This window comes from Microvirga arsenatis, from assembly GCF_009910705.1.
GTDB classification, from domain to species: Bacteria; Pseudomonadota; Alphaproteobacteria; order Rhizobiales; family Beijerinckiaceae; genus Microvirga; species Microvirga arsenatis.
This window is the reverse complement of record NZ_JAAAXJ010000006.1, coordinates 227,727-278,497: the sequence shown is the minus strand read 5'-3', so window position 1 is coordinate 278,497 and position 50,771 is coordinate 227,727. Positions and strand designations below refer to the sequence as shown.

Below are 50,771 nucleotides of genomic sequence, written 5' to 3'. Positions count from 1 at the left end.
CCCCTGTGATGATGCTGCCATATGGGCACTGGGCAGGAGGCGGCATGCCTACAGGTAAGCGTGGCCTTAGCCCACCGGAAGGGGGTGCTAGGGTGTTTGTGGCAGAAGGCAGGCCGATCAGACGACCGGGTTGGAGCGATCGGTACCGCTGCCGCTGGATTCCAGCAGGCACACCAGGGCAAGGAGGCTGATCACCGCTACCAACTCAGCACTGGTCTGGAGCCAAGAGGGCGGGAACTCCCGCAGCGGGCCCAACGCCACGAGGGAGAGGAGAAAGGCAACAGCTGTAGTCCAGATCAGGATCAGTCACCGCCCGTGCGAACGGATCGCAGCTTTACCCAGCTGAATATGAACATCTGATACATGCTGCCAGAACGGAGCAGAACAACATGGAGGGCCAACTTGATCGCAGCGTCACTCTCGCCTGCCGTCCCGCCATCCGCCAACTCGAGTCCGGACACGCCGAAGCCACGGCATGTGGATCGTTCCAGTTACTCCATCGACAGCGGCTGGAGATCTATTCCGGGGTGTCGCTGCCGTGCTGGCCTGCATCCTGCGGCATGCGGCCGGTGATGCTGCCGGTTGCCTCGGCGTCAGGAGCCTGGCCCGGCACCACCATGGGCCCGTTCATGCCGAATGTGACGGCTCCGCCGCACTCGTCGTGGAGGGCGCCGGTCTGGTGCTCCTGTGGCAGGCAGGGGGCTGGCATGGCCTGAGCAAATCCGGGGATTGAGGATCCCGAGGTGGCAACGCCCAGGACGGCAGCTGCCAATGCGCTAGGGAACGCGCTCTTGAGCATGCCGACCTCCTCTGCATGTCCGATGCCGTGATCCAAGCTTTGAAACAACAGACCGTGTTCTGGGCTCCTGAGGATCGCATGAGGCGGGAGCGCACCCTTACAGACGTAGTCGCCGACCTTGAAGCGAGTGGTCTGACTGTGGTTGTGACCATGAGATGGTCTTCCATTTCCGCGGGAAGCGCCGAATCGGCAAACATCTGCTCGGGTGATTCATGGCCATCGCTCTGACTTGGCCCGTCGGCCAGGCTCATGCCATCGAAGGAGGCGCGCTCGCACGGGCCAACGACCAGCTCGCCCGTGCCACTGTCGCGGTCGGCACCCTCGCCCAGCCGGACGGCTCGTTTCGGTTGGGCCGCTGCTCGGGAGCCCTCATTGCTCCGGATATCGTGCTCACAGCGGCGCACTGCATTAGAGGAAATCCGGTAGGGGCGGTGGTCGCCTTCTATCAGGGGAGCAGGCGGATTGGTTCGGCATCAAGATCATCGACCTCGAAGCACAGATGCATGGCCCCGATCTCGTTGCCGGCATAGCTCGCCTTCTTGGGAGCTGTCTCCTCATACTGCAACAGATCGATGTTGATGTTGTCGGGATGGACGTTGGCGTAGCGGATGAGCACTTTGTCAAGACCCTGAACCGAAGCCATCCGCGGCCCGCCGCTGGCATCCTTGTTGGCGATCTTTGTACCGGTCAGCGCCTCATAAAAGCGTATGGATGCATCCAGGTCAGACACGAGGATACCCACGTGGCTAGCACGTCTGAGCCCAATCGGTTTGGATGGGACCTTTTGCGTCATCGGCTTATCTCCCAGTTGGGTTGGTGAACTGAGTTCGGATGAGGTTGGGATAAGGGACTTCAGGCGGCGACATCCCAACTCGGCGCCAGACCTGCCGGACTGACAATCCGGCCCGTCAGCTTCGCCAGGGCATGGATCGCTGCCATGTCCTCGGCCGAGAGCTCGAAGTCGAAGATGGCCAGGTTCTCTGTTGCGCGCGTCTCGCTGACCGTCTTTGTCAAAGCGGCAATGCCGTCCTGCTGCACCAGCCAGCGCAGCACCACCTGCGCGACTGTTTTGCCGTGGCAGGCACCGATGTCCTTCAGAGTTTCATCCTGGAACACCTTGCCGTCGGCCATGGCGTAATAGGCGGTTACGGCAAGGCCAGCCTTGCGAGCGGCCTCAATCACGACCTTCTGGTCGAGATAGGGATGGTACTCAATCTGGTTGCTCACAAGGGGAGCATCGCTGAGCCGAACCGCTTCGCGCATGAGACCGACTGTGAAGTTGCTGACGCCGATATGGCGCACCTTGCCGGCCCGCCGCACCTCATTCAATGCGCCGATCTGCTCGGCCAGCGGCACGCTGCTGTTTGGCCAGTGCAACAGGAGCAGATCAATATAGTCTGTTCGCAGCTTCGACAGGCTCTCGTCCACCGAGTGGAGGAATGCGTCGTGCCGATAGTTGTCGACCCAGACCTTCGTGGTCAAAAAGACATCGGACCGGGTGATGCCCGAGGCCAAAATCGCGTCACCGACCGCCGCCTCATTGCCGTAGATTTGCGCTGTGTCGATATGGCGGAGCCCGAGCTTCAGGACATGGGGGACCATGCGCAGGACATCGGCGTCTGGCATGCGGAAGGTGCCGAAGCCGAGAGTAGGTATGGCTGCGCCGTTGGCGGTGAGAGTGTGCATTTTATTCTCCTAGTTCGGGTGCAGAATTCGGGGGCTGCAGGATGCGAGGGGTCGAGACCGGCAGAACTGACTTTAACTCGTTGACCAGCCACCGAGCGTGAGCGGGACCTTCAGGCCAGCTGGCAGGCCGCGGTTGCGCCCTGCCGGTCGAGGGTGCTGCTCCACATTGTCAGCAGGAGCGCGACGGCTACCAGGATAGCTCCCACCCAGGGGGTTGCGCCGAGCCCGAGCGGCGATGCGACCACCAGACCGCCCACCCAGGCGCCAAAGGCGATGCCGAGATTGAAGGCGGCAATGTTCAGAGCAGAGGCCACGTCCACGGCACCGGGGCGGTGGCGCTTGGCAAGCTCCACCACGTAGAGCTGCAACCCCGGAACGTTGGCAAAGGACAGGAAGCCGAGGGCGGCGAGCGTCACCAGCGTCCAACCCGGCGAAACGGCCGTGAAGGTGAACAGGAAAAGAACGGCAGCTTGGAGAGCGAAGAGGCCAATGAGCGCTCTGACCGGGTTTTTATCGGCGACGCGCCCTCCAACCAGATTGCCGGCGGCGATGGCCGCTCCGTACAGCACGAGGATCAGGCTGACGCTGGAGGGTGCAAAGCCGGTAACCTGCTCAAGGATTGAGGCCAGGTAGGTGAACGTCACGAAGGTGCCGCCATAACCCAGCGCCGTCATGGCAAAGACCAGGAGCAAGCGGCCGCTGCCGAGCACCCGGATCTGCTCCATCAGACCGGCCGGTTCAGCTCGGGAGAGCTTCGACGGCAATAGCCATGTGATCCCAGCAAAGGCCACCACCCCCAGAGCAGCCACGGCCCAGAACGTTGCTCGCCAGCCAAAGGTCTGGCCGATGAAGGTGCCGAGAGGCACGCCCGTGACGATCGCGACCGTCAAGCCCATGAACATCATGGCGATGGCCGAGGCGCGGCGGTTCTCCGGCACAAGATCTGCCGCGATCGTCGAGCCGACGGAGAAGAACACACCGTGTGCGAAGGCTGAGAGGACCCGGGCGACCAACAGTAGTTCGTAGCTTGGGCTCAGCGCCGCGGCGCTGTTGCCGACCACGAACAGGGCCATGAGTCCGAGCAGCAAAGGCTTGCGTGACACATGCCCGGTCAGGGCCGTGATGATGGGCGCGCCGAACGTGACGCCAAGGGCGTAGACGCTGACGATCAGACCTGCCAGCGGCAGCGTGATGCCGAGATCGCGCGCCACGGTCGGCAGCAGGCCAACAATGACGAACTCGGTCGTGCCGATCGCATAGGCCGCGATCGTCAAGGCAAACAGGGCAAAAGGCATAGCAGCACCTATTCCGACTGACAGTTTCGGTCGTGAGATTCGGACGAGTTGTCTGTCCGAGGGTTGGATTGTTCACGCCGGAATATGAGCTTGGTTGACATCGCTGATTAGCCAAACCAAAGGACAAACGCTTTTGAACCAAATTCAAAACTGGACGGCCGATGGACAATCGCGCTGGGGAAATGGAAGTCTTCGTTCAGGCTGCCGGACTGGGCAGCTTCTCGGCTGCGGGTCGCAAGCTGGGGCTTTCTCCCTCAGCCGTGAGTAAGGCCATCACCCGCATCGAGCAGCGGCTTGGCACCCGCTTGGTCGTCCGCTCGACCCGGGCGCTTCAACTCACCCCTGAGGGCGAAACCTACCTGGAGCGGGCCCAGCGCATCCTGGCAGAGATCGACGAGACGGAACGGATCGTTGCCGGCGGAGCCCAGGCGGAGCCGCGCGGCAGGCTCCGGGTCAGCGCCTCTGTGGGCTTTGGCGTACGGTATCTCGTGCCGCTGGTGCCGGATTTTCTGCGCCGATACCCTCAGGTCGAGCTCGACCTGTCGCTGACCGACGGGGTGATCGATCTGCTAGAAGAGCGGGCCGATGTGGCGATTCGCTCCGGCGCGCTACGGGACTCGAGCCTGAAAGCCCGCAAGATCCTTGAAAGCCGCCGAGTCATCGTTGCGTCACCTGACTATCTCGCTGCACACGGCGCACCTCAGGTGCCTGACGATCTTGATCGGCACAACTGCCTGACGTTCAACTTCCGCAGCGTGAATGCTTGGCCCTTCCGAGACCCTCAAAGCCGGACGGTCTACACGAAGGAGGTCTTCGGCAATGTCCAAGCTAACAACGGTCCGACGGTGCGCCGGCTCTGTCTGGAGGGCCTCGGACTTGCACGGGTGGGGCAGTTTCACGTTCAGCCCGATATCGACGCCGGTCGCCTTGTTCCAGTTCTGGAGCCATTCAACGCGGAGGACATCGAGCTGATCCATGCGGTTTTTGTCGGGCATGAACACCTGGCCACCCGCATCAGGGCCTTCGTCGACTTCCTGGCCGAACGGATTGGACGTCGTGGTTCCTGATACGGGAGTAAGGAGGCCTCCCTACGCGGGGTTCCAAACCTTCTGTTCCTGGAGGGCGAAGCTTGCTAGACCCCTGGGGGGCCGCCCTGTGACGACTTGCACCTCGTTGGTCACTCGATCTTCAGCGCCATGAGCAATGGCAGTGTCCATGGCCGCAAGGGCCCTGGCATAGGCCTCATTCAACCCAAGCGCCTGGTGCCGTTGGGCAAGTTCCTCCTCGCTCAACCGGACGTGCTCGATCCTGCGCCCGATGGTCTGCCCAATGATGGCAGCCGCTTCGTCATAGGAGAGAGCCTGGGGTCCGGTGATAACGATGTCACGGTTGAAGGCCGTGCCGCTGGTCAGGGCTGTCACGGCGACAGCAGCGATATCGTCCGCATCGATGAACGGCACCCGCCCATCCCCAGTGGCCGAATAAATCCTGCCTTCGTCCCGGATCGTCGGCAGATGCTGCTGTTCTGAGAAGTTCTGCATGAACCAAGTCGACCGCAGCACGGCCCATTCGGGCGCGTTTCGTTTCAGATAGGCATGCACCTGGCCCATCATGGGACCATCCTCCTCCAGGGAGGAGGCGCTCAGCAGAACGAACCGGTGCACGCCAGCATTCAATGCCTGATCCAGAAAGGGCTGCATGGCCGGCAAAGGCTCGGCAACGCCCGCAGGCGCCAACAGGTAGACGGCCGAGATTCCGGCCAACGCAGCGGCATGGGTGCTCTCATTGAGCCAATCGAATCGTACTCCTTGGTGTCCGGCGGTTCCCGCTCCCGTAGGAGATGCAATTCGGGCCTTGAGGCCCTTGCCAGCCAGCTGAGCGGCGATGCGTCGACCGGTCTTACCGGTCCCGCCGGTTAACAGGATGGATGGATTGCTCATGAGCGCCCTCCTGTGCCAAGAGCCGCTGTCAGGGCATCCAAGCCACCAATGGCCTCCAAGGCAATCAGCGGGTTCCAGTAGTCGACATACCGGATGATTTTCCCACCTCGGACGGTGATCACGGAAATGTAGCGCTGGTTGTAGGGGCGGCCGGTCTTCACCCCTTGGCCGATGCAGCCGAACTCGAGGATCACGACCTCAGGATTGTCCGTCCGGTGCACCGTAGGCTCAGTCATGCGCTCGATGGTGAGGATGTTGTCGAAGCCGCTGAGGTAAGCCGCCAGCGCCTCCCGGCCCTCGACTCGGGTAACCCCGCCAGGCGGCGCATAGGGAAATTCCATAACACAGTCCGGTGCCATCATGTCGAGGAAACTGGACGCCTCCTGATCCACCAAAGGACCAAGGGCCGCTTTCAACATGTCGGAAAAGCGCGAAAGACCAGCAGGCTTATGTGTCTTAGACATTGACCTTTACTCCTCACGGATGGAACGGTGTCGTTCCGACACATATAGGAGAAACTTGGATGGAACGCAACCGTTCCGACGTCAAGAGAGAACCATCCGTGCGCAAACCGAGCGGTGCCGCCGTGATGCAGGAATCCGTTACCCGAGCCATTGAGGCTGCCCTGTTCCGGGAATGGGCAAGGACAGGCTATGCGGCTCTCAGCGTGGAAGCGGTGGCCAAGCGGGCTGGTGTGGGCAAAGCCGCCATTTACCGTCGCTGGCCGTCCAAGCTGGCCCTGGTTTCTGATGTTTTGACGCGGGTGGGGAGCGATCTGGCGGTGGCGCCGGACACTGGTGACCTGCGCAGTGACATTGAGCTCCTCTTGCGTCAACTTCGGCGCGTCCTGCGCCACCCCTTAGTCGCGCGCATTCTGCCCGATCTTCATGCCGAGATGCCGCGCACGCCTGAACTCGCCAAGGCTATCCGTAGCCGGCTCCAGTCCTACCGGCGTTCGCGGGCGGAGGAGGTGCTTCGTCGAGCCGTGAGCCGTGGTGAACTATCGAACGAGGTTGACCTCGACTTGGCGACAGATCTCCTCGGGAGCATGATCTACTGGCGCATGATCGTGACGCGCCTGCCCGCCGACAGGGCTTATCTTGACCGGCTGACCGATCTAATCGTTGGCGCTCTGAAGACTTATGGCGAAGGTGAGTAAGTAGATTACGAACTAAGAATATAATTTCAGGCCAAGCAGCGAAACCAAGCCTTGGTTAGGCGGTATGGCGATCGGGTCCTAGATAAACCCCGGTATACGATGGACAGGCCGTGGCTCGTCTGCCGTTCCTGGCGAACTATGCATGCCGCCATTCCTCCTTGTCCTCACTGCCCCCTGCCAGGGCAAGCCGCTCCCGAACGAGGATTCAGCTCAAGCCGTCCTTCCGGACAGCCAACGCGGTCAAGGAGCACGAGCAGGCTGATAAGTTTACCGACGCTCTGAAGCGCTCGACAGATAGACTCGATGAGCAGGATCGCGGACGGTATCGCTAGCAGCTGATGGCTGTCGCCAAACTGTCATATAAACTTCACTGTTTCTGAGGTCATGAGGCTGCTAATGAAGCCAGCCTTGACACAATGAAGGTGCACTATGACCAAGAAGTCGAAGATCGTTGGTGATGAACTCATCCTCGTTGCGAAAGCGATCCGTCGTGGCGAGAAGTTAGAGCGAACGCTGACGAAACTTATCGCATTCGGCGAGGTGCAACCTCATGTCGTTTCCCTGCTAAAGGCGGTGCAAAAGGGCCTTGCACACCTCCGGACAGACGAGACATCCTTCAAGGAGAATAGCAAGAATCGCGCGAAACAGGCGAAATCCGACAGAGAACAGAAGTCGAATGACGAGATCCCAGTTGCTGTGGTCGTGAAGCGGGTTCGGAAGAAAACAAATGCTGGCACTACCGCTGCGACTGGCTCAGAAAGAACTTAGGAGCATCGAACCAGCATCTGCTATCCTATAAATTGCTTCCTTGCTGGCTCCGGTTGGCACTGCGATACGGCAGATCGTCCTCAAGACCGATCGAGTCACTGGCCGAAACTCATTCGCATCGGTTAAAGAGCCTAGCTCAACAATCGCATTGAGCAGGACATCGGGCGACAAATGGGCGGTTTAGGCGATGCTTGGGTTTCAGACTGTCAGCAGCCTGCGTGCTGTCGTAGGAGCAGCATCGAGATGATCTTCATACTGCGAAAGGGACAGGCGAAGTATGCTTGCAATCTGCAACCTTCACTTGCCGATCAAGTCGATCCACTCGCTGCCTAACGCATGGTCGTCGGTCCGTCTTTGCTTGCCTCTTCTCGAAATTTGCAACGCAACCAAAGATCCCGTCGCACCCATGCGTTCCGCAGCAGGTAACCCAATCAGCGTGGATCAATGCCGCTTACTATTAGTGCTGTGAGATTTTCGATCGCTTCGACCTTGTCCAACCGTCCCCGGGTCATATCACGCGACAGCGCTTCGGCAGCTCCGACAATTCCGACACATCGCTGTTCAAGTGTGTCGCGGGAGAGCTTTGAGAAGCGCGCTAGGGCGTCCGCGATTATTCGGACACAGCCATCCCGGAGGTCTTGCTGAACGGCCTCCATCTGAGGGTCGCCCATCAGGGCGGCCGAGATAGCATGCCCTTCAGGTCCCGAAGCCGAGTGACACGTCATGTATGCTCGCGCGATGAGGCGTGCAACTTCATCCAGCTCGTGCTGGGCAGTCGCCAGGCAACCAAGAAGTGCTCTGACCTGCTTTTCATCAATCCGCCGGTAAAGCGCGATCAGAAGGCCAGACCGCGTCCCAAAGTGCTCGTAGGCGATCGGCTTACTGACACCGGCTCGTTCGGCCAGATAGCCGAGGGTCAATGCATCAGCCCCATTCTCACGGATGATTTCCAGAGCCGTCTCGATCATCTGTTCGCACCGGTCGGCCTTAGACAGCCGACGTTTCGAGCCGGGTTTTCCCGCCGCTGCCATACACCACCTCGTTAACAATGGCCGCGTGATTAACGCAGCCGCCCGGCCGATACTTACTGCCGGCAAGTTACTTTTGGTTGTATATCTGGGGTCGCCTATGACGGCAATCGCATCACACAGGTATAATAGGCACTCCTCTCAACAGAACTTGCATTCGATATGGAAGGCTCCGGCATCGCTGGCCCCCTAGCCTTCCCTCCCCCACCTCGTTCGGCGCCTGGGAGGCTTCAGCGTCATGGCCTGCAGGGTTTATTCGCCACCGTAGGGGAACGCCTCACCAAAAGATGATCTGACAGTTCAGAGAAGTCGGGGCGCAGCGCCTTGTCGCGCTACGGCTTGCTGAAGACGTGCCGCCCTGCGCTCGCGGCAAGCGCCGGCATTGCTTCGCACTTTCGAATGGTCCGCTTGATACTCGAATAAGAGTGCTCGGAGACCTCGGCACAGACCTTGACGTTAAGAAAAAGAGTTCCCACCTACCATCTGTAGGTTACTGGTCGTAAGTAACCGCCGGCCTTGAACCGGTTGAACGGAGAACACCATGTCCTTGAAATTGCTTGCAGTACTCGCACTTGTCGCTGCCCCAAGCGTCGCGACAGCCTCTGGGAACGGCTCAGATAGGGACCGAGTGAACCGAGAAATTACCGCCATGCAGGCGGACGGCCGCTGGGAGCAGTTGATTGCTGAAGGACGGGCCAATAAGGAGGCCTTTGAGGCTCTTCGCGGGGCGCAACATCGGACGTCGACGTACACGGCAACCCAGGACACCCGCCCCCGCCGGCGGAACTGAAGACCCTCGGACAGGGCCGGTTGTTCATCGGCGACTTCGGCAACCCTGGTTGTCGTGATGGCCCCATCAGCTTCAGCTCAGGCGTGAAAGGATACGGGAACAGGTGACGGATGCGACGAGCCGTCACCCCTATTACCCCCGGCATGGGGAACCAAAGCCGCAGGAAGGACAGAAGCAGATCGGCCTCATTCACCGCTGAATCCCGCACTCGGAGCATGATGGTTAGCGTAGGAGCTCACGGCAACTTGGAGAAGGCGGCAATGAGCCCTGCCACATCGGCGAGCTCGTGGACGGACTGCCGGAGCCGACCGAGATCATGGCTTGCCTCCTCGAAGCCCGTCAGAGCCAGCGGGAGCGCTTCGCCATTCTTCACCGCAAAGTGTTGGCAGCCGTCCGATGCGATGACGTCTGCCAGCGCCTGACGACCGTTGCCGATCTGCGACTTGCGCAAACGGGCCGGGCAGCGAGGCTGCTCCTTGGGCAGCCTCATTCGTCCATGACAATTTGCATCCGCTTTCTGCGCTTCTTGACCATCAAACGGTCACGACAATCTTGCCGAATTGCTGGTTCGACTCGAGAAAGCGGTGCGCTTCCACAATCTGCTCAAACGGAAAGGTCCTGGCAATGATCGGCTTGAGATTCCCCGACTCCAAGCCCTCGAGGATGAACGCCTTGGCGGCCTTCAACCGCGCCGGATCGCCGATGATCTCGTGAACAAGATAGCCGCGCAATGTCAGCGTTTTGCTCAGGATGGTGAACAGCGGGAAGGGTGTCGGTTCAGGGCTCAAGCCGCCATATTCGATGAGAATGCCGCCCCGTGACATCGCAGCCGTGAGGGGCTCGAATATCGGACCGCCAATCGGATCGAAGACGACTCGTACGCCCTTCGGACCGGCAATGTCTATCATTCGTGCTTCCAGGTCTTCTTCCGCTGAAGCAATGACATGCGTAGCGCCGAACTCAAGCAACGCCTGCTTCTTGCCAGACGTCCGCGTGACCGCGATTGGAGTCGCGCCAATCAGATTAGCGATCTGGATCGCGGCCAGTCCGACACTGCTGGACGCCGCAGTGATCACGACAAAGTCGTCCCGGCGGAGTTTGGCGATGTCGATCAGGGCACCGTAGGCGGTGAGGTACTGCACCCAGACCGCGGCCGCTGCTTCCCAGCCGAGCGACGGCGGGTGCTTCACGACGAACTCGGCCGGAAATGTGACAAGCTCGCCATAGGCAGGCCAGCGGACCATCGAGGGCGGTGGTACCACGCTGACGGCGTCACCCGGCACGAAACCGCCCACATCTTCACCGACCGCTTCAACAATCCCTGCTGCCTCCAAGCCAAGACCAGAAGGTAAGGTCGGCGTCTCGATATAAGAGCCGGTGCGGAGCAACACCTCGGCCCGATTCAGGCCTAACGCCTTGACCCGGATCTGAACCTCACCCCGGCTAGGCCCTGGCACATCGATATTCTCGATGCGCAGAACCTCGGGACCACCATGCTGGTGAAAGCGAACCACCCGTGCCATCTGTCACGACTCCAAAATAGTTGAATCGAATAAGCTATGCCGTGAGGCAAAGAGCGGATAAAGAGCGTCACAGGTAGAACAGTCGTAACTGTGAGTTTTTAAAAGATGGATCGCCTGACCAGCATGGCAGTGTTCGTCAAAGTGGTTGACCTGGGCTCGTTTGCGGCTGCCGCGGCCGCGCTCGATCTCTCCGGACCGATGGTCGGCAAACATATTCGGTTTTTGGAAGAACGCCTGGGCGTGCGCCTGATCAACCGGACCACACGCCGCCAAAACCTGACCGACTTCGGCCGCACCTATTATGAGCGCTGCCGGGTGGTCCTCGCCGAAGCTGAGGCTGCGGATGCTCTCGCAGTCGATCACCTGTCCGAACCACGCGGAAAGCTGCGCGTCACCATGCCAGTGCATTTCGGACGGCGCTGCGTTAGCCCCATTCTGCTGGAGCTCGCGCGGCAATATTCTACGCTTGAACTGGAGCTGTCGTTCAGCGACCGCTTCGCCGACCTTGCGGAGGATGGCTACGATCTTGCCATCCGAACTGGCTATCTGGAGAACAAAACTGGGTTGGTCGCCCGCCGCGTCGCCCGCCAGCGCATGATCGTCTGCGCGTCTCCATCTTATATCGAGAGACACGGCAGACCTGAGCAGCTTGAAGATCTGGCCCGGCATCAGGCCATCGTCTACCGCCGGTCGGGCCCTGTTCCGCCCTGGCTGTTTCCGCGCGATGGCCAGCCTCCGGTGGAGATCACGCCAAAGAGCCGGCTGCGGCTCGATGATCTTGATGCAATCGCCGATGTCGTGACCGCCGGGATGGGGCTCGCTTGGCTCCCATTCTGGCTCGTACGGGAGCGGATTCAGGCAGGCGCACTTGTCCCGCTACTGCCAGAGCAACCGAGCTTTCTGTACGACTGCTATGCGCTATGGTTGCAGACCCCTCACATGCCACGGAAGATCCGTCTTGCGGTCGATGCCTTGGCGGCTGCACTGCCCCAGTTCATGGCATGAACTGCTGGCTGCCGTATTCACCTGTCAAGCCGCTGCCGAAAGTATTAGCGGAAGGGCGTTCTGACCGGTGCCCTGTCAGCCCTTGGGTGAGAGGCTATCCCTACCACCCCGCTTGCCGCACTTCGGCTTGATTCCTCAGTCGTCACTCGGTCAGGGTAGCCTTGGCGGCGGCACTCACCGCAGGGGTGCTTCTTCGTTCCGGGATCGACAGATTTGCAATCGCCTCCAACCCGCGCCACAAACTGGCGGCTCGCTCTTCGCCGAGCGCTTTCACAAACTGCGCGTTGACCCGGTCCATGGCTTCGTTGAGAGATTTCTCCAGCTGCGCGCCTTTCTCGGTCAGATAGACTCGGCTCATCCGCCGGTCTCCTCCGGGATCTGCTCGGCGCTCCAACCACCCTCCAGTCTCCATACGATCAATGAGCCCGGCCATGGTTGCGCTGTCAAGCACGAGGCGGGAGCAGAGCTCGGCTCCGTTCAGCCCATCGCGCTCCCACAGCACCTTCAAAATTGCGAATTGAACAGGCGTAACGCCAAATGGCGCCAAGGCCTCACGGGAGGCCTTCGTAACCTGCTGCTGCGCCTTGCCGATGACGAAGCTCAGACAGTCCTCAAGCCGTTCCATCCCGTCCTCCTTCAGGCGATCTCTTCCACCTTCGCAAAGTAGCTTGCATGCAAGGAATATAACTAGTATACGAGATAAATAGCTCGCATGCGAGTAACATACCTGTCTCGAGCAATGCCATGGAGGTCGCTGGGTGACAAGCGATGTGGAACTAACGACCGAGCCCATGCGCTGCGTGGCCGTGATCGATTGCACCCTCCCGGTCGGGAACGCCGCCAATGCCGCTGCGGTGATGGCGCTCACGATGGGCATGCGCCAGCCCCAACTGGCAGGTGAACCTTTGGTCGATGCATCGGGCCACGCTCATCCGGGACTCATCCCCATCGGCATTCCTGTGCTTGGGGCTCCGGCGCACGACCTGGCAGTGGTGCGCGACAAGGCCATAGCGGCAGGCTTAGAGGTCGTGGACTTTCCGGCCCAAGGTCAGCAGACCACCGATTATGCCGAATTCCAGCGGCTGGTGCGCCAGACGGATCCTGCCGAATTACGCTACATCGGGGTCATGATCTACGGTACCAAGAAGAAGGTTTCCCGTATCGTTGGCCGCTACAGCCTCCTGCGCCCCGTCTAGGCGCTCGCGAATAGCACGAACCAGGGTCACGCTCACCACATTCAATCCTGCAAACCTGGATTGTTGCTTCAGCCTCTTTCCATTGGCCTTTGACGTCCTGGAAAAGGACATCCTTGATGAATGAACAAACCGATTCTTCGGGCCGCGCACCCTTCCCGACGAGCATCATTCATCCTGAAGAACTGAGGTGGCTTTGGACGTCGTTGACCTACCCCAGATATGTCGGACAGGAATCTGCCGGAAGTTCAAACATGAGCCAAAATAGAAGTGATCGTTGTTGGTCATGCTGGGCAATGGGTGATCACGTCGTAGCCGGACACCGAATACGTCGATTTAGGTCCTCCCGGCCCGTGTCGCCATGCTTTGAAACAGCCGCATATGCGCGCGTTTAAACGGCTTGTCCTGTCTGGTGGGCCTCCGCCCTGCGGTTCAGGGATCGACCGGCGAGCCAATATTTGCTTACCCGAACCGCTGGCGCATGTTTCGCGCCGGTGCCTGCTGCGCCGGAGCGATCTGCCATCGGCGAGCTATCGGGTCACGCCGGCTTCGAAGCCGCGGCTGCCTTCAACAAGGCGCTCAAACGAGCAACGGGGATCACGCCCGCCGTGTTCAGGCGGGCAAAAACAGTACCAATGGCACAACGAACTCAAATCGCAGGGATGAGAATTTCCGAATTGGATCGCCGCACGGCCTCGCTGCGCCATTGGTCATTGACGACGAGACAAGAGGGATAGGCTAGCCCCCGGCCACAAGAGATAATGCGACCAGTCCTGTTCCCTCACACCGAGGTGAGGGGTTCAGCCTCATATGCCTTGTGAAGCAGGTTCAAGAAAATCGGCGCCTCAGGTAAGTGTACCGAGCCGATCCGGCTCACAGCCACACCAGGGGTCCAGGAGTTCATGACTACGGCACCCGAAAATTCCGCTACATTGGCGAGCGTCACTTTCTCAACGCGCTGAGGCACTCCCATACGTTCCAATTGCCGGCGAAGAATGCCCATTGTGGTGCCGATCAGCATCTTGGCCTCCGGCCATACCACTGCTGAACCGTCCCAAAAGGCTAAATTCCAGATCGACCCCTCACTGAGCCGGCCCTGTTGGTCGATGAATGCGGCGTCATCGAACCCTTGCGCCACCGCATGTCGAAGGAAATACGTTTTGGCGACCTCCCCGACATGCTTGATGGCTGGGAGGACCCGCTCGTGCTCAACCACCGCCAGAGCTAGGGGCCCCACTGGCCCGGAAGAGGGCGGTCCGGTTCGCACTAAAACCTCAGGTGCCACCTCAGCTCCCGCAACCGTAAACTCGCCCGCCGGCGAATAGACGGTGGCCAACAATGACAGATCTGAAGGGCCACCCCGCACGGCCGCCCGTAGGTAGGACCGCACCTGATCGTCCGACAACGCCTGGCCAAACAACTCCATCGAGGCAGCCCGAAGCCGCTCCAGATGGAGGTCAAGGCCTCGAACGCTGCCGCCACGCACCTGGATCGCCGTAAAATGAGCGTAGCCAGCGAAGGCGAGCGGCGTCAAATCCTCGACGGTTGCAGGCTGCCCGTTACGTTGAACAACAAAAGAATGTTTGCGATCTGACATGTGATGACCTCAGAACCAGCACCGGGACGAGAAGATCTCCTGCCCAGTGTCCAACCGTTATCGATGGAAGGGTTGTCTCTCATTGAAGAGGCTCTATGAAGCGAATAGTTCTTGATGGAACATCAAATAAGGCTTGAAGATCTATGAGCCGGATGCTGCCCGGAACCCGGGCATTGAAGATACTTGAAGCCGCTGGGCGGCACCTGAACTTCACCCGTGCAGCAGAGGAAGTTGGGTTGACCCCCGCGGCGGTCAGCCACCAGATCAAGGAAATCGAGGATCAACTCGGCATAGTGTTGTTCGCGCGGACGAGCAGGAGCATTCAGCTTACGCCAGCTGGTGTCGTTTTGCTCGAGGCGGTTACTGATGCTTTGGGCACCCTCAAACGTGCCACTGTCCGTGCCAGCCGGTTGGCTCGCGGGTCGGAACACCTGCGGGTGTCATTGAGCGCAAGGTTTGCATCGAACTGGCTCCTGCCGAGGCTTGCTCAGTTTCGGGCAGAGAATCCATCTTTACAGCTGACGTTCGACATCTCGGACGAGATACGGGAGTTTGACGCTGACGATATTGATGTCGCGATCAGATTTGGCGCTGGCAAGTACGAGCGCGCGCTCTCGGAGCGTCTGTTCGAGCCAGTAATCGTCGCGGTTTGCAGTCCGAAGTTGTTTGAGACTGGTGTCAGACTGGAAGAGCCGCGAGATCTGCTTCACCATACACTTTGCTACGTCGATTGGAAAACTGCCGGTATGGTATGGCCGAACTGGCGCATGTGGATGGCAGCAGCGGGCATTGATGATTTCGATGACAGCCGATGTGTCGGGTTCTCAGACTCAGGTCATGTCGTGCAGGCGGTTACCGAGGGCAACGCCATTGGCCTTGTCGACTTGGATATGATCGGGAGTGAACTCTCTCAGGGACGTCTGATACCGCTATTCGACGTTCAGGTCAGGATAGCGCCGCCTTATGCCTATTATCTTGTCTATCCGGAGAGCCGCAGTCATGATCCTGGCATCGTCGCATTCCGTGAGTGGCTTCTCGATCAGACGCGCCTGACGACCTAGTGAGTGCGCCAGTGTTGCAGCCGATTGAGCCTAGTGTCTGTCATGAACCCGGCATGAGGCCGTCATCGTTGGGCCGAGATGACCTCAACGCACAAACTTTACCCCTCCGATGTCCTCGATGAGGAATGGTCGCTGGTAGCGCCGTACCTGATGGCCATCACAGTCCAGGATGCCCGAGGTTGGTTCTAGCACGCCGGCTATGCCCTACACAGAGAGCGCAGGCGCCTTAGAAGAAGGTCAGCCGCCAACGACCGAAACAAACCTGAAAGCAGAACGCGCTACCCATTCCTCGTATGTGCGGGCTACAGGCGGTCGCACTCCAATTCGCGTGCGAGGGAATCGATGAACATCCGGGTTTTTGCCGGTGTGAGTTTGCTCCCGTGCCATACCGCGTGGATCGGCACGGTTGGCGGTTCAAACGGGACGAGAACGAGTTCCAAGACGCCGCGATCGACAAGATCGCGGATTTGCCAGAGGGGCGTGAAGCCAATCCCAAGTCCCTGGGCCACGGCGGCGTAGGTGCTCGCTGCATCGTCGGCACGAAACCGTCCGTTGACTCTTACGGTCCCCGACTTGCCATCGATGAGAACGGGCCAGGCATCGTCCTGCCGATCCGTGCTTCTGACGACACACTGGTGGCGCCATAAGTCCTGCGGATGCTCGGGGCGTCCGTGCTTGTCGAAATACTCCGGGGAGCCGAAGAACACCCGGCGCAACTCCCCCAACCGACGGGCCTTGAGACTCGAGTCCGGCAGGTGGCCGATGCGCACCGCGAGGTCCAGTCCCTCGTCTGTGAGGTCGACGAAGCGGTCCGAGAGCTCGAGCTCGACCCTGATCTGCGGATGGCGTTCCATGAACCTTGCGATCACGGGGACAAGATAGGCCGGTCCGAACAGAACGGAAGCCCCGATCCGCAATACACCTGAAGTCTCCGAACGCCGGGTTGCCGCCTCGAGCCTGGCCTCGTTCAGCTCCTGAAGGACGGGCTTGATGCGGTGATAGAATGCCCGCCCGGCCTCGGTGGGCTGTGACAGCCGGGTCGTGCGCTGCACCAGCTCAACCCCGATGCCGCGCTCCAGGGTCGCCAAGGATCGGCTGATCGCCTGGAGCGAACGGCCCAGGCGGCGCCCGGCGGCGGTGAGGCTGCCTTCGTCCACAATGGCCAGGAAGGCCTCAAGATCATCGATGCGGTCCATCATTCTCTCGCAAAACGAGAGAGAATATACACGGGATCGAATATTCTCTCCAATATCGGACTTGGCCATGTTCAGCTCCGACACGGACAGCGGCATGTCGGCTCGCCCGTCTGTGTAGAAGGGGAAACCATGCCGAAATCCAATCCAAACGTTCTTGTCATTGGAGCGAGCGGTCGCTTCGCCAGCCTCGTCGTCCCGGAGCTTGTCCGCCGTGGCGCCAGGGTCAGGGCATTCGTGCGTGACCCTGGCAAAGCATCCGTCGTTCGTCGGAATGGTGCTGCCGATGTAGCTGTCGGCGACCTGCGCGACAGGCCGAGCCTTGAACGTGCACTGTAAGGCATCGATGGCGTGTTTCACATCGGGCCGGCATTCGTGGCCGACGAGACCGATCTCGGGATCGGCCTCGTCGAGGCTGCGAGGCGAAGTGGGGTCCACAAGATCGTATTCTCCTCGGTGATCCATCCCACGAATGTCCGGCTTGCCAACCATGCCTCGAAGATCCCCGTCGAGGACGCCATCTTTGCATCCGGGATTGACTACACGATCCTGCACCCTGCGATGTTCTTCCAAAACATTGCCGGAGGCTGGCAATCCGTCATCGAACGCAGGGTATTTGCGGAGCCGTTCCCGATCAGGACGCGCGTCGCTCGCGTGGATTACCGGGATGTGGCGGCGATCGCGTTCACGGAGGACCGCCTGGCCTTCGGCACCTTCGAGCTCTGCGCTGCCATGCCGGATCGGAGCGAGATTGCGGCCGTCATGAGCGATGTCCTTAGTCGGCCTATTGAGCCTGGTGAGGTCCCCTTCGATGAGTGGGCTGCCCATCTCCCTCTGAGCCCTGATCAAAAGGAGTTCCTAGCAAAAGTGTTCGAGACCTATGCGACCTCAGAGTCCGGCGGCAACAGCCTAGTCCTTCGGGCTGTTCTTGGTCGGGAGCCCCGGTCCTTGCGCCAGTACATCGAGGATCTCGCATCCGCCGCGTCGTGAGGGCTCCCAAGCCCGTGAACGACATCGTTCGTATCAGGATTCGTCACATGACCTCTCCCGACACTGCTGCATTCAAGACCAGCAAGAAGCTTCCCGCACGCTATGGCGCTCTTCTCACGCCGCTCCTCATCTCCGTATTGATGTCGTGCGTCGTCTCCGGGGTTTCGACCGTCAAGAGCCTTGGCTTCGTCGAGAGTCTCTTCGCCGTATGGATGGGTGCCTGGATGGCTTCCTGGTTGGTTGCCTTTCCGACGCTGCTGGTCGTCCTGCCCGTTGTCCGCCGGATCGTGGCGGCCCTCGTCCAGCCGGCTTCACGTTGAGAACGGTCGCTCTTGAGGGCGTCTTCTCAGTGCCTGTTTGAGAATGTCGCACGGGGTCGGATTGGGATAGTGTCGCATCCACATGAGGCGGATGTGGACGAAAGACCATCGTGAGCGCCAGAAGGCCTTTGAGCGGCGGCGCTATCCCGCCGACCTGACCGATGAGGAATGGAAGCGGATCGGGCCGATCCTGCCTCAACCCGCCCTGCGTGGCCGCAGGCCCAAGGTGAACCTGTGCGAGATCCTCAATGCCATCGCTATCTCGCCCGCACCGGCTGCGGCTGGCGCATGCTGCCGCATGAGTTCGGAGCATGACAGGCAGTGTACTGGTGGTCCGGCGCTTTGTTCGTCGCCTGCTGTTCCAGACTCTGCACGATGTCGCCCTGATGCTCGGCCGCGAGCAGGCTGGCCGGGAGGTGAGCCCAGCGGCCGGCGTGATCGACAGCGAAACGTCAAAGCTCCTTTCCATTGCCGCGCAGGTGGGGCGTAGAGCGCACATTCGAGTGAAAATGCGCTGGCGCCGATTGGTGCGTGATTACGAGGAGCGCAGTGATGTCTCAGAAGCGGTAATCGGTGTGGCCATGAGCAGCCTCATGCTCCGCCGCATTGCTCACCCGTAACCATTCCTATACGGGCTCTTAGGGACTCTACGTTCCAGCTTTCTCGTTTTGGAGCCCTAGAGAATCAAATAGGAGTGTTTCACCAGACCAATCCCAGGAAGCGTGAGATTCGTATCCGCCACCCCATCACCATTGACGTCAAAGACGAGGCTGTGCGTTGAACGGTCAAACACAACCTGTGCTTTCCCCGACACAGCGAAATCCTGGCCCACCCGGAAATCTAACTTTTGTCGTCCGCCAGTATTTGGATCAGCATCGAATTTCGAAAAATCAAGCCTGTCACCTTCACTGGGGTTGAACTTCACGATCCGATCATGTCGCTCAAACGAGCCAAGGTCAGAAGCTCTGGAAAACACAAACCGGTCGCGACCGGAGCCACCCTGCATGTAGTCGCCGCCTGCACCGCCTTGAAGCGTATCGTTGCCTGCGCCGCCGTAGAGGGTATCGTTTCCGCTTAGCCCTCGGATCGAGTCGTGCCCTCCATTCCCACGAATGATGTTGTTCTCTGCATTCCCTGTTAGCGCATCGCCGAAGCGGGACCCACGCACGTTCTCGAACGTCGAATGATCGCCGAGGTAGACCTGTCCAAGATCAAGAATTGATGCTCTTTTCTGTCCGATCCAATTCCATGACCCATCTTTCAGATTGATTGAAACTTTATCCCTTACCTGTTCGGCGTTGATGGTATCGTTGCCACCCCCGTCCCACAGCAGGCGCTGGCTCCCAAAGATGTGGGTATCGTTTCCAAGCTTCCTCTTGGCTGGCCCGTAGATGCTCTGGAGTGACGCAATCTCAAAGAAGCTGAACTGCGTACTACGAATATCGTAGTCATAGGACATGATTGAGATCGGCATTTCACTAAGGGAAAGGCGAGGTGTACCCTCAAACGGGTGTTTTAGGCCGAGGGCATGGCCGATTTCATGGTGCAGTGCTAAAATGGCTTGTTGACCAGAATTATAGCTCCGATGAAGGAATACATCCATCCTTATCGCGTAGACCCCGTCTCGAAGATATGGTGTTCCCGAAGCATATCCCTCGCGACCCGGGATCTGAAACATTCCAAAGTTTATATCTGCTACCGCGTTGGTGCCAACTTGGTAAAATTCGATATTCACTCGACTAGAAATACTATCGAATATCCGCTTAACATCGCTTTGCTCAGGCTTTGTGAATGGTCTAAAACCGGAAGCAGGGTCTCCGAACCCAACATTAGAACCTTCAGCTGATGGCATGAACCGGTAGCTGACTCTGGCCGGTTCACCATCGGAGCTATTCCAAGCAAAACGACTGGATACTGGGAGCCGAAGCGCAGAGATGAACTTTGCGGGCATGGCGTGCACTCCTCACGGCCAAGTATGCGAAGCGTTCACACCGCGACTCAAGAGATATTTAGGAGATTCAAGGCGAGAGGACGATCTGCTCAACTTGAGACCAAAGTGGTCAAGACCGCATCGCCTGCTTCATGCCCATAGGCGGGCGCGCTGCAATATAGTGATCCTTGGATAGGTTCAGCGGAAACTGGCCAGAACCTGAGCCACTTTCGGCACTCTGTATCATCATTTAAACCGTGGCCTTATGGATCGCCCTGGATGAACTGGCTTCAACTCGCGCCCCAGCTTCAATCATTTCTTCCTATTATAGACATCCAGAGAGACGGCCGCGAGCAGCACCAGACCTTTGATAACCTGTTGATAGTCAATGCCAATTCCTAGGATCGACATCCCGTTGTTCATCACGCCCATCACAAAGGCGCCTATGACCGCCCCCGTAACCTTGCCCACGCCGCCGGTGGCCGAGGCGCCGCCGATGAACACGGCGGCGATCACGTCAAGTTCGAAGCCGAGGCCGGCCTTCGGCGTCGCAGTGTTCAGTCGTGCGGCGAAGATGAGGCCTGCAAGCCCCGCCAGGACGCCCATGTTGACGAAGGTCAAGAAGGTCAGTCGCTCGGTCTTGATGCCCGACAGCTTGGCCGCCTTCTCGTTGCCGCCCAAGGCATAGATGCGTCGACCGATGGTGGTGCGGTTGGTCACGAAGGCATAGAGCGCGATCAGCACTGCCATGATGACGAGAACGTTCGGCAGCCCGCGATAGGTTGCCATGAGGTAGCAGAACGCGATCACGAGCACGGCAAGCAGGCCGTTCTTGAACAGGAAGAGGCCGAAGGGAGCGGTCTCCACCGCATGCTTGAGCTGGTTGGCCCGGCTGCGGAAGCTGAAATAGATCAGCACCGCGACGCTTGCGACGCCGAGGAAGAGGGAGGTGTAGTTGAAGCCCTCGCCTCCGAAGACATCCGGGATGAAGCCCGAGCTCAGCCGCTGGAAAACTACCGGGAACGGACCGACCGACATGCCGCCGAGAAGCGCCAGGGTGAGGCCCTTGAAGACGAGCATGCCGGCGAGCGTGACGATGAAGGACGGTACCTTGAAATAGGCGACCCAGTAGCCTTGAGCGGCACCGATGAGTCCGCCGACGATCAGGCAGGCAATGGTCGTGGTCACGGGGTCGACCCCCCACCGCACCATCATCATCGCTGCCAGACCGCCGACGAAGCCGACGATGGAGCCTACCGACAAGTCGATGTGACCTGCCACGATGACGAGCAGCATCCCCAACGCCATGATGACGATATAGCTGTTCTGCAGCACCAGGTTGGTCAGGTTGAGGGGCCGCAGGAGGGTGCCGTTGGTCACCACCTGGAAGAACAGCATGATGACCAGAAGCGACAGCAGCATGCCGTAATCGCGGAAGTGTGTTTTGACGAATTCCATCCAAGACGTTTTCTGCTGGGGAACGTGAAGCTCGTCGGCAGTTCTCGTGTCCATCTCAGCGCCTCCCCGACTTGACGATAGCGTGCATGATCTTTTCCTGGGATGCCTCGGCAACGTCCAGTTCGGCGATCAAGGAGCCTTCGTTCATCACATAGATCCTGTCGCACATGCCGAGCAGCTCCGGCATCTCCGAGGATATCATGAGAACGCCCTTTCCGGCATCGGCGAGCTTGTTGATGATCGTGTAGATTTCGTATTTCGCCCCCACATCAATGCCGCGGGTCGGCTCGTCCAGAATGAGGATCTCCGGGTCGGAGAACAGCCATTTGCTCAGGACAACCTTCTGCTGGTTGCCGCCCGACAGGTTCACCGTATCCTGAAAGACGCTGGGGCTGCGGATGCGCATCTTGGCCCGGTAGTCGTTGGCGACCGCTAGTTCCCGAATGTCGTCGATAACAAGGTTTTTGGAGACGCCCTCAAGGTTCGCGAGCGTTACGTTCTTGCGGATGTCTTCGGCCAGGACCAATCCATAGGTCTTACGATCCTCGGTGGCATAGGCGATCCTGTTGGCGACGGCCTTCCCCACCGTACTCACGTCGATCTCCCTGCCGTGCAGCAGCACCCGGCCGGAGATGTTCTGGCCGTAGCTGCGGCCGAACAGGCTCATGGCCAGCTCGGTCCGCCCCGCCCCCATCAGTCCGGCGATGCCGACGATCTCGCCCCGCCGGATGTTCAGGCTGACGTTCTTGACCACCTGCACATGATTGTGGATCGGGTGATAGGCGGACCAATTCTCCACCTGGAAGATGACCTCGCCGATCTTCGGCTCGCGCTTCGGATAGCGGTCTTCCATGGTGCGGCCGACCATGCCGCGGATAATCCGATCCTCGCTGATAGCCTCGGCTCGGCAATCGAGGGTCTCGACCGTACCGCCGTCGCGCAGCACGGTAATGGAGTCTGCCACCTTCGAGATCTCGTTGAGCTTGTGGGAGATCAGGATGGACGAGATGCCCTGGGCCTTGAACTGAAGCAGCAGGTTCAACAGAGCATCGCTGTCCGTTTCATTGAGGCTGGCGGTGGGCTCGTCCAGGATCAGAAGCTTTACCTTTTTCGAGAGCGCCTTGGCAATCTCGACGAGCTGCTGCTTGCCGACGCCCAGGTTGGTGACGAGGGTTTCCGGAGACTCGTTGAGGCCGACGATCCTGAGCAGTTCCCTCGTTCGTGCGAAGGCCGACGACCAGTCGATGACGCCGTACCTGGCCTGCTCGTTTCCGAGAAAGATGTTTTCGGCAATGGAGAGGAGCGGCACCAGCGCCAGTTCCTGGTGGATGATGATGATGCCGAGAGCCTCGCTATCGGAGATGCCCGAGAAGCGGCGCTCCTCGCCCTCGTAGATGATCGAGCCGGAGTAGGAGCCGTATGGATAGACGCCGCTAAGCACCTTCATCAGCGTCGACTTGCCGGCACCGTTCTCGCCCACGAGTGCATGGATCTCGCCGGCTTTGACCGTGATGTTGACGTTGTCGAGCGCTTTCACGCCCGGAAACGTCTTGGTGATCCCCCGCATCTCAAGGATTGCGCTCATCGTTTGAACCTCAGGCCGCCCACGGACTCCAGGCGCTCTCGAAACGAGCATGGACCCTGCAAGGGTGTGCAAGGTCCATGCTTCATGAGCCAATTACTTGAACTGGTCTTCCTTGTAGTAGCCGCTGCCGACCAGAACTTCCTTCCAGTTCGAGGCGTCGACGCTCACCGGCTTCAGGAGGTAGGACGGAACCACCTTCACCCCGTTTTCATAGGTCTTGGTGTCGTTCACCTCAGGAGCCTTGCCGGACATCATGGCGTCGACCATGTTGGCCGCAACCTTGGCGAGTTCGCGGGTATCCTTGAACACCGTCTGAGTCTGCTCCTTGGCCAGGATCGACTTGATCGAAGGCACTTCCGCATCCTGGCCGGTGATGATCGGCATCGGCTGCCGCGGGCTGCCATAGCCTACGCCCTTGAGCGAGGAGATGATGCCGATGCTCAGGCCGTCATACGGCGAGAGAACTGCATCGACTCGCTTGTCGGTGTAGAAGGCGGACAGCAGGTTGTCCATGCGAGCCTGGGCAACCGCCCCATCCCAGCGCAGGGTGGAGACCTTGTCCATGCCCATCTGGCCGCTCTGAACCTTAAGCTTACCGTTCTTGATGTAAGGGTCGAGAACGGACATGGCGCCATTGTAGAAGAAATAGGCGTTGTTGTCGTCGGGCGAGCCGCCGAACAGCTCGATGTTGAACGGGCCCTTGCCCTCCTTCAGGCCGAGCGCCTTCTCGATGTAGCCGCCCTGAAGCACGCCAACCTGGAAGTTGTCGAAAGTGGCATAGTAGTCGACGTTCTTGGAATTGCGGATCAGGCGGTCATAGGCAATGACCTTGATCCCCTTGTCGGCTGCCTGCTGAAGCGCATCGGATAGCGTCGTGCCGTCGATGGCCGCAATCACGAGCACCTTGACGCCTTTAGTGATCATGTTCTCGATCTGGGAGAGCTGGTTGGGAATGTCGTCTTCAGCATATTGCAGGTCGACATTATAGCCCTTCTCTTTGAGCGCCTTGACCATATTGTTGCCGTCGTCGATCCAGCGTGCGGACGACTTCGTGGGCATGGCCACGCCGACGGTGCCTTTGTCCTGCGCCTGAGCGGCGCCGAGCAGGCCGAGGGCTCCGAAAGCCACGGCTGCCAAAGTGGTCGTCAATGTCTTCAAGGTCGTTCTCCCTCGTATCTTGTCCAGAATATCGCCCGTAGAAACAGGCATCCTTCGCTCAAGAGCTTTTCGCCAGATTGTGGCTTTGACCCAAGTCGAGCCAGCCGTCCGATCTTGTTGTCGGGTCGATCCGCCCCCTTGGAGCAGCCCTGCCTCTCCATCGCTGGAGAAACGTCACTGCGATCTTCCCAAGAATAAATCATACAATAATATAATTCCTTCTCACAAGCACCTGTAGATCTTACTCCCCTTCGACAAAAGGATCATCCGTTTCGGCTAGTCAGCTTCTGAGAAGGCGTGGATCTGGATTTTGGCCAGTGAGCTCTCCGCATGTTTGATCTGCACCCTTTCCGCCGCCTGCAGGATGAGCGTAGCCATGGCCTCACTCGCAAGGGATGGTTTGCGCTGCTCGATGGCATCGAACACACCCTGGTGCTGCCGCATCACCTCCCGAAAACGATCATCGCTCGATACGGGCGAACTGATCGTGAAGGATGTTGCCAAGGCTGCTCCGATGACGGAGCCGATCGACTGCAGAAAGGGATTGCCTGAAGCCTCAAGAATGGCCTGATGGAAGGCAAGGTCCGCCTTTGTGAACCCCTGCCGGTTGCTCTCGCATCCATACATCGCCTGAAGGGCCTTGCGCATGCGCTCCAGTTGTTCGGGCGTGCGCCGCTGGGCAGCTGTGGCGCAGGCAAGCGGCTCGAGGGTTTGCCTGATTTCGAAGAGCCATCCGAGGAAGCGGGCATCCACGCCCATTTCGAGATGCCATTCCAGGATGTCGGCATCGAACATGTTCCAGTTGTTGCGATCGAGGACCTTGGTGCCGACCTTCGTCTTGGACTCGATCAGGCCCTTTGCGGCCAGGGTCTTCAAGGCCTCGCGAAGGGCCGTCCGCGAAACCCCGAAGAGCTCCATCAGCTCTGCGTCTCCCGGCAGGATACTGCCGATAGGAAAGCGCCCCTGCATTATGCTCTGGCCGATCCCATGGGCAACGAGATCATGAGCCGATCGTGTTCTCGAAGGTCTCTGGACGCCGTTCACCAACACCATGATCCTGCTCTTTGAACTCTACCGCGATCGAAGCGAAGCTGCCGAGAGTCCCCGCTGCAAAACAATAAATGCAAACAAAAGAGCTCCAATGGCAATCTTGGTCCACCAGGAACTCAGGGTCCCCTCGAAGGTGATGTACGTCTGGATCAATCCCTGGATCAGCACACCGATCATCGTGCCGATGATGGTCCCATAACCCCCCGTCAGCAGAGTTCCACCTATGACAACCGCTGCAATCGTGTCGAGCTCGACCCCGGTCGCGGCCAAAGAATAACCTGCGGATGTGTAGAAGGAAAAGACGATTCCGGCCAGGGCCGCCAGGAAGCTCGACAGCATGTAGATCGCGATCGTCGTCTTCCCTACGGGAACACCCATCAGTTCCGCCGAGGTCCTGTTGCCGCCGAGGGCGTAGACATTGGCACCGAACCGGGTGAAATGCGCCAGAACGATCCCCACCGCAAAGGTGACAAGCATCACTATGGCGATAAAGGTAAGCCTTCCCCCGCCAGGGAGGGCAAAGGCGATATCCGTGATCTGGCCATAGGCGGGGGCATTGATCGGGATGGAATCCGTGGTGAGCACGAAGCACAGGCCCCGTGCCAGGAACATGCCGGCCAGCGTCACGATGAAGGCCGGAATTTGGAAGGCATGGATCAGGAAGCCCATTCCCGCTCCGAACAGGGCCGCGATGCCGAGGACGAGGATGAAGGCGAGATAGGGATTGAGCCCGTATCGCTCGATAGCCACCGCGAGGAAGACCCCGGTGAAGGCGATTACCGAGCCGACCGATAGGTCGATCCCGCCGGACAGGATCACGAAGGTCATGCCCACTGCGACGATGCCGAGGAAGGCATTGTCAGTCAGCAGATTGCCGATCACCCGGGTGGAGGCAAAGCTCGGGAACTGCACCAGGCAGAGCAGATATCCGACGACGAAGACAACCAGCGTGATGAGTACGGGAAGATGGCGCCGGATCATGCCTTGCTCCTCCAGACGGCATGAACGGCGCTCAGAACAGGCGACTGCGCCAGGAGCACCGCCATTACGACGATGGCTTTTACGATAAGGTTGTATTCGGGTGGGTAGCCGCTCAGCAGGATGCCGGTGTTCATGGCCTGGATGATGAGCGCGCCGACGACCGAAAGGCCGAGGCTGAAGCGACCGCCGAAGAGAGAGGTGCCGCCGATGACCACAGCGAGGATTGCATCGAGTTCGAGCCAGAGGCCGGCATTGTTGGCATCGGCACCACGGATATCGGCCGTTACGATTAAGCCCGCAATGGCCGCGCAGAGGCTGCACCACATGTATACTGCAATCGTTACGGCCTTGGTGCCGACCCCCGCATAGGCGCTGGAGCGGACATTGGCGCCGACGGCCTCGATGAAAAGGCCGAGCGCGGTGTATCGAACCACGAGATGTGTAATGAAGAGCATCACGAGAGCGATTCCCACCGGCATCGGCAGCATCAGGAAGGAGCCGCCGCCGATAGCGGCGAAGTCCTCGCTCACGAAGGTGATGATCTGCCCCTCCGTGATGAGCTGTGCAAAGCCGCGCCCCGCCACCATCAGGATGAGGGTCGCCACGAAAGGTTGGATCTCGAGAATGGCAACGAGGATGCCGTTCCAGAGACCGCACAGGAGTCCGACGCCAGCCGCAGTCGCAAGTGCCATAGGCAAGGGATAGCCCTGGGCTGTCAATGCCGCTGCCGTCGCGCCTGCAATGGCCATGACTGCGCCCACCGACAGATCGATGCCGCGGGTGGCAATGACGAGCGTCATGCCCAAAGCCAGGATCGCAACCGGCGCACCCCGGTTCAGAACATCGATGAGGCTTCCAAACAGGCGGCCATCCTGAAGGCGCAGGGCGAAGAAGTCACGGAAAACAAGCCAGTTGACGAGAAAGACGATCAAGAGTGCCGCAACCTGCGGAAGTCCTTTGGGGAGAGAGCGCGGGCTGCCGGCTTGTATCATGCTGCTCATTCAGTGGCTCGCAATGGTTGTCATAATGGTATCGGCGCTCACCTCGGCGCCGGAAAGCTCACGGACATGCCGCCGGTCGCGCAGCACGACCACGCGGTCGCTATAGGAGGCAATCTCTTCCAGCTCCGACGAGATGACGAGGAGCGCAAGCCCGTCCTCGCACAGCCGCTCGATGAGACGGATGATCTCGGCATGAGCGCCAACGTCGATGCCGCGCGTCGGCTCGTCGAGAATCAGGAACCGTGGCTCGGTGGCGAGCCAGCGCGCGAGCAGCGCCTTCTGCTGATTTCCGCCCGAAAGGAGCCCAATGGGCTTTTCCGCATCCGGGGTGCGGATGTCGAGAAGCTTGATGAAGCGGCTCGCGATCTCATCCTGCCTGCGGCGGGGGATCTGGTGCAGCCATCCGCGCCGTGCCTGCAGAGCCAGGATGATGTTCTCGCGGATCGAGAGCTCTGCGACGATGCCCTCCGTCTTGCGGTCCTCAGGGGTGAAGCCGAACCGCAGGCGGGCCGCATCGCGCGGCGTTGCGATGCGTACCGGCTTGCCATCGACAAAAGCCTGCCCGTTATCCGCCCGTTCTATCCCGAATATCAGCTTGGCAGTTTCCGTCCGCCCGGAACCGAGTAGGCCAGCCAGTCCCACCACTTCGCCGGGGCGCACAGCCAGGTCAAACGGGTCGACAAAGCGTCTCTTGCCGTAATTCTTGAAAGCCACGAGCGGCTCTCCGGTCACGGCAGGGCGCTGGTTGCGGTGCAAAGCTTCCGCGGCAAGCTCGCGCCCCAGCATCATGGAGACGAGTTCGATGCGCGGCAGCTCGGCAATCGGCTTAGAGCCCACGAGACGCCCATTGCGCAGTACCGTGATCCGGTCGCAGACGGCGTAAACCTGATCGAGAAAATGCGTCACGAACACGATTCCGATGCCACGGCGCCTCAAATCTTTCAGGATGCCGAAGAGGGTCTCTACCTCCTGGGCATCGAGGCTCGCCGTCGGCTCGTCGAGGATGAGCACCTTGGCGGAGAGATCGACTGCACGGGCAATGGCGATGATCTGCTGGACCGCAACGGAATAGCTGCTGAGAGGATTGGCGACATCGATGTCGAGGCCATAGCCTGCAAGCAGTTCCGAGGCTCGGCGGCGCATCTCGCCTGTGCGCACCAACCCGAAGCGATGGGGCTGGCGACCGATGAAAAGGTTTTCCGCCACCGACAGGTTCGGCAGAAGGTTCACCTCCTGATAGACGGTCCCGATCCCGAGCGAGAGCGCATCGGCAGGATCCCGCGCCGTGACCTCCTGCCCATCGAGGCGGATGGTGCCGGCATCGCGCCTGAATACACCTGTCAGCACCTTGATCAAGGTCGACTTGCCGGCGCCGTTCTCTCCCAGCAGGCCGTGGATCTCCCCCGCATGCAGGGTGAAATCCACATGGTCGAGCGCCTGCACGCCTGGAAATCCCTTCGTCAGCCCTCTGATCTCAAGGAGCTGAGGCTGTTCTCTCGATGGCTGCATCCTGCCCTCGCCGCCCGTGCGCATATCCGCCGAGTCCGGCGGAATACCGGAGGCGGCAGGCGAAAGCGCCTGCCGCCGGATGGTTGTGCGAGGTCAGTAGAGATCCTTGCGCTTCTCGTACTCGGCTTTTGCCGTCTCGGGCGTGTAGACCTTGGACTCGGTCTGGATCCACTTCGGCGGCTGCTTGCCGTCCTTCTTGAAGGCGATCAGCGCATCGAGAGCAGGACCCGCCATGTTGGGCGTCAGCTCGACTGTGACGTTGGCCTCGCCGTCGGCCATGGCCTTGAAGATGTCGGGGACGGCATCGATGGAGACGATCTTGATGTCCTTGCCAGGCTTCAGGCCCGCTTCCTTGATGGCCTGAATCGCGCCGATCGCCATGTCGTCGTTGTGCGCATACACGGCGCAGATGTTCTTGCCGCCACCCTCGGCCTTGATGAAGCTCTCCATGACCTCCTTGCCCTTGGTGCGGGTGAAGTCGCCGGATTGCGTGCGGATGATCTTCATGCCGGGATTGGCCGCCACGACCTGGTCGAAGCCCTTCTTGCGGTTGATCGCAGGGCTCGAGCCGACCGTACCCTGCAGTTCGACGACGTTGCACTTGCCGCCGGTTTCCTTGGCCAGCCACTCGCCTGCCACCTTGCCCTCGTACACGGTGTCGGAGGTTACCGCCGTGAGGTAAAGGGAGTCGTCCTTGGTCTCGATGGAGCGGTCGAGGAGAACCACCGGGATCTTGGCGTCCTTGGCCTCCTTCAGCACCGCGTCCCAGCCCGTGGACACGACCGGCGCGATGAAGATCGCGTCGACGCCTTGCGCGATGAAGGACCGGACGGCGCGAATCTGGTTCTCCTGCTTCTGCTGTGCATCGGAGATCTTCAGTTCCACGCCCCGCTTCTCGGCCTCGATTTTCGAGACCTTCGTTTCGGCAGCCCGCCAGCCGGACTCCGAGCCGACCTGCGAGAATCCGATGGTCATTTTGGTCTGGGCATAGGCGGCACCTGAGGACAGCATCAATGCGGCCATGCCAATGGTCGTCAGAAAGTGACGGGCCTTCATGCGTTTTCTCCCTGAATTTCTCGTTGCTCTTCGACTTTAGCAGCCTTAACAGCTGACTATTAGTACTATTATATGAATCAAAGAGAGCGCATATTCAACCAAAGTCGTGCTCTCGGAGCACGTGCGGGGCCGTGACAAAGTTTCGAAGGCGAGAAGGAATGACCAAAGACGAGAAACGCCCGTTGCGCAGTCAGGCTTGGTTCGGGCGCCAGGACAAGATGGGGTTTTATTATCGCTCCTTCCTGAAGAACAGCGGCTTCCCCCAGGACCAGTTCGACGGCCGTCCCGTCATCGGCATCTGCAACACCTGGTCCGAACTCACCCCTTGTAACGCCCATTTTCGCACCATCGCCGAGCACGTGAAGTACGGCGTGCTCGACGCGGGCGGCTTCCCGCTCGAGTTTCCCGTCTCCTCGCTTGGCGAGGTGACCATGCGGCCGACTGCTATGCTGTTCCGTAATCTCGCCGCCATGGATGTGGAAGAGGCGATTCGGGCTCATCCGCTCGATGGCGTCGTGCTGCTCATGGGTTGCGACAAGACCACCCCTGCCCTGCTCATGGGCGCGGCCTCGGCCGATCTGCCCACCATCGGCGTCTCGGGCGGACCGCAGCTGCGCGGCGTCTACCGCGGCAAGTATATCGGATCCGGCACCAACATCATCTCCATGAGCGAGCAGCTGCGCGCCGGGGAGGTGACGCTGCAGGAGTTCCATGAGGCGGAAGCCGGCATGAATCGCTCCGCCGGCCATTGCATGACCATGGGCACCGGCTCCACCATGGCCTCCATGGTCGAGGCGCTCGGCGTCGGTCTACCTGAGAACGCCGCCATCCCTGCCAGCGATGCCCGCCGCAATCAGCTTGCCCGCATGGCTGGACGGCGTATCGTTGAAATGGTGCACGAGGATCTCGTCCTCTCCAGGATCATGACCCGTGAGGCTTTCGAGAACGCCATCCGCACATTGGCGGCCATCGGCGGCTCGACCAACGCAGTGGTACATCTGCTGGCCATCGCAGGGCGTGTCGGGATCGACCTGACCCTGGAAGATTTCGACCGGCTCGGGCGTGACATCCACTGCCTCGTCGACCTCATGCCCTCCGGTCGCTTCCTCATGGAGGATTTCTACTATGCCGGCGGCCTGCCGGTGGTGCTGCGCACCCTGGGCGAGCGCGGCCTGCTGCACAGGGAGGCGCTCACCGTCAACGGCAAGCCGATCTGGGAGAACGTGAAGGACGCGCCGTGCTGGAACCGGGAGGTGATCACCACCTTCGAGGAGCCGTTCAAGCCGCAGGCGGGAATTGCCATCCTCAAGGGCAATCTCGCGCCGAACGGGGCCGTCATCAAACCCTCGGCCGCCTCGCCCGAGCTCATGCAGCATACGGGCCGCGCGGTGGTGTTCGAGACGATCGAGGACCTGCACCACCGCATCGACGACGAGGATCTCGACATCGATGAAACTTGCATCATGGTGCTCAAGAACTGCGGCCCGAAGGGTTATCCGGGTATGGCCGAGGTCGGAAACATGCCCCTGCCGCAGAAGCTGCTCAAGCAAGGCGTCCGCGACATGATCCGCATCTCGGATGCCCGCATGTCCGGCACAGCCTACGGCACCGTGGTGCTGCATGTGGCGCCTGAGGCAGCCGCCGGTGGGCCGCTGGCGCTTGTCGAGAACGGCGACCTGATCACCCTTGATGTGCCGGCGCGCAGCCTGCATCTTCATGTGGATGCCGAAGAGATGGAGCGCCGGCGGGCCGCCTGGGTCCCGCCTGCACCGCACGCAACACGCGGCTGGGCCAAGCTTTATGTCGACCATGTCCTGCAAGCCGACAAAGGGGTCGATCTGGACTTTCTCGTGGGTCGCACGGGCTCGCCCGTGCCGCGGGACAACCACTGAACGGCAGCAGCAAAGATCATGAAGGAAGAGATCATGTCCCAATCCGGCAGGAGTTCCGTGCGTCCTTACCGCGGCGTGTTCCCGGTGGCGCCGACCATCTTCGACGATGAGGGCCGGCTCGATCTGGAGGGGCAGAAGCGCGCCGTCGACTTCATGATCGATGCGGGCTCCGATGGGATCTGCATCCTGGCGAACTTCTCCGAGCAGTTCGTGCTGCGCGACGAGGAGCGCGAAGCGGTCATGACGACGGTGCTCGATCATGTGGCGGGCCGCGTTCCGGTCATCGTCACCACCAGCCACTTCTCGACCGAGATCTGCATCGAGCGCAGCCGGCGGGCCGAAGCCGCGGGCGCCGCGATGGTGATGATCATGCCGCCCTTCTTCGGCGCGACGCTGCGGGTGCCGGAGCCCGGCATCTACGAGTTCTTCCAACGCGTGTCGGATGCCATCAGCATCCCGATCATGATCCAGGATGCGCCCATGTCGGGCACCTCGCTGTCGGCAGCCTTCCTGGCCCGCATGGCCAAGGAGATTCCGAACGTCTCCTACTTCAAGATCGAGGTGGCGGGCACCGCCACGAAGCTGCGTGACCTCATCGCCCTGGGCGGCGAGGCGGTCGAAGGCCCCTGGGATGGCGAGGAGGCGATCACCCTCATGGCTGATCTCGACGCGGGAGCCACAGGGGCCATGACGGGCGGAGCCTATCCCGACGGCATTCGGCAGATCGTCGATCCCTACTTCGCCGGCGAGCGCGAGGCGGCAGCGGCCGCTTACGAGCGCTGGCTGCCCCTGATCAACTACGAGAACCGGCAATGCGGCCTGATTGCCGCCAAGGTTCTCATGAAGGAAGGCGGCGTGATCCGCTCGGACGCCATCCGCCACCCGCTTCAATCCCTCCACCCGGCAACCCGCCAGGGCCTCATCGAGATTGCCCAACGCCTCGACCCGCTCGTCCTCAAATGGGGGCGGTAGGAACGCCGCTGTTTACCCTCCGTGCTCCCCCGAAGAAAGGAGGGCAGGCTCTGAAAAGTGCCAGAAGGAAACTTTAGGTCCACACCTCCCTCAGGACGAGCTGCACTCTTGCAGAGAGGCAATCCCGCGGATGATTCTTTACGGACTGCTTCCAGGATCGGCGGGTAGCACCTCGATCAGGCGCTTGGCGAGAAAAGCACGGCGATGTCCCTGGGGCTGCTCCCCGGGGCCATTTGTCAATGCTCCAAACGGCTCGTACCCGAGCCTGATATAGAAACGCTCGGCTCTTGCACTGGATGTATCGAGCCATGCCCCGTGACAGCCGCGCGACTGGGCAATGATCTCGGCTTCGGCCATGAGCCTTGCTCCGAGGCCCTGCCCCCGAAGCCCCTCTGCAACCCAGAGCATCTTCACAAGAAGCCAACCATAGGACGTCGAGCCGACCAGCCCGCCGATCATGTCCGCCTGCAAGTTCCGTGCGATCAACGTAAGGGGCTTTCCGTCACTGGGCGGCACGTTCTGACGGAGCGCTTCGAGAAGCTTGCATTCAACCTCAACTGCGAGGATCCCACTCGGATCCTCTTCCGTCGTTATGGTGATCGGCTCAAGGTTAGCCATGCCATTCCCTGACCTATGATCTGACTGATATCACTTCCGTAACAGGATAAAAGAATGGCAACGAGGGGGTGGATGTTCTGTCCCCAACACATCTATTCGCGCCTGCCGAGAACAAGATAAGCGGCGGCTGTCCAGGAGAAGGTGTCGCCACCGAGGCCCTCGCCGGTAGTTGGATCGAAGTATTCACAGAAGCCGACGTTCTCAATGGTGCGAACAGTGGACTGTTCGATATGGCGGGCGAGTTCCTCCGCCCCGTTGAGGCGCAGACCATCCGCAATGAGCCAGTTGATGACGGCCCAGACCGGACCACGCCAGTAGCGCTTCGGCTCAAAGGCTGGCGAAAAGGCTGGAGCCGAGGGGATGCCGACGGTCATGCCGTCGAGCCAGCGCCGGATCTCTGCCGTGATGGCGCTTCGCTGGGCGTCGTCCAGTGCCAGCGCGACAAGGGGTATGAAGCCTGCCTGCGTCGGAGCCTCGATATCAGCCCCCGAAATCAGATCGAGGGACACGAAGCGGGAGAGATGGGGGCGCCACCGGCGGGCAAGGCCATTGACGAGCCTGCCTTGCATCTGCGCCAGCTCGGCCCTGTCATTCTCGCTTCCCAGGATTCCGGCCAGATGCATGAGATCGGCTGTGGCCCGCGCGAGAATGGCAGTCATCTGGACATCGGCGACCTTGAAGGGCGCCCTCGCCCATTGCTGCTTCGGGTTCCAGCCGCAATCTCGGTAAACATCGACCAAGTGGATGAAGCGCTGATAATCCTCGTCGCGCGGACGCATAGCCGCGTTCACGTGGCTTGTATCCTTGCGGCGGATGGCGGTTGACGTGGTGGTTGGTGCGCGGGCGAGCGCCTCATCCCAGGCCGGCGAATTGTCGCTGCCGCTCTCCCAGGGGTGCAGGATCGAGACGAGCCCGAGGTCTTCAGGATCACGCGCTGCGAGCCACCAGCGGTGCGAGCGGAGCGCTGCCTGAAACAGCACCTTCGCGCGCGTCTCGGCATCGGCCAAGCCGCTCGCGACGGCTGCCTCATAAACATGGCGTAGCGCCATGCCGAAAACCGGCGGCTGCGTGATCCCGGAGGTCGGCACATGATGCTTCGTGCCCCACACGTCAGGACCGGGAAAATAGGTGTCGCTCGGCGCGTGAAATACGATGTGCGGGATCATTCCATCGTCCCACTGCCCCTCGATCAGGCGCTCGAGTTCGCGAAAGGCCCGATCCACGTCGAAGGTAGCAAATCCCATGGCAACGAAGGCGGAGTCCCAGTTCCACTGGAACGGATAAAGCCTGTCCGTGGGAACCGTGTAGCCGCCGCGGTCATTGCGTGCGAGGACGGCGTGTGCGGCCTCTTCCATGCGAAGCGTGGTCATCTCAAACATCCTTCAAGTCAGGCTCGAGCGACGGCCCGTCCGGTGGCGCTGTCGATCCAGGTCACGCGCGCAGGATCGACATTCAAGCCCACACGCACGCCGGGATTTACCTTAGCGACCGGCGGGGCAACGATGCGAGCCAGCTGCCCATCAATGGAGCCCGTGAGCAGGAGGTGCGATCCCATGGGTTCCACGACACGGACATCGAAGGGAATGCCGGAGCCATTGGCGCTGAGGCTCGCATCCTCGCCACGCAATCCGAGTTCCAGATCCGTGACCGTGGATGGGCATGGCAAGGTCGCATCACCGATCCGTGCTGTTCCTCCATGGCATCTGACCTTGATGAAGTTCATGGGCGGCGCGCCGATGAAGCCGCCGACGAAGCGTGTGGCGGGCGTAGCATAGATCTCAAGCGGCGAGCCGATTTGGTCGATCTTGCCACCATACATCACGGCGATACGGTCAGCGAGACCCATCGCCTCTGTCTGGTCGTGCGTCACATAGATCGTGGTGGTGCCGGCCTGGCGCAGGACCGCCTTCAGCTCCGTGCGCATCTCAAGGCGAAGCAATGCGTCGAGGTTCGAGAGGGGCTCGTCCATCAGCAGCACGGCAGGTTCGACAGCGAGTGCGCGGGCTACCGCGACACGCTGGCGTTGGCCGCCGGAAAGCTTGGCCGGGTAGCGGTCGAGATAGCCTTCGATGTGAAGCAGCGCTGCGGCACGCTCCACCTTGCGTTTCACCTCCGCTTGAGCGGCCTTCTGCATCCGCAAGCCAAAGGCCACGTTCTCGAACACGCTCATATGGGGAAAAATCGCGTAATTCTGGAACACCATCGCGAGACCGCGCTTGCGGGGAGCGAGGTTGCTCACATCCTGCCCCCCAATGACAATGCGTCCGGATGTCTGCGTTTCGAGACCAGCGATGATGCGCAGCAACGTCGTCTTGCCGCATCCAGAAGGGCCGAGGAGAGCCACGAACTCACCGTCGTTCACGGTGAGCGAGATCTCTTGCAGAGCACGGAATGGGCCGAACTCCTTGACGACCCGGTCGATGACGATATCAGCCATGGGGTGATCCGTTACTTACTGGCAATGCCCCACACCGCGAAGAGGTAGCGTCTCACCGCGAAGATGAAGAGCACAGAGGGAATGATGAGAATGAAGCCGCCTGCGAACCGGTAATGCAGCGGACTCTCGGCGAGGATTCGAAGCAGGTAGGCGGTTAGCGTGCGTTCGCGTACGGTGAGGATCGACGCGGCGAAAACCTCATTCCAGGAGATCACGAAGGCGAAGATGGCGGTCGCCGCAAGACCCGGCAGCGCCAGCGGCAGAACCACCCTGATGAAAGCTTGGAACCTCGTGCACCCGAACACCCAGGCGGCCTCTTCGTATTCGCGCGGGATGCCCATGAAAAGGCTTTGCGTGACAAGTGCCGCAAAGGGCAGAGCCAAAACCGTATGGATCAGCGACACGCCGAAGGGAGTATCATAGAGCCCAAGCCGAATGAACGAGACCGTGAGCGGCAGCGCCAAGATGGCAAGCGGAAAGGCGCGGGTCAGGAGGACAAGAAGCCGAAAAGCGTTCTGCCCACGGAAATCGTAGCGTGCGAGCGCATATCCGGCGGGAGCGCCGAGCAGAATGGAAAACACTACCGTCAGCCCGGCGGCGATGAGCGAGTTGACAAGGGCATTGAAGACGCCCTCGATTGCAAGAAACTGGGTCATGGCTGCAAGGGAGAGGTCCGTCGGCCAGATGGATTTTGGCCAGCGGAACACGCCGAGCCGACCACCGAATGCGCCGAGCGCAACGAGATAGATCGGCACCAGAACCCAAGCAAGGAGCACGGCAAGACCTGTCCAGAGCAGCAGGCGTCGGGCGGAGGGAAGAGACATGCTCCGATGTCGAGTCTGCGGGATTTCAGCAGCTTGAGCTGTCATGGGAGCTGCTCCGGACGGGTTCTCAGGATACGAAGGTAAACGGCTGTCGCAGCCAGCGAGATTGCCATGATGAGAACCGCATAGGCCGCGGCGGCGCCATAATTCTGGTTGTCGTTTTGCCAGACGTACGCCTCGCCGGCGAGAACCGGAAAGTTGCGCCCGCCCAGCGCATAGACGACGGCGAAGACCTCGAAGGCAAGGACCGTACGAAGGATCAGCGCCGATTGCAGGCTGGGCTTCAGGAGCGGCAGGGTGATCTTGGTGAACCGCGTCCACGGCTTGGCGCCGAAAATTTCGGCAGCCTCCGAGAATTCCTTCGGGATCAGCTGCAATCCTGCAATCAGGATCACCAGCACGATCGCGGTGGCGCGCCAGAGTTCGGCAAGTACAATGGCGAAGAACAAGGCCCAGGGCGTCTCCTGGGACAACCAGCCCATCGGGCCTTGAATCAGCCCGAGCGCATAAAGAGCGGAATTGAGATAACCCGTGTTCTGGAGCAAGGCGAGCCAAGCAAGACCCGCTGCGAGATCCGAGATGCCGAGTGGAATGGTGAGCACCCACAGCACCAGATCACGGCCTTTGTCGAGCTTCGTCACCATGGTGGCCATGGCGAGCGCCAGCACCACCTGGAGAGGCACCACCACGAGGGTGAGCAGGAAGGTGTTCCGGACGGCAAGCGAGAAGTTCAGATCGCCTGCCATGCGCTGGTAGTTCTCCATCGAGAAACCGTCGCCTACGGAGAACGACAGCCAGATGGTCTGAACGAGCGGCACGAGAAAGAGCGCACCCAGGAAAATCACCGAGGGCGCAATCAGTGCGTAAGGGATCCAGGATGTGCGCGCAGGCATGACAGCCGCTCCCGTCGTGGGAGAACCCGACGGAGCACTCTCCGCCGGGTTCTGGCAGGATTATTGAACGGCACAGGCACCCTGGCTTGGCTTGTCCGGAGCCCAGCACGGCGCGCCTGTATCCTTCATGAGCGCATCGAGAACCTTCGCCTGAGCCTCGAGCACATCCCGGACCGGCTCGTTGCGCAGGACGATGCGCTGGAAGGTGTCCGTGTAGACCTTATTGAACTCGCCGCCCTTTGCGCCGAGACCTACGGGCAGGAGCGAGACGAGAGCATCCCTCGCATTCTGCGTTGCGGCCACCGCTCCGGCGAGGAGCTTGATGCCGGGAGCGAGGTTCGGCGGCAGATCTGCCTTTACGACCGGGAAGAATCCGACCTCGGCGGCAGTGGCAAGCTGCGTCTCGGGCTTGGTCATGTGCTCGATCACCGCCACGCCGCCGGTGCGGTTCGGAGCATCCTTTGGGATCGCAAGACCTGCAATGACCGGCATGTAGCCGCGCCCTTTCGGACCGGCCGGCGCCGGGAAGGCGACGAACTGATCGGGCTGCAGCGTGAGCGCCTCCTTGACACGGGCGATATGATCCCAGGCGATCCACACCTCCCCGGCCAGTAGGGGCTCCTGCATGAAGTTGTAGTTGGTGGAATTGGGGTTCGAGACCGCCCATAACTCCTTAAGGGTATTCCAGCCGGCTTCCGCGTCCGCCGATTTGAAGGTTGTCACCACACCACCCGTAAAGGATGGGTAGAAGTAACCTTGGAAGAAGCGCGGCAGCAGACCGGTCGGACCCGCTGGGAAGCCGAGGCGGCGCTGGCCGGTCTTGTCGACGATGTTCTTGCCCCATTGCTGCAGCTGCGCATAGGTGAGGCTGTTCACATCCGCGCCTGCGGGCAGATATTGCAGCGCCTGCTTGTTGGCGACCATCACATAGGTGGCCTGCATCCACGGGATGTACTGCTGCTGGTTCGTCCCGAGCTTGCCGAGTTCCATCAGGTTCGCCGGAATGACTCGATCCTTCAGCTTCGCAGCGACATCGTCGACGGGCTGGAGATCGGCTGAAACATGGGGCTGCAGCTCGCCGTGCAACGCGCCGACGACACTTGCTGTGCGTTTGCCGGCCTGTGTCTCCGCCTTCATTCGAACGGCGAAGGCGGGAGGCTCATCCACGACATAGGTGGTTTTGCCGGGCAGGCCCTTCAGCAGGACCTCACGAACTTTCGTGGCCTCCTCGATTGGGCGAAGCTGCGTCGAGTAGAAGATGGTTTCCTGTGCCTGTGCCACGCTCAGCCCTCCGAAAAGGGCAGCAGTGGCGGCGATGGCGCGAAGCGGTACCGGATGCGTCATTTCCTTCCTCCATCGGTCCCTTCTTGGTGCGTCTCGACCCGGGGCCGGGAGATCGAGCGCATTGGCCTCAGTTCACAGGTCCATGAGTGGTCCTCGGCACCTGCCGAACAGGCAGAATGGTCTGCAATTCACGGCTGTCGCGCCCGCCCAAGAGCGCAATCAGCATCTCCGCAAGCTGTCGGCCCACATCGGGAGCGGCTATTTCCATGGTCGAGAGCGGCGGATCCGTGAACGCTGCAGCGGGCAGGTTATCGTGGCCGATCAAGGCTATATCACGTCCAGCCACGAGCCCTTCCTCCTTGAGAGCTCTCAAGGCGCCGATCGCCATGCTGTCCGTGGCACATAGAAGGGCTGTGGGAGGGGAACTTTGCTGCAGGAGCCATCGTGCCCCCTCATAGCCCCCAGCTTCATCCGGCCGCGCCGTGTACTCAAGCATTGCCACGCAGCCTGCCTCTTCAAGGGCCTTTCGCCATCCCTCCCGGCGCAGATGAGCGAAGGTCAGCTCCTGGGGAGCTGCAATATGAGCGATCCGCCGATGCCCCGAGGCCAGGAGCAGGCGAGCAGCCGCATGGAAACCCGCCTCGCCATCGCCATCGATGAAGGCATGCTCCTCCGGGCGGGCGGTCCGGCCATGGGTGATGAAGGGAATGCCACGCTCTTTCAGGAAAGCCACCCGCTCGTCCTCAAGCCGGGTCCGCACCACAATCACCGCATCGGTCCGGCCGCCGTCGACCAAGCGACGGTAGGTCTCCATCTCACCGCCTCGGCTCGTGGCCGGGAGCAGCATGAGGTCGAGGCCCTCCTCGGCAAGCCTCTGGCCACAGGCCGCCAGCATATTCAAGAACAAGGGAGGACCGAACCTTCCCGGCTCCAACGGGAGCGTCACCGCCACCGTTTCGGCCCTGCGCCGGCGCAGACTGCGAGCGGCAGAGTTCGGCCGGTAGTTGAGCGCCCGGGCAGCCGCCCGAACGCGCTCGCGGGTTGCCGGCGCCACATCGGAATAGCCGTCGAGAGCCCGCGACACCGTGGTGATCGACAAGCCAAGCGATTGCGCAAGGTGCTTCAGGTTCGACAAGGGCGGCAGGCACTCCGCAGATTGGAAATAGTCTCCCAAAACGTTTTGGAAAGTCAAGCCAGCAGAGGAAGAGCCACACCATGGAACAACTGCAGTTCCGGGGAGAGGCCCCTGGCCAACCGCCTGTATGAGCACCCAGCGGTCTACCGAGCGCTGAAATCGGACCTTGCATTACTTTAGGTCATGGCAGGTTGCAGCGAGGTCTCCACCTCGCGGGATCAGGAATTCCCGCCCTCCACATGGCTTGGACGCTGGCTCTTCAGCGGCTCTTACGCGGTTATCCGGCTTGTTCTGAAAGTTGCCCGTCGCCTGCTCGGACGACCGGCCGATGTCGCAGACTTGATTCAGGAGTTCACGGCAGACCTCCTCAGGCGTATCAATGAGGCCGTCATCCTCATGGGATCCTCCAGAGATCGCCTATGCCTGCAACATGTCGAGCTCCACGCCGCGAGTTTATAACAGCCAGAACCAGCGTAACCGGCATTGTCGCCGTCTTAGCGGAGACGCGGCATGCCTTTCCGCGGCATACTCATGACCAGTTTGGAATTGGTGTCATCGAACGCGGAGCTCACAGATCGCACAGCAATCATGGCATGGTGGAAGCAGGTCCCGGCGATACGATTACTGTCAATCCCGGGGAGGTTCACGACGGCAGCCCGATCGGAGATGCCGCACGGGCGTGGCGGATGATCTATCTGGATCCGGCGCTTGTGGCAGAAACTATTGAAGACGCCACGGAGGGAAAGACTACCCTGGCCGAATTCTCCGCACCAGTGCTAACCGACAAAAACTTAGCCAACCGCTTCAGAGAGTTGTTCGATATCCTGACTACCTCCTGTACTCCGAGAAACGGTACTCGCGAGGAGGAACAGCTGTTGCTGCTGCTTGCAGCCACCATGAATCTGGGCTGCGCATCCGATATGTGGGGAGGTATCCCTCAAAGCATAGCTTATGCACGCAACCGAATCGATGATGATCCTGCAGCATCCTTGACCCTGGCTGAACTGGCCGAGGCATGCGGATTAAGCCGCTTTCAGCTCCTCCGGAGTTTCTCAAGGGCAACAGGACTGACGCCCCATGCCTATCTGGTCCAGCGTCGTCTCCAGCTCGCACGACGCTTGATTGTTGAGGGCGTTCCCCTCGCCGAGGCATCGATCGCGAGCGGGTTTGCCGATCAAAGTCATATGACCAGAACCTTTGTCAGGACCTATGGGATCTCACCCCGCGCCTATCTTGAAGCTGCCCGGTAATCCTTCCGTTCGACACTGCAATTTCATTCAAGACGAGGCACCCAGGCTGTCTTAAACTCCCATCCATCATAGGAACAGGATTGGAATACAGGCCGCAGTTCCGCACCCCAGACTTAATAAAGTTGCAGACGCTTCTGCCGTTAGAACCGACTGCAGAGGGGGCAGCCGCAGACTGGTGTCCAGATCCTCGAATGTGATCGCCGCTATCAGGCCCGCCATTGCGGGAACTGATTTCCTGCTTCTGCCCTCCCTGGCATTCGAGTTTCGAGACTAGCAGGCACCTATATTTGAGAGTTGGAGAGTCCCTTGAGCATCGAATTTCTGATCACGTCGCTGATCATCGCGGCTTCTCCCGGCACAGGAGTCGTCGTGACTCTGGCCGCAGGCCTGTCAAGAGGCGCGCGGGCTGCTGTCGTAGCAGCGCTTGGCTGTACCCTTGGTATTGTCCCTCACATGCTTGCAGCCATTACTGGCTTGGCAGCTATCCTGCACGCAAGTGCAATTGCCTTTCAGATCATCAAGTATGCAGGCGTCGCCTATCTGCTCTATATGGCTTGGATGACGCTGAAAGAGCATGGGACTCTGCGGATCGATCCAGACGATTCTCCGCGCTCCAACGGCCAGGTCATTGCCTCCGCTATACTCGTCAATGTTCTGAATCCGAAGCTTTCCATATTTTTCTTCGCCTTCCTGCCTCAGTTCATCACTGCTGAAGACGCTAACCCCTTAGGCTCGATGGTCGTGTTGTCCCTAGTTTTTATGGCTGTGACATATGCTGTATTCGTCGTTTATGGTGTTTTTGCCGCCTCAGTCCGAAGCCACATCACCTCCAGGCCCTCTATCCTCACCTGGATGCGTAGGGGTTTCGCCGCAGCCTTTGTAGCGCTAGGCGCAAAACTCGCATTGACCGAGCGCTAGCTGGAAATTCCTATGCTGTTCAGACCGTCACACAGATAGGAATGCGTCGCGTCCCAGCACAATCTTTGTCCGAGGCGGCTCGCAACCCGGCAGGGCACCCACTCTCTGCCTACTCACGATAATGGAGATGCTTGCTGTACCGGCCTGCCGAAGAGCAGCTCGCCGACGTGAGGATCAGGCTCCATCCATCTACACCCCTTGAGCTTCACCTTCGGCTTCTGCTTGTCTCCATCCCCGAGATGAACTCAGTTTCAATATGAGTCGCACAACAGCACTCACTGGCAAGGCTCAGAAAAGCCAATGCTGGTATTCCTATCCCAGGTGGTTCGACCTCGGGCAGCGAAAAGGGTTCTCAGCATGACAAGCATTCAACTTCCTGATGTCGGTACCACGATGGCGCTTGTAGCGAGCCTGGAAGCCAATCTGCCGGACTTCGGTCGTATCGTTCACCAATTGGGTCATCCAGCACCTGCCTTACGGCGCCTTGGTCTCATTCACTGGGAGAATGGACGTTTCGAGACAGCAGCTCGAACCTTTGCAGCCGCGCTCTCCCTCACTCCCGACGACCCTGACCTCTGGCGCGATCTGGCGAACGTCCACAGCGCCTTGGATCGTGACGAGCAAGCATTGCTGGCGATACGGAGATCCTTGGAGATTGACTCCTGTAACCCTCACTCATGGCAGACTCTCGCCAGTCTCGCGGACAGGTTGGACGACATCGAGACATCCGAGGATGCCTACCGTCGTACGATCGTCCTCAACCCGGAATCCGCCGCTGCGCATCTTGGGCTTGGACTCTTGCTGTTCAGGAAGAAAAAGTACGAGGAAGCCCTAAGTTCGGTAAAAATTTCCGTTGAACTTGATCCCGTCAATGGCCTTGCCCACTACGCTCTCGGACACCTGTTCTTTATCGCATCAGATTTTACAGGGAGCGTGAGGTCATTCGACGAAGCCGCCCGACTAACATTGCCGCTCGATCTTCTAACCCGGCAGAAGCGGGCACGAGCCCTGACGTTCCAGGCTATGATCGAGGGTCGTGTTCAAGAGGCTCTTCGAGAATATGAGCAGATCGCAGGCGACGATCGAGAGGATCTCGAGATTATCACGAGGGATGCCTTCTCTGTCCTCAGTGCGTGTGGCCATCTTGAAGCCGCAGCTGAACTCGGCCGGATAAGGCTCGCCGAGGATCCCAGCGATCCGGTGCGGCGCTATCTGCTCGATGCCGTTCTTGGGAAAACCATGGTTGCCGCGCCTCATGAATACATCGAACAATACTTCGATTGCTTTGCTCCGCAGTTCGACGGCAAGCTTCTTGATACCCTTCAGTACAACGCTCCGCAACAGATGGCGAACCTCCTGGCAAGGCATCGGACGAACTTCGCGCATATGCTAGATCTGGGCTGCGGTACGGGACTTGCGGCCAAGGAACTGATGCCATTCGGATCAGCTCTGATCGGAGTTGACATCTCCTCTGGCATGCTGGCCGAAGCAGCCAAGCGAAAGGAATACGTCGATCTCGTCAAGTCCGAGGCAGTCGCTTATCTCCAAGGAGCGACAAAACACTTCGATCTAATTTTCGCGGCGGACTCGCTGATCTATTTCGGAGATCTTGAGCCGCTTCTGAGCGCTGCAGCCGGCGCTTTGGTCCGAGGAGGTATTCTCGCCTTGAGCGTCGAGGTTGGAGAAGGACCAGGCTTCAACCTTCAGCCATCCGGACGCTTTGCTCATTCTCTTGAGTACATCAAAAAAGTGTCTGCCGATTTCACTATCCTTGAGACACAGGAAAGCACTATTCGGCTTGAGGCAGCCCGCCCGGTGCCTGGTCTCTATATCATCATGGAGCGACGCTGACAAAGAAGCATCCTACAGCCTCTTCATGAAAGTCGGGCGGCGGTTCAGCCCGTATCAAAGCCTTCCGCAAGCCAGTCGTGACTGCAGACGAACGTCTGCACAGCCTCACTGGTGTGCTGATTATCGGCCATGGCCGCTTAGCAATTTGCGATGATTGGCTGATCTCGTCGCCAATCTCGCAGATACAGAATGGTAGTTCCCCCATAACGGGCGCTATTGGTAAATCTAGTTGCCGATTACCAAACCAGCTTGTCAGCAAGCTCGGGACGGCCGCAGGTCGCCGCCATTGCAGTGATTGCCTGCTTGTATCCCATCAACGAGTAGATGACGCGCCCATCTCGGCCTTTCTCGTCCATTCCGGTCAACTGCATGGATCGCCCGCGTGTAAAGCCGCGAATGCTCTCATTGCTCAGGATCGTACGGCCAGCCGCGTCTTTCTGGGCTGGAACGAGCTTTCCTCCCATCTCTGAAAGGTTGATCGGAAATTGAGACTGGCCGGAACTTATCACGGCTGCGCGAGCAGATGATGGTTTTGCATAGAAGCGTGAGTCATCCAGGAAGTGGATCAGCGGCGAATCCTTGTCGCTGTCAATCGAGAACCAGATGACCGGACGCTGCAGGCGACTGACTGTCGACCCATGTGTGGCCGTTGTATAGGCAAAGCAGACCTTGCGCTCTTGTGCCGTCGAGATCCCAACCGCCCAGTCACCGAAAGTTCTTGTCAGTTCACCCGGCGGCTCGGGTTCCAGCATTGTCGTTGAACTGCGGCTTCTGAGCACGAAACCGGACTCGGTGCTCGCGTCATTTGCAATCAGTAGCACGTAACTGCCCTGTAGATCCGCATACCGCCGCAGGTTCGGCCGGCTAGTTCCTGTAAATGCGGGTGGGATCTCCCGGCCTCCTATGTCGAGCAGCACGATCTTGCGCTTCTCGATCTGCTCAATGTCGAGCTCCAGTATGGAAGCCTCGTTCAGGACGACTGAAAAGGCTTTGGATCCATTGGGATCGATGCGGCCGGACAAACGCTGAAGGGATGGGCCGACAGGCAGAACCGTCGCCTGCTGCGACTTGAGAATTCCGTTGACGGCTCCGGCACTTGGCCCCGAGAGGCTGACACTTTGAAGGCTCTCAGTGGTTCGAGCCGGCAGCATGGCGAGCCGAACCAGTCCGTCTTTTGCAAGAGCCTGCGCGTTGGGGTTGTTCGGTGTCGCCATGACCACTAGCTTGGCCTCTCGTGCCTGCTCGATAAGCTTGAGTTCGACCGTCCAAAGGTTCTCGTTCGGCTCCCCTGCAGGTAACGAATTTCGGCCCTTGCTGACCTGGATCGGGGTTGGATCTGCTCCAATGACAATGGATTTGCTCTTGTGCTCGTTGACCTCTTTAAGGATCACCGACACTGCTTCTTCACTAAGCGGATCAAGCTTCGTATCGCTAGCGACCACCTCCAGCCGGTTCCGGTCGCGCGAAATGCGGTCATAAATTGCTCCGGCAAATTGTCTAAAGATTTCAGCCGGTGAATGGAACGTTTCTCCGATGACTTCCGCTGGAATGCGACGTCGTTCACTTGCAACGCCGCAACTGAATGCAGACTGAAGCCTCCCACCGGGAACCGGATCGGCACTAAGAGCAAAGCGACGCTGATCGCCCTCCGCGGTCACCGTCGGAGTGACAAGTAAATGCGTCTTGCTTTCGACGTTGTCCCTGTGCCGTTTACGCTCTTCCGGCTTGGTCATATTCGCGAGATCACGCTGAAGCGTGAAGGTCGGTGTATAGAGCAATTCGGCGTTTCTGAGCTTCCTAAACGACTCATTGATCTGCAGCATCAGGTTGTGGCTCTGATCAGGTGCAAGACCTTTGATTTCAGTGCCGGAGGCCTGCAGACCGAATCCCAATCGTTCCCCATTCAGCAGATCCTTCGCCTCCGGCAAGCACGATTTGATGATGTGTTCCATCAGGCTGAGAGCAGCCGCTTCGAACTCGGCTTCTATCGGAGGCGCCGCAGCAGTTTCCTGCGCCTGTGCAGGCAGAGCAGTCAGGGTCAGCAGAATGGCACCGGCCAATCGTGCGATGTCAATTGTGCGCTCGGTCATGGAAATCTACTAAAGGGATAAGAGGGATGGCAGGGATGCCCACATAGCGGGCATCCCTGTCCTGTCAAGTTCACTCGATCGTCGGATAGCCGGTCTTGCCGCTTGCGAGTTGCACTTGGCAGACGGTCTCGGTGCCGCCACCGGATTCCGCCTTGCCATCACGTTCGACCTGGGTCGTGACCTGACGGCACTTCCGACCTTGGGAATTCGTGGTCTCCTTCACGTTGGTGGAGACCTTCACTTGCTGCCCTTTGGAATTCTTGAAAGTGCGGTTACCTGAAGAACCAGACTTGAGAGCGGCGTTTGCCGCCGCCTTAGCATTCCTCTTCTCGATATCGTCGATCAGACCCTGAAGGATTGCGCCTGCTGCGATGCCGATGATGGCCCCGGCGATTGCTCCGCCTGCGCCATGCCGAGATCCGACTGCGCCGCCAACCGCACCTCCCAGAACGGAACCGAAATTCGGCATCTGAGCCGCTGCAGGGCTGACTGCCGAGATGGCCATGGCACAGGACAGGGCAAGCCCCACAACCCGCGATGAAGTCTTCTTGGTGATCAGATACATTGTTGTTACCCCCTTTTGCGCGGATCGGCCAATCCTTACCGCGTCAAAACTTTTGTCAGGCTCACGGAATTTCCGGAGAACTGAATTTGAAAATTGACGCCCATAGCGTCTTTCATCCCTTGCAGATTGCGCGCGAGCCGCTGCTGGTCGATACGCGACTCGTACCAATACTCAGTTGTAGAAGCCGACTGGCGGATCGGACGAATCGTCTCGAAGCAACTGAAGGCGCCGATGAAGGCTTCGATCTGCGACACCTCTGCGGCAGCAAAGTTTGCCAGCTTGAATACATAGGCATTGGGTAGGCCTGGGCAGGTCGATGCAGGGACCGCCGCAACCGGAGCGGCCTGCGGGATTGGTGCTGGCAGGTGGGCCGGTGCGGCCGCGAGGACAGGTGCCGGACCTATGAAAGAAGTCAGCTTATCATAAAGCGCGGTGCTGACTTCACCAGCAATCGGCTTGGCCTCATTACCGACATGCTCGAGGATGCAGTCGTAGTTGCATCCTGGCGGGATCGGCGGAAGATCTTGCCCTACAACTTCGAATGAACCGAGGGATTGCCCGCTGCGGACATTCAGCATCCGACCGGAAACGCGGATGTTCAGCTTCATGATGTCGGATACGGGTGACTTGTTCGCAGCGGCATAGATCTGGAAGATGACAAGCACGTCGAGAGGCGGACGGGAAACAGTCCGTGCCACGTCGATCAATTCCGCGTCGCGGCGTCTCACCCGTCCCGGATCGGTTATGGCAAGACTGACAGCAACCTCATCATAGACTTGCAGACCACGAACATTCATCTGCTCCATGATTTCCTGTTGAACCCGGGTAAAGACCCGGTTTGTCCTTGGAACGCTGGACGAATCGGCGTCCTCGCCCATCATGACGACGTTCAGTTTAGGTGCTTGGGCATAAACCGGTTTGGCAGCTGCGAACAGGCAACCAAGGATCAGCAAAGTTCGTGCTATTCTGTTCATGATATTCTCCGCTGGCACAAGGGCTCGACTGCAGGACATCAGCGTCGGCACCGAGAAAGGGCCTGAAAGTCATCTGGATCCTGCTCCTGCCCGGATAGGGGCGTTCCATCAGCGCAGCGGATCACCCAGCGAGAGGTCTTTGCATCCCAATGGGCGACCGCTCCATTCGGAGCCGGTACCGGAGCCCGGGCGTTCGTGACGATCCGCCCGGGTTCGTCGCAGGCTGCCAGAGCAGAGAAGTCGTCCGGAGCTGACAGGCGGGCCGGAGGTATGGCCCCATCCCGACAGATCAGCAGCCACCGCTGGGAGTGGGTGTCCCACGCTACCCGAGCTTGTGCAGCACCTGTGTTGGTTGACGTCGTCACATCGAGCTCGACAAAGACTTGCCCGGCTGCCCGCCAGCCTGGCATAGATCGGCTTGCCTGGGTCAGGAACAGGCTCTCGCTCAATCCGCTGAGCCGGGCCAACTCGTCCCGCACTGCCAACGCACGTCGGAACGCGAGATCTTGATCTGCAGCGAGATCCCCAGTCGGCATCGTGGTGCCGATGACGAGCACCCGCCGCAACGTGCGGGCTGACCTTGCCATCAAGTCAGCGTATTCCTTCAGCCGCTCTCTCGATTGCTGTGTCAGCTTCAGCGTCTTGTCTTCGAACAGAATGACGGTCCGCTCAGACTGTTTGGACGTGAGCAGGTACAGATCTCTGGTGGGGACGGGGGTATCCTGTGAGGAGGCGCCACACGTCAGGGCGAAGAATGACAAACTGACCACCGACAGACCGACTGCAAAGAATGAGAGCGGATGACGGGTCAAAGCGCCTCTCCGATCACGAGTGCAATCTCGACGCGCCGGTTACCCGGATGACGTGGAGCATGAGGAAACTTCAAACGGTCTGCACCAAAACCGTACATATCGATCTTTTCAGGAGCCAAACCGAAGTTTCGTATAAGGTGGTCGCGAACGGCGACTGCTCGGCGGAACGACAGCTCCCGATTTGCAAGGTCGCTTCCGACCGAGTTCGTGTGGCCAGAAATCAAAAACCGCGCATTTCCCAGGGAGGGGGACTGCAGAGCCATACCAAGGGCGAGAAGCTGCTCTCGCGCAACATCACTTAACTTGCTGCTGTTATTGCCAAAATAGACATCCTGATCGAACGAGGCATGAAGGTCGAGAGCTATGGTTCGCGATGTCCGTTTGTCGTAGATGACAACGAAGCGAGTCCCTGGCCCGAACGCGACACCCGTTGCTCTGTCGATGACAACGGCAACCCGCCTCGAGGATCGCTCGACCAGTGCAATCTGCGACTGCGCCACGACAATCCCGTAGAATGGGGCTTGCGACCAGGCAGCTGCAAGCGGAGCAGGGATCCCGAGGATCTCAACTGAAATGGGGAGGATTTCGTCCGGCTGCAGCCGGATGGATGACGCCGGCGACCAGTGACGCACATGATCGACAAGCGTCACCAGGAAAGTTCCTGATGCCAAAGCCACGATCACTGGAGGCGGAGCCTCCCTAGGGCTTAGCGCGCGGATCACCGCGTTGATGCTGCCCTCACCTTGTACCTCTGCCCGGCTCTTTGGGACAGGCACAGCAGATCTCACCCTGTCTGTCTCGACTGGAACCGAACGAGATACACCCGCGCTACCAGGCATCGGCGCCGGCGATTGAATAATGTGATTGATCTGGCTGTCAGGAGCCTGAGATCTAGCGATCGTTCCGGATATGGTCAGGAGAAACAGCACCACACCCAGACGCAGACTTGCGCCGTTGCGCTTACAATATAACACAAATGCCCCTAGGCAGTCTCTTGCGCCACGTTTCTGCCATAGAAGCGGCCAGCTTCGCGGGCTTAGTGGCTTAATTACGGTCTTACCGGGGCAGAAAAGCACACTCTGGACAACTACTCACTACCCGGCTGGCAAGGGACTGCAGGTAGATATTCTACCCAAATGGGTAGCACCCCCGCATGCAATTAAGCCTGGAGGAGCGTAATTTTGATCCTTTCTCTACGATCTAGAAGCCATTGGTTCTCGGGCAAGGCGGCGAACTCTTGGTACGTAGTTTCCCCAATTGTCATGCGCTGTGCTACACTCTATTCCATTTGAATACGTTAGACGGCGCAGTACAAAGATCCAAATGCCTGTAACTGAAGCGTTTTATGAAGCCGCCGTCATTCCAGAGCTTTGGAGAAGCGCACTCAACCTGGCGAGTTCCGAATGGGACGCGGACGGCGCTGCTCTCGTATCCTATCCAGATTGCTCGGGCGGGTTGATCAATACCGAAGGGCTGGACGAGCTTTGCGCCAGATATATTGAAGACGAATGGTTCAAACATGATATTCGCGCGGCACGAGGCCTCGCTCCCGAGCAAGGCAGACCGCCTATCGTGACAGACCTCGACCTGTTCACGCTGGACGAACTCGAGCGACTGCCGTTCTATTCCGACTTTCTTTATCGTCAGGGTTTCGGCTGGTTCGCTGGTTGCAAGCTGGCTGAGACAGGTGGCGTCGCGATCAGTTTTTCACTTCAGCGGCGGGTGGGGAGGCTTCCATTCTCCCAAGATGAGCTTGCCAAAATCGAGCATGATCTTCCGCACCTGAAGAGAGCGGCGCATTTGGCCTCAAGAAGCCGCCTCGCCTATGCCGAAGGAGTTGTCGACAGTCTCGCAGGTTTCGAGTCTGGGGCCATCCTGATCGACCGCCTAGGCCGCGTCATCCGTATGAACAAACAGGCAGAGACCTATCTAGGTTATCATCTGCATGTGGTCGCCTCACGACTAAGAGCGCCGCACCACGAGACCAACGGGTTCTTGCAAGAACTCGTTGCCGGCATGCAGGGCTCTGCCTTGGCTCGTACAACTACTTCACTGACGTCGATCTTGCTTCCTCGCAAGAACAACCTTCCGCTCCTTGTGCAATCCTATCCCATCGTCCGGCAGGCGTCGGACATTTTCCAGGGAGCATCCGGACTTCTTCTCATCAGCGATCTGACCCAG

Annotated in this window: 48 protein-coding genes and 3 pseudogenes (1 of these 51 only partly in view); 18 read left to right on the top strand and 33 right to left on the bottom strand. The window is 59.7% G+C overall.

The window, feature by feature from the left end; translation table 11 throughout:
• Positions 1-517 precede the first annotated feature (517 nt).
• The gene (locus tag GR303_RS14015) at positions 518-709 is read right to left on the bottom strand and encodes a hypothetical protein (protein WP_161722862.1); all 192 of its coding nucleotides are present in this window, start codon (positions 707-709) and stop codon (positions 518-520) included.
• Between the two features lie 302 nt (positions 710-1,011).
• Here GR303_RS14015 and GR303_RS14010 point away from each other — a divergent pair, with 302 nt between their 5' ends.
• Positions 1,012-1,329: a trypsin-like serine protease gene (locus tag GR303_RS14010; RefSeq protein ID WP_161722861.1), complete on the top strand. Its 318-nt coding sequence runs from the start codon at positions 1,012-1,014 to the stop codon at positions 1,327-1,329.
• Here GR303_RS14010 and GR303_RS14005 read toward each other — a convergent pair.
• From GR303_RS14005 to GR303_RS13995, 3 genes are all read right to left on the bottom strand, one after another.
• Entirely contained in the window at positions 1,245-1,541 is a 297-nt protein-coding gene (locus GR303_RS14005; RefSeq protein WP_343038430.1) for a VOC family protein, read from the bottom strand. The two genes, GR303_RS14010 and GR303_RS14005, sit on opposite strands and share 85 nt — an antisense overlap.
• Positions 1,542-1,651: 110 nt before the next feature.
• A complete protein-coding gene (locus GR303_RS14000; RefSeq protein ID WP_161722859.1) occupies positions 1,652-2,485 on the bottom strand; it encodes an aldo/keto reductase in 834 nt (277 codons plus the stop codon).
• A 110-nt stretch (positions 2,486-2,595) separates the two neighbouring features.
• Positions 2,596-3,780: an MFS transporter gene (locus GR303_RS13995; protein WP_161722858.1), complete on the bottom strand. Its 1,185-nt coding sequence runs from the start codon at positions 3,778-3,780 to the stop codon at positions 2,596-2,598.
• A gap of 161 nt (positions 3,781-3,941) precedes the next feature.
• Between GR303_RS13995 and GR303_RS13990 the strand changes: the two genes are divergently transcribed.
• Complete coding sequence (locus tag GR303_RS13990) at positions 3,942-4,847, top strand: LysR family transcriptional regulator (RefSeq protein WP_161722857.1); 906 nt, start codon at positions 3,942-3,944, stop codon at positions 4,845-4,847.
• 21 nt (positions 4,848-4,868) lie between these two features.
• Here GR303_RS13990 and GR303_RS13985 read toward each other — a convergent pair whose 3' ends face one another.
• Together GR303_RS13985 and GR303_RS13980 are read right to left on the bottom strand one after the other, a co-directional pair.
• Positions 4,869-5,720 carry an ergot alkaloid biosynthesis protein gene (locus GR303_RS13985; RefSeq protein ID WP_161722856.1) on the bottom strand — a complete coding sequence of 284 codons (852 nt, stop codon included), beginning with the start codon at positions 5,718-5,720 and terminating at the stop codon, positions 4,869-4,871.
• The gene (locus GR303_RS13980; RefSeq protein ID WP_161722877.1) at positions 5,717-6,139 is read right to left on the bottom strand and encodes a nuclear transport factor 2 family protein; all 423 of its coding nucleotides are present in this window, start codon (positions 6,137-6,139) and stop codon (positions 5,717-5,719) included. The genes GR303_RS13985 and GR303_RS13980 overlap by 4 nt, the downstream gene beginning before the upstream one ends.
• Before the next feature lie 104 nt (positions 6,140-6,243).
• Here GR303_RS13980 and GR303_RS13975 point away from each other — a divergent pair, with 104 nt between their 5' ends.
• From GR303_RS13975 to GR303_RS24750, 3 genes and pseudogenes are all read left to right on the top strand, one after another.
• Complete coding sequence (locus GR303_RS13975) at positions 6,244-6,879, top strand: TetR/AcrR family transcriptional regulator (RefSeq protein WP_161722855.1); 636 nt, start codon at positions 6,244-6,246, stop codon at positions 6,877-6,879.
• 429 nt (positions 6,880-7,308) lie between these two features.
• Positions 7,309-7,647: a hypothetical protein gene (locus GR303_RS13970; RefSeq protein WP_161722854.1), complete on the top strand. Its 339-nt coding sequence runs from the start codon at positions 7,309-7,311 to the stop codon at positions 7,645-7,647.
• Positions 7,648-7,707: 60 nt separating this feature from the next.
• Positions 7,708-7,980, top strand: a pseudogene (locus tag GR303_RS24750) (DDE-type integrase/transposase/recombinase); the annotation flags it as partial.
• A 98-nt stretch (positions 7,981-8,078) separates the two neighbouring features.
• Here GR303_RS24750 and GR303_RS13965 read toward each other — a convergent pair.
• The 3 genes from GR303_RS13965 to GR303_RS13955 form a co-directional block, all read right to left on the bottom strand.
• Positions 8,079-8,615, bottom strand: a complete 537-nt coding sequence (locus GR303_RS13965; RefSeq protein ID WP_246205515.1) for a TetR/AcrR family transcriptional regulator — start codon at positions 8,613-8,615, stop codon at positions 8,079-8,081.
• A gap of 1,085 nt (positions 8,616-9,700) precedes the next feature.
• Positions 9,701-9,955, bottom strand: a complete 255-nt coding sequence (locus GR303_RS13960) for a hypothetical protein (RefSeq protein WP_161722852.1) — start codon at positions 9,953-9,955, stop codon at positions 9,701-9,703.
• A 43-nt stretch (positions 9,956-9,998) separates the two neighbouring features.
• The gene (locus GR303_RS13955) at positions 9,999-10,988 is read right to left on the bottom strand and encodes a zinc-dependent alcohol dehydrogenase family protein (protein ID WP_161722851.1); all 990 of its coding nucleotides are present in this window, start codon (positions 10,986-10,988) and stop codon (positions 9,999-10,001) included.
• A gap of 105 nt (positions 10,989-11,093) precedes the next feature.
• Here GR303_RS13955 and GR303_RS13950 point away from each other — a divergent pair, with 105 nt between their 5' ends.
• Complete coding sequence (locus GR303_RS13950; RefSeq protein ID WP_161722850.1) at positions 11,094-11,993, top strand: LysR family transcriptional regulator; 900 nt, start codon at positions 11,094-11,096, stop codon at positions 11,991-11,993.
• A 142-nt stretch (positions 11,994-12,135) separates the two neighbouring features.
• Here the strand turns inward: GR303_RS13950 and GR303_RS13945 are convergent, their stop codons facing one another.
• Positions 12,136-12,618 (bottom strand): MarR family winged helix-turn-helix transcriptional regulator, encoded by a 483-nt coding sequence (locus tag GR303_RS13945; RefSeq protein WP_161722849.1) that lies wholly within the window; start codon positions 12,616-12,618, stop codon positions 12,136-12,138.
• A gap of 133 nt (positions 12,619-12,751) precedes the next feature.
• On the opposite strand from GR303_RS13945, the gene GR303_RS13940 reads away from it, so the two are divergent.
• Complete coding sequence (locus tag GR303_RS13940) at positions 12,752-13,189, top strand: DUF2000 domain-containing protein (RefSeq protein ID WP_343038429.1); 438 nt, start codon at positions 12,752-12,754, stop codon at positions 13,187-13,189.
• Positions 13,190-13,967: 778 nt separating this feature from the next.
• Here the strand turns inward: GR303_RS13940 and GR303_RS13935 are convergent.
• Positions 13,968-14,783 carry an aminotransferase class IV family protein gene (locus GR303_RS13935; RefSeq protein ID WP_161722848.1) on the bottom strand — a complete coding sequence of 272 codons (816 nt, stop codon included), beginning with the start codon at positions 14,781-14,783 and terminating at the stop codon, positions 13,968-13,970.
• A 143-nt stretch (positions 14,784-14,926) separates the two neighbouring features.
• On the opposite strand from GR303_RS13935, the gene GR303_RS13930 reads away from it, so the two are divergent.
• On the top strand, positions 14,927-15,844 hold the full coding sequence (locus tag GR303_RS13930; RefSeq protein ID WP_161722847.1) for a LysR substrate-binding domain-containing protein: 918 nt from the start codon (positions 14,927-14,929) through the stop codon (positions 15,842-15,844).
• Positions 15,845-16,146: 302 nt separating this feature from the next.
• On the opposite strand, the gene GR303_RS13925 is transcribed toward GR303_RS13930, so the two are convergent.
• Positions 16,147-17,040, bottom strand: a complete 894-nt coding sequence (locus GR303_RS13925) for a LysR family transcriptional regulator (protein ID WP_161722846.1) — start codon at positions 17,038-17,040, stop codon at positions 16,147-16,149.
• A gap of 129 nt (positions 17,041-17,169) precedes the next feature.
• Here GR303_RS13925 and GR303_RS13920 point away from each other — a divergent pair.
• The 3 genes and pseudogenes from GR303_RS13920 (at position 17,170) to GR303_RS13910 (ending at position 18,967) form a co-directional block, all read left to right on the top strand.
• Positions 17,170-18,027, top strand: a pseudogene (locus GR303_RS13920) (NmrA family NAD(P)-binding protein).
• 47 nt (positions 18,028-18,074) lie between these two features.
• On the top strand, positions 18,075-18,347 hold the full coding sequence (locus GR303_RS13915) for a DUF2798 domain-containing protein (protein WP_161722845.1): 273 nt from the start codon (positions 18,075-18,077) through the stop codon (positions 18,345-18,347).
• A gap of 91 nt (positions 18,348-18,438) precedes the next feature.
• Positions 18,439-18,967, top strand: a pseudogene (locus GR303_RS13910) (transposase).
• A gap of 56 nt (positions 18,968-19,023) precedes the next feature.
• Here GR303_RS13910 and GR303_RS13905 read toward each other — a convergent pair.
• The 9 genes from GR303_RS13905 to ytfQ form a co-directional block, all read right to left on the bottom strand.
• Complete coding sequence (locus tag GR303_RS13905; RefSeq protein ID WP_161722844.1) at positions 19,024-20,298, bottom strand: M10 family metallopeptidase C-terminal domain-containing protein; 1,275 nt, start codon at positions 20,296-20,298, stop codon at positions 19,024-19,026.
• A 291-nt stretch (positions 20,299-20,589) separates the two neighbouring features.
• Positions 20,590-21,735, bottom strand: a complete 1,146-nt coding sequence (gene mmsB / locus GR303_RS13900; protein ID WP_425487102.1) for a multiple monosaccharide ABC transporter permease — start codon at positions 21,733-21,735, stop codon at positions 20,590-20,592.
• A gap of 55 nt (positions 21,736-21,790) precedes the next feature.
• A complete protein-coding gene (mmsA, locus tag GR303_RS13895; protein ID WP_161722842.1) occupies positions 21,791-23,320 on the bottom strand; it encodes a multiple monosaccharide ABC transporter ATP-binding protein in 1,530 nt (509 codons plus the stop codon).
• A 93-nt stretch (positions 23,321-23,413) separates the two neighbouring features.
• Complete coding sequence (gene chvE / locus GR303_RS13890) at positions 23,414-24,478, bottom strand: multiple monosaccharide ABC transporter substrate-binding protein (protein WP_201752047.1); 1,065 nt, start codon at positions 24,476-24,478, stop codon at positions 23,414-23,416.
• 276 nt (positions 24,479-24,754) lie between these two features.
• Positions 24,755-25,531 carry a FadR/GntR family transcriptional regulator gene (locus GR303_RS13885; protein ID WP_161722840.1) on the bottom strand — a complete coding sequence of 259 codons (777 nt, stop codon included), beginning with the start codon at positions 25,529-25,531 and terminating at the stop codon, positions 24,755-24,757.
• Between the two features lie 18 nt (positions 25,532-25,549).
• Positions 25,550-26,509 (bottom strand): galactofuranose ABC transporter, permease protein YjfF, encoded by a 960-nt coding sequence (gene yjfF, locus GR303_RS13880; protein ID WP_161722839.1) that lies wholly within the window; start codon positions 26,507-26,509, stop codon positions 25,550-25,552.
• Positions 26,506-27,510 (bottom strand): galactofuranose ABC transporter, ATP-binding protein YtfT, encoded by a 1,005-nt coding sequence (ytfT, locus tag GR303_RS13875; RefSeq protein WP_161722838.1) that lies wholly within the window; start codon positions 27,508-27,510, stop codon positions 26,506-26,508. The genes yjfF and ytfT overlap by 4 nt, the downstream gene beginning before the upstream one ends.
• Positions 27,511-29,019 carry a galactofuranose ABC transporter, ATP-binding protein YtfR gene (ytfR, locus tag GR303_RS13870; protein WP_161722837.1) on the bottom strand — a complete coding sequence of 503 codons (1,509 nt, stop codon included), beginning with the start codon at positions 29,017-29,019 and terminating at the stop codon, positions 27,511-27,513. It lies immediately after the preceding gene.
• A 93-nt stretch (positions 29,020-29,112) separates the two neighbouring features.
• Complete coding sequence (gene ytfQ / locus GR303_RS13865) at positions 29,113-30,075, bottom strand: galactofuranose ABC transporter, galactofuranose-binding protein YtfQ (RefSeq protein WP_161722836.1); 963 nt, start codon at positions 30,073-30,075, stop codon at positions 29,113-29,115.
• Positions 30,076-30,233: 158 nt separating this feature from the next.
• Between ytfQ and GR303_RS13860 the strand changes: the two genes are divergently transcribed.
• Together GR303_RS13860 and GR303_RS13855 are read left to right on the top strand one after the other, a co-directional pair.
• Positions 30,234-31,967: an IlvD/Edd family dehydratase gene (locus GR303_RS13860; protein WP_161722835.1), complete on the top strand. Its 1,734-nt coding sequence runs from the start codon at positions 30,234-30,236 to the stop codon at positions 31,965-31,967.
• Between the two features lie 33 nt (positions 31,968-32,000).
• Complete coding sequence (locus tag GR303_RS13855; RefSeq protein WP_161722834.1) at positions 32,001-32,939, top strand: dihydrodipicolinate synthase family protein; 939 nt, start codon at positions 32,001-32,003, stop codon at positions 32,937-32,939.
• A 138-nt stretch (positions 32,940-33,077) separates the two neighbouring features.
• Here GR303_RS13855 and GR303_RS13850 read toward each other — a convergent pair whose 3' ends face one another.
• The 7 genes from GR303_RS13850 to GR303_RS13820 form a co-directional block, all read right to left on the bottom strand.
• Positions 33,078-33,557: a GNAT family N-acetyltransferase gene (locus tag GR303_RS13850; RefSeq protein ID WP_161722833.1), complete on the bottom strand. Its 480-nt coding sequence runs from the start codon at positions 33,555-33,557 to the stop codon at positions 33,078-33,080.
• Positions 33,558-33,649: 92 nt separating this feature from the next.
• Positions 33,650-34,927 (bottom strand): MGH1-like glycoside hydrolase domain-containing protein, encoded by a 1,278-nt coding sequence (locus GR303_RS13845; RefSeq protein WP_161722832.1) that lies wholly within the window; start codon positions 34,925-34,927, stop codon positions 33,650-33,652.
• Between the two features lie 17 nt (positions 34,928-34,944).
• Positions 34,945-35,994 (bottom strand): ABC transporter ATP-binding protein, encoded by a 1,050-nt coding sequence (locus tag GR303_RS13840; protein WP_161722831.1) that lies wholly within the window; start codon positions 35,992-35,994, stop codon positions 34,945-34,947.
• A gap of 11 nt (positions 35,995-36,005) precedes the next feature.
• On the bottom strand, positions 36,006-36,863 hold the full coding sequence (locus tag GR303_RS13835) for a carbohydrate ABC transporter permease (protein ID WP_201752046.1): 858 nt from the start codon (positions 36,861-36,863) through the stop codon (positions 36,006-36,008).
• Positions 36,860-37,711 (bottom strand): carbohydrate ABC transporter permease, encoded by an 852-nt coding sequence (locus tag GR303_RS13830; protein WP_161722830.1) that lies wholly within the window; start codon positions 37,709-37,711, stop codon positions 36,860-36,862. The genes GR303_RS13835 and GR303_RS13830 overlap by 4 nt, the downstream gene beginning before the upstream one ends.
• Positions 37,712-37,771: 60 nt before the next feature.
• Positions 37,772-39,055 carry an extracellular solute-binding protein gene (locus tag GR303_RS13825; protein ID WP_161722829.1) on the bottom strand — a complete coding sequence of 428 codons (1,284 nt, stop codon included), beginning with the start codon at positions 39,053-39,055 and terminating at the stop codon, positions 37,772-37,774.
• A gap of 67 nt (positions 39,056-39,122) precedes the next feature.
• Positions 39,123-40,130: a substrate-binding domain-containing protein gene (locus tag GR303_RS13820; RefSeq protein WP_161722828.1), complete on the bottom strand. Its 1,008-nt coding sequence runs from the start codon at positions 40,128-40,130 to the stop codon at positions 39,123-39,125.
• 183 nt (positions 40,131-40,313) lie between these two features.
• Between GR303_RS13820 and GR303_RS25470 the strand changes: the two genes are divergently transcribed.
• The 4 genes from GR303_RS25470 to GR303_RS13800 all read left to right on the top strand — a co-directional run bounded on the left by GR303_RS25470 (position 40,314) and on the right by GR303_RS13800 (position 44,149).
• Positions 40,314-40,589, top strand: coding sequence for a sigma factor (locus tag GR303_RS25470; RefSeq protein WP_161722827.1), 276 nt, complete (start codon positions 40,314-40,316; stop codon positions 40,587-40,589).
• Positions 40,550-41,380 (top strand): AraC family transcriptional regulator, encoded by an 831-nt coding sequence (locus GR303_RS13810; RefSeq protein ID WP_161722826.1) that lies wholly within the window; start codon positions 40,550-40,552, stop codon positions 41,378-41,380. The genes GR303_RS25470 and GR303_RS13810 overlap by 40 nt, the downstream gene beginning before the upstream one ends.
• Positions 41,381-41,686: 306 nt before the next feature.
• Positions 41,687-42,298: a LysE family translocator gene (locus GR303_RS13805; protein ID WP_161722825.1), complete on the top strand. Its 612-nt coding sequence runs from the start codon at positions 41,687-41,689 to the stop codon at positions 42,296-42,298.
• Between the two features lie 357 nt (positions 42,299-42,655).
• Positions 42,656-44,149 carry a tetratricopeptide repeat protein gene (locus GR303_RS13800; protein ID WP_161722824.1) on the top strand — a complete coding sequence of 498 codons (1,494 nt, stop codon included), beginning with the start codon at positions 42,656-42,658 and terminating at the stop codon, positions 44,147-44,149.
• A gap of 236 nt (positions 44,150-44,385) precedes the next feature.
• On the opposite strand, the gene GR303_RS13795 is transcribed toward GR303_RS13800, so the two are convergent.
• The 5 genes from GR303_RS13795 to GR303_RS13775 all read right to left on the bottom strand — a co-directional run bounded on the left by GR303_RS13795 (position 44,386) and on the right by GR303_RS13775 (position 49,240).
• Positions 44,386-46,239 carry a hypothetical protein gene (locus tag GR303_RS13795; protein ID WP_161722823.1) on the bottom strand — a complete coding sequence of 618 codons (1,854 nt, stop codon included), beginning with the start codon at positions 46,237-46,239 and terminating at the stop codon, positions 44,386-44,388.
• A gap of 70 nt (positions 46,240-46,309) precedes the next feature.
• Complete coding sequence (locus GR303_RS13790) at positions 46,310-46,804, bottom strand: hypothetical protein (protein WP_161722822.1); 495 nt, start codon at positions 46,802-46,804, stop codon at positions 46,310-46,312.
• Positions 46,805-46,839: 35 nt separating this feature from the next.
• The gene (locus tag GR303_RS13785; protein WP_246205513.1) at positions 46,840-47,778 is read right to left on the bottom strand and encodes a hypothetical protein; all 939 of its coding nucleotides are present in this window, start codon (positions 47,776-47,778) and stop codon (positions 46,840-46,842) included.
• A 38-nt stretch (positions 47,779-47,816) separates the two neighbouring features.
• Entirely contained in the window at positions 47,817-48,590 is a 774-nt protein-coding gene (locus GR303_RS13780) for an OmpA family protein (RefSeq protein WP_161722821.1), read from the bottom strand.
• Positions 48,587-49,240, bottom strand: a complete 654-nt coding sequence (locus GR303_RS13775; RefSeq protein WP_161722820.1) for an OmpA family protein — start codon at positions 49,238-49,240, stop codon at positions 48,587-48,589. The genes GR303_RS13780 and GR303_RS13775 overlap by 4 nt, the downstream gene beginning before the upstream one ends.
• Before the next feature lie 673 nt (positions 49,241-49,913).
• Between GR303_RS13775 and GR303_RS13770 the strand changes: the two genes are divergently transcribed.
• Positions 49,914-50,771: the 5' portion of a helix-turn-helix transcriptional regulator gene (locus GR303_RS13770; protein WP_161722819.1), read on the top strand. 234 nt of this gene lie beyond the right edge of the window; the window shows 858 of its 1,092 coding nt (coding positions 1-858); the start codon lies at positions 49,914-49,916; its stop codon lies beyond the right edge, outside the window.

Coding starts and splice junctions, on each gene's coding strand:
- GR303_RS14015 (WP_161722862.1), bottom strand. CDS start 709: ATGCCAGCCCCCTGCCTGCCACAGGAGCACCAGACCGGCGCCCTCCAC.
- GR303_RS14010 (WP_161722861.1), top strand. CDS start 1,012: ATGGCCATCGCTCTGACTTGGCCCGTCGGCCAGGCTCATGCCATCGAA.
- GR303_RS14000 (WP_161722859.1), bottom strand. CDS start 2,485: ATGCACACTCTCACCGCCAACGGCGCAGCCATACCTACTCTCGGCTTC.
- GR303_RS13995 (WP_161722858.1), bottom strand. CDS start 3,780: ATGCCTTTTGCCCTGTTTGCCTTGACGATCGCGGCCTATGCGATCGGC.
- GR303_RS13990 (WP_161722857.1), top strand. CDS start 3,942: ATGGACAATCGCGCTGGGGAAATGGAAGTCTTCGTTCAGGCTGCCGGA.
- GR303_RS13985 (WP_161722856.1), bottom strand. CDS start 5,720: ATGAGCAATCCATCCATCCTGTTAACCGGCGGGACCGGTAAGACCGGT.
- GR303_RS13980 (WP_161722877.1), bottom strand. CDS start 6,139: ATGTTGAAAGCGGCCCTTGGTCCTTTGGTGGATCAGGAGGCGTCCAGT.
- GR303_RS13975 (WP_161722855.1), top strand. CDS start 6,244: ATGGAACGCAACCGTTCCGACGTCAAGAGAGAACCATCCGTGCGCAAA.
- GR303_RS13970 (WP_161722854.1), top strand. CDS start 7,309: ATGACCAAGAAGTCGAAGATCGTTGGTGATGAACTCATCCTCGTTGCG.
- GR303_RS13965 (WP_246205515.1), bottom strand. CDS start 8,615: ATGATCGAGACGGCTCTGGAAATCATCCGTGAGAATGGGGCTGATGCA.
- GR303_RS13960 (WP_161722852.1), bottom strand. CDS start 9,955: ATGAGGCTGCCCAAGGAGCAGCCTCGCTGCCCGGCCCGTTTGCGCAAG.
- GR303_RS13955 (WP_161722851.1), bottom strand. CDS start 10,988: ATGGCACGGGTGGTTCGCTTTCACCAGCATGGTGGTCCCGAGGTTCTG.
- GR303_RS13950 (WP_161722850.1), top strand. CDS start 11,094: ATGGATCGCCTGACCAGCATGGCAGTGTTCGTCAAAGTGGTTGACCTG.
- GR303_RS13945 (WP_161722849.1), bottom strand. CDS start 12,618: ATGGAACGGCTTGAGGACTGTCTGAGCTTCGTCATCGGCAAGGCGCAG.
- GR303_RS13935 (WP_161722848.1), bottom strand. CDS start 14,783: ATGTCAGATCGCAAACATTCTTTTGTTGTTCAACGTAACGGGCAGCCT.
- GR303_RS13930 (WP_161722847.1), top strand. CDS start 14,927: ATGAGCCGGATGCTGCCCGGAACCCGGGCATTGAAGATACTTGAAGCC.
- GR303_RS13925 (WP_161722846.1), bottom strand. CDS start 17,040: ATGGACCGCATCGATGATCTTGAGGCCTTCCTGGCCATTGTGGACGAA.
- GR303_RS13915 (WP_161722845.1), top strand. CDS start 18,075: ATGACCTCTCCCGACACTGCTGCATTCAAGACCAGCAAGAAGCTTCCC.
- GR303_RS13905 (WP_161722844.1), bottom strand. CDS start 20,298: ATGCCCGCAAAGTTCATCTCTGCGCTTCGGCTCCCAGTATCCAGTCGT.
- mmsB (WP_425487102.1), bottom strand. CDS start 21,735: ATGGAATTCGTCAAAACACACTTCCGCGATTACGGCATGCTGCTGTCG.
- mmsA (WP_161722842.1), bottom strand. CDS start 23,320: ATGAGCGCAATCCTTGAGATGCGGGGGATCACCAAGACGTTTCCGGGC.
- GR303_RS13885 (WP_161722840.1), bottom strand. CDS start 25,531: ATGGTGTTGGTGAACGGCGTCCAGAGACCTTCGAGAACACGATCGGCT.
- yjfF (WP_161722839.1), bottom strand. CDS start 26,509: ATGATCCGGCGCCATCTTCCCGTACTCATCACGCTGGTTGTCTTCGTC.
- ytfT (WP_161722838.1), bottom strand. CDS start 27,510: ATGAGCAGCATGATACAAGCCGGCAGCCCGCGCTCTCTCCCCAAAGGA.
- ytfR (WP_161722837.1), bottom strand. CDS start 29,019: ATGCAGCCATCGAGAGAACAGCCTCAGCTCCTTGAGATCAGAGGGCTG.
- ytfQ (WP_161722836.1), bottom strand. CDS start 30,075: ATGAAGGCCCGTCACTTTCTGACGACCATTGGCATGGCCGCATTGATG.
- GR303_RS13860 (WP_161722835.1), top strand. CDS start 30,234: ATGACCAAAGACGAGAAACGCCCGTTGCGCAGTCAGGCTTGGTTCGGG.
- GR303_RS13855 (WP_161722834.1), top strand. CDS start 32,001: ATGTCCCAATCCGGCAGGAGTTCCGTGCGTCCTTACCGCGGCGTGTTC.
- GR303_RS13850 (WP_161722833.1), bottom strand. CDS start 33,557: ATGGCTAACCTTGAGCCGATCACCATAACGACGGAAGAGGATCCGAGT.
- GR303_RS13845 (WP_161722832.1), bottom strand. CDS start 34,927: ATGACCACGCTTCGCATGGAAGAGGCCGCACACGCCGTCCTCGCACGC.
- GR303_RS13840 (WP_161722831.1), bottom strand. CDS start 35,994: ATGGCTGATATCGTCATCGACCGGGTCGTCAAGGAGTTCGGCCCATTC.
- GR303_RS13835 (WP_201752046.1), bottom strand. CDS start 36,863: ATGACAGCTCAAGCTGCTGAAATCCCGCAGACTCGACATCGGAGCATG.
- GR303_RS13830 (WP_161722830.1), bottom strand. CDS start 37,711: ATGCCTGCGCGCACATCCTGGATCCCTTACGCACTGATTGCGCCCTCG.
- GR303_RS13825 (WP_161722829.1), bottom strand. CDS start 39,055: ATGACGCATCCGGTACCGCTTCGCGCCATCGCCGCCACTGCTGCCCTT.
- GR303_RS25470 (WP_161722827.1), top strand. CDS start 40,314: ATGGCAGGTTGCAGCGAGGTCTCCACCTCGCGGGATCAGGAATTCCCG.
- GR303_RS13810 (WP_161722826.1), top strand. CDS start 40,550: ATGCCTGCAACATGTCGAGCTCCACGCCGCGAGTTTATAACAGCCAGA.
- GR303_RS13800 (WP_161722824.1), top strand. CDS start 42,656: ATGACAAGCATTCAACTTCCTGATGTCGGTACCACGATGGCGCTTGTA.
- GR303_RS13795 (WP_161722823.1), bottom strand. CDS start 46,239: ATGACCGAGCGCACAATTGACATCGCACGATTGGCCGGTGCCATTCTG.
- GR303_RS13790 (WP_161722822.1), bottom strand. CDS start 46,804: ATGTATCTGATCACCAAGAAGACTTCATCGCGGGTTGTGGGGCTTGCC.
- GR303_RS13785 (WP_246205513.1), bottom strand. CDS start 47,778: ATGAACAGAATAGCACGAACTTTGCTGATCCTTGGTTGCCTGTTCGCA.